General features: G+C 64.6%; 56 protein-coding genes, 1 tRNA gene and 1 other RNA gene (1 of these 58 cut by a window edge). 31 read left to right on the forward strand and 27 right to left on the reverse strand.

The genetic code is table 11. The annotated features are described in order from the left end of the window. Positions 1 to 491, reverse strand: a 491-nt coding sequence (locus LCF60_RS13500; protein WP_292292436.1) for an NAD(P)H-dependent oxidoreductase subunit E, incomplete at its 3' end; no start/stop codon positions are given. Positions 492 to 680: 189 nt separating this feature from the next. Between LCF60_RS13500 and LCF60_RS13505 the strand changes: the two genes are divergently transcribed. Next, a complete protein-coding gene (locus tag LCF60_RS13505) occupies positions 681 to 1,082 on the forward strand; it encodes a hypothetical protein (protein WP_292292438.1) in 402 nt (133 codons plus the stop codon). Between the two features lie 75 nt (positions 1,083 to 1,157). On the opposite strand, the gene LCF60_RS13510 is transcribed toward LCF60_RS13505, so the two are convergent. Both LCF60_RS13510 and LCF60_RS13515 read right to left on the reverse strand, forming a co-directional pair. Next, the gene (locus tag LCF60_RS13510) at positions 1,158 to 1,901 is read right to left on the reverse strand and encodes a Bax inhibitor-1/YccA family protein (protein ID WP_292292439.1); all 744 of its coding nucleotides are present in this window, start codon (positions 1,899 to 1,901) and stop codon (positions 1,158 to 1,160) included. 188 nt (positions 1,902 to 2,089) lie between these two features. Continuing rightward, positions 2,090 to 2,311 (reverse strand): DUF1127 domain-containing protein, encoded by a 222-nt coding sequence (locus LCF60_RS13515; protein ID WP_292292440.1) that lies wholly within the window; start codon positions 2,309 to 2,311, stop codon positions 2,090 to 2,092. A 124-nt stretch (positions 2,312 to 2,435) separates the two neighbouring features. Between LCF60_RS13515 and LCF60_RS13520 the strand changes: the two genes are divergently transcribed. Next, positions 2,436 to 3,314 carry a LysR family transcriptional regulator gene (locus LCF60_RS13520; protein ID WP_292292441.1) on the forward strand — a complete coding sequence of 293 codons (879 nt, stop codon included), beginning with the start codon at positions 2,436 to 2,438 and terminating at the stop codon, positions 3,312 to 3,314. Between the two features lie 109 nt (positions 3,315 to 3,423). Here the strand turns inward: LCF60_RS13520 and LCF60_RS13525 are convergent, their stop codons facing one another. After that, positions 3,424 to 4,389, reverse strand: coding sequence for an NADPH:quinone oxidoreductase family protein (locus LCF60_RS13525; RefSeq protein ID WP_292292442.1), 966 nt, complete (start codon positions 4,387 to 4,389; stop codon positions 3,424 to 3,426). Between the two features lie 297 nt (positions 4,390 to 4,686). On the opposite strand from LCF60_RS13525, the gene LCF60_RS13530 reads away from it, so the two are divergent. From LCF60_RS13530 to LCF60_RS13560, 7 genes are all read left to right on the forward strand, one after another. Continuing rightward, positions 4,687 to 5,067, forward strand: coding sequence for a helix-turn-helix transcriptional regulator (locus tag LCF60_RS13530; protein ID WP_292292518.1), 381 nt, complete (start codon positions 4,687 to 4,689; stop codon positions 5,065 to 5,067). A gap of 53 nt (positions 5,068 to 5,120) precedes the next feature. Next, positions 5,121 to 5,921, forward strand: a complete 801-nt coding sequence (gene hisN, locus LCF60_RS13535; RefSeq protein ID WP_292292444.1) for a histidinol-phosphatase — start codon at positions 5,121 to 5,123, stop codon at positions 5,919 to 5,921. A 118-nt stretch (positions 5,922 to 6,039) separates the two neighbouring features. After that, positions 6,040 to 7,371: an 8-oxoguanine deaminase gene (locus LCF60_RS13540; RefSeq protein WP_292292446.1), complete on the forward strand. Its 1,332-nt coding sequence runs from the start codon at positions 6,040 to 6,042 to the stop codon at positions 7,369 to 7,371. 282 nt (positions 7,372 to 7,653) lie between these two features. Beyond that, the gene (locus tag LCF60_RS13545; RefSeq protein ID WP_292292447.1) at positions 7,654 to 8,364 is read left to right on the forward strand and encodes an alpha/beta hydrolase; all 711 of its coding nucleotides are present in this window, start codon (positions 7,654 to 7,656) and stop codon (positions 8,362 to 8,364) included. 164 nt (positions 8,365 to 8,528) lie between these two features. Then, an RNA gene (rnpB, locus tag LCF60_RS13550) (RNase P RNA component class A) lies at positions 8,529 to 8,906 on the forward strand. A gap of 122 nt (positions 8,907 to 9,028) precedes the next feature. Beyond that, positions 9,029 to 9,196, forward strand: a complete 168-nt coding sequence (rpmG, locus tag LCF60_RS13555) for a 50S ribosomal protein L33 (protein WP_028958297.1) — start codon at positions 9,029 to 9,031, stop codon at positions 9,194 to 9,196. A gap of 133 nt (positions 9,197 to 9,329) precedes the next feature. Continuing rightward, on the forward strand, positions 9,330 to 9,956 hold the full coding sequence (locus LCF60_RS13560) for a hypothetical protein (RefSeq protein ID WP_292292448.1): 627 nt from the start codon (positions 9,330 to 9,332) through the stop codon (positions 9,954 to 9,956). A 38-nt stretch (positions 9,957 to 9,994) separates the two neighbouring features. On the opposite strand, the gene guaD is transcribed toward LCF60_RS13560, so the two are convergent. Next, positions 9,995 to 11,281, reverse strand: a complete 1,287-nt coding sequence (gene guaD, locus LCF60_RS13565) for a guanine deaminase (protein ID WP_292292450.1) — start codon at positions 11,279 to 11,281, stop codon at positions 9,995 to 9,997. A gap of 129 nt (positions 11,282 to 11,410) precedes the next feature. Here guaD and mgtE point away from each other — a divergent pair, with 129 nt between their 5' ends. The 7 genes from mgtE (at position 11,411) to LCF60_RS13600 (ending at position 21,433) form a co-directional block, all read left to right on the forward strand. Continuing rightward, positions 11,411 to 12,805, forward strand: coding sequence for a magnesium transporter (gene mgtE / locus LCF60_RS13570; protein ID WP_292292451.1), 1,395 nt, complete (start codon positions 11,411 to 11,413; stop codon positions 12,803 to 12,805). Further along, positions 12,802 to 13,362 carry a 5-formyltetrahydrofolate cyclo-ligase gene (locus tag LCF60_RS13575; RefSeq protein ID WP_292292452.1) on the forward strand — a complete coding sequence of 187 codons (561 nt, stop codon included), beginning with the start codon at positions 12,802 to 12,804 and terminating at the stop codon, positions 13,360 to 13,362. The genes mgtE and LCF60_RS13575 overlap by 4 nt, the downstream gene beginning before the upstream one ends. Before the next feature lie 188 nt (positions 13,363 to 13,550). Continuing rightward, positions 13,551 to 15,068, forward strand: coding sequence for an FAD-binding oxidoreductase (locus tag LCF60_RS13580; protein WP_292292453.1), 1,518 nt, complete (start codon positions 13,551 to 13,553; stop codon positions 15,066 to 15,068). Beyond that, positions 15,065 to 16,933, forward strand: coding sequence for a hypothetical protein (locus LCF60_RS13585; protein WP_292292455.1), 1,869 nt, complete (start codon positions 15,065 to 15,067; stop codon positions 16,931 to 16,933). The genes LCF60_RS13580 and LCF60_RS13585 overlap by 4 nt, the downstream gene beginning before the upstream one ends. Next, positions 16,926 to 18,755: a ferritin-like domain-containing protein gene (locus tag LCF60_RS13590; protein WP_292292456.1), complete on the forward strand. Its 1,830-nt coding sequence runs from the start codon at positions 16,926 to 16,928 to the stop codon at positions 18,753 to 18,755. Before LCF60_RS13585 ends, LCF60_RS13590 begins: the two co-directional genes overlap by 8 nt. Next, a complete protein-coding gene (locus tag LCF60_RS13595; protein WP_292292457.1) occupies positions 18,745 to 20,064 on the forward strand; it encodes a radical SAM protein in 1,320 nt (439 codons plus the stop codon). Before LCF60_RS13590 ends, LCF60_RS13595 begins: the two co-directional genes overlap by 11 nt. Further along, positions 20,051 to 21,433, forward strand: coding sequence for a hypothetical protein (locus LCF60_RS13600; protein ID WP_292292458.1), 1,383 nt, complete (start codon positions 20,051 to 20,053; stop codon positions 21,431 to 21,433). Before LCF60_RS13595 ends, LCF60_RS13600 begins: the two co-directional genes overlap by 14 nt. Here LCF60_RS13600 and LCF60_RS13605 read toward each other — a convergent pair. Then, entirely contained in the window at positions 21,378 to 24,692 is a 3,315-nt protein-coding gene (locus LCF60_RS13605) for an AAA family ATPase (protein WP_292292460.1), read from the reverse strand. The genes LCF60_RS13600 and LCF60_RS13605 overlap by 56 nt on opposite strands. A gap of 211 nt (positions 24,693 to 24,903) precedes the next feature. On the opposite strand from LCF60_RS13605, the gene LCF60_RS13610 reads away from it, so the two are divergent. Together LCF60_RS13610 and LCF60_RS13615 are read left to right on the forward strand one after the other, a co-directional pair. Beyond that, entirely contained in the window at positions 24,904 to 25,611 is a 708-nt protein-coding gene (locus LCF60_RS13610; RefSeq protein WP_292292461.1) for a cyclic nucleotide-binding domain-containing protein, read from the forward strand. After that, positions 25,608 to 25,991 carry a DUF3307 domain-containing protein gene (locus LCF60_RS13615; protein WP_292292462.1) on the forward strand — a complete coding sequence of 128 codons (384 nt, stop codon included), beginning with the start codon at positions 25,608 to 25,610 and terminating at the stop codon, positions 25,989 to 25,991. Before LCF60_RS13610 ends, LCF60_RS13615 begins: the two co-directional genes overlap by 4 nt. A gap of 325 nt (positions 25,992 to 26,316) precedes the next feature. Here the strand turns inward: LCF60_RS13615 and LCF60_RS13620 are convergent, their stop codons facing one another. The 8 genes from LCF60_RS13620 to LCF60_RS13655 all read right to left on the reverse strand — a co-directional run bounded on the left by LCF60_RS13620 (position 26,317) and on the right by LCF60_RS13655 (position 32,051). Further along, positions 26,317 to 26,691: an STAS/SEC14 domain-containing protein gene (locus LCF60_RS13620; protein ID WP_292292463.1), complete on the reverse strand. Its 375-nt coding sequence runs from the start codon at positions 26,689 to 26,691 to the stop codon at positions 26,317 to 26,319. 66 nt (positions 26,692 to 26,757) lie between these two features. Continuing rightward, positions 26,758 to 27,264, reverse strand: a complete 507-nt coding sequence (locus LCF60_RS13625) for a GNAT family N-acetyltransferase (RefSeq protein ID WP_292292464.1) — start codon at positions 27,262 to 27,264, stop codon at positions 26,758 to 26,760. Between the two features lie 118 nt (positions 27,265 to 27,382). Further along, positions 27,383 to 28,345: an ester cyclase gene (locus tag LCF60_RS13630; RefSeq protein WP_292292465.1), complete on the reverse strand. Its 963-nt coding sequence runs from the start codon at positions 28,343 to 28,345 to the stop codon at positions 27,383 to 27,385. Positions 28,346 to 28,453: 108 nt separating this feature from the next. Next, the gene (locus LCF60_RS13635) at positions 28,454 to 29,062 is read right to left on the reverse strand and encodes a hypothetical protein (RefSeq protein ID WP_292292466.1); all 609 of its coding nucleotides are present in this window, start codon (positions 29,060 to 29,062) and stop codon (positions 28,454 to 28,456) included. Between the two features lie 14 nt (positions 29,063 to 29,076). Further along, positions 29,077 to 29,505: a VOC family protein gene (locus tag LCF60_RS13640; protein WP_292292467.1), complete on the reverse strand. Its 429-nt coding sequence runs from the start codon at positions 29,503 to 29,505 to the stop codon at positions 29,077 to 29,079. Between the two features lie 79 nt (positions 29,506 to 29,584). After that, the gene (locus LCF60_RS13645) at positions 29,585 to 30,325 is read right to left on the reverse strand and encodes an alpha/beta hydrolase (RefSeq protein ID WP_292292468.1); all 741 of its coding nucleotides are present in this window, start codon (positions 30,323 to 30,325) and stop codon (positions 29,585 to 29,587) included. Positions 30,326 to 30,394: 69 nt separating this feature from the next. Further along, entirely contained in the window at positions 30,395 to 31,642 is a 1,248-nt protein-coding gene (locus tag LCF60_RS13650) for an MFS transporter (RefSeq protein ID WP_292292470.1), read from the reverse strand. Between the two features lie 163 nt (positions 31,643 to 31,805). Beyond that, positions 31,806 to 32,051, reverse strand: coding sequence for a hypothetical protein (locus LCF60_RS13655; RefSeq protein ID WP_292292471.1), 246 nt, complete (start codon positions 32,049 to 32,051; stop codon positions 31,806 to 31,808). Between the two features lie 310 nt (positions 32,052 to 32,361). Between LCF60_RS13655 and thrS the strand changes: the two genes are divergently transcribed. The 6 genes from thrS to LCF60_RS13685 all read left to right on the forward strand — a co-directional run bounded on the left by thrS (position 32,362) and on the right by LCF60_RS13685 (position 37,921). After that, complete coding sequence (gene thrS / locus LCF60_RS13660; protein ID WP_292292472.1) at positions 32,362 to 34,308, forward strand: threonine--tRNA ligase; 1,947 nt, start codon at positions 32,362 to 32,364, stop codon at positions 34,306 to 34,308. 232 nt (positions 34,309 to 34,540) lie between these two features. Further along, a complete protein-coding gene (locus tag LCF60_RS13665) occupies positions 34,541 to 34,846 on the forward strand; it encodes a DUF2282 domain-containing protein (RefSeq protein ID WP_292292474.1) in 306 nt (101 codons plus the stop codon). Positions 34,847 to 34,935: 89 nt separating this feature from the next. Further along, a complete protein-coding gene (locus LCF60_RS13670; RefSeq protein ID WP_292292475.1) occupies positions 34,936 to 35,793 on the forward strand; it encodes a DUF692 domain-containing protein in 858 nt (285 codons plus the stop codon). Then, positions 35,790 to 36,524 carry a DNA-binding domain-containing protein gene (locus tag LCF60_RS13675; protein WP_292292477.1) on the forward strand — a complete coding sequence of 245 codons (735 nt, stop codon included), beginning with the start codon at positions 35,790 to 35,792 and terminating at the stop codon, positions 36,522 to 36,524. Before LCF60_RS13670 ends, LCF60_RS13675 begins: the two co-directional genes overlap by 4 nt. A gap of 27 nt (positions 36,525 to 36,551) precedes the next feature. Next, positions 36,552 to 37,124: a DoxX family protein gene (locus LCF60_RS13680; protein WP_292292478.1), complete on the forward strand. Its 573-nt coding sequence runs from the start codon at positions 36,552 to 36,554 to the stop codon at positions 37,122 to 37,124. 59 nt (positions 37,125 to 37,183) lie between these two features. After that, entirely contained in the window at positions 37,184 to 37,921 is a 738-nt protein-coding gene (locus LCF60_RS13685; RefSeq protein ID WP_292292479.1) for a folate-binding protein, read from the forward strand. A gap of 359 nt (positions 37,922 to 38,280) precedes the next feature. Here LCF60_RS13685 and efp read toward each other — a convergent pair whose 3' ends face one another. Then, complete coding sequence (gene efp, locus LCF60_RS13690; RefSeq protein ID WP_292292485.1) at positions 38,281 to 38,844, reverse strand: elongation factor P; 564 nt, start codon at positions 38,842 to 38,844, stop codon at positions 38,281 to 38,283. Between the two features lie 214 nt (positions 38,845 to 39,058). On the opposite strand from efp, the gene LCF60_RS13695 reads away from it, so the two are divergent. After that, entirely contained in the window at positions 39,059 to 39,382 is a 324-nt protein-coding gene (locus tag LCF60_RS13695; protein ID WP_136440881.1) for a DUF6280 family protein, read from the forward strand. Positions 39,383 to 39,478: 96 nt separating this feature from the next. Here LCF60_RS13695 and LCF60_RS13700 read toward each other — a convergent pair whose 3' ends face one another. The 3 genes from LCF60_RS13700 to LCF60_RS13710 all read right to left on the reverse strand — a co-directional run bounded on the left by LCF60_RS13700 (position 39,479) and on the right by LCF60_RS13710 (position 42,919). Next, positions 39,479 to 40,729 (reverse strand): hypothetical protein, encoded by a 1,251-nt coding sequence (locus LCF60_RS13700; protein WP_292292489.1) that lies wholly within the window; start codon positions 40,727 to 40,729, stop codon positions 39,479 to 39,481. A 69-nt stretch (positions 40,730 to 40,798) separates the two neighbouring features. Then, positions 40,799 to 42,196: a TolC family outer membrane protein gene (locus LCF60_RS13705; protein ID WP_292292491.1), complete on the reverse strand. Its 1,398-nt coding sequence runs from the start codon at positions 42,194 to 42,196 to the stop codon at positions 40,799 to 40,801. Positions 42,197 to 42,265: 69 nt separating this feature from the next. Continuing rightward, complete coding sequence (locus tag LCF60_RS13710; RefSeq protein WP_292292493.1) at positions 42,266 to 42,919, reverse strand: protein-L-isoaspartate O-methyltransferase; 654 nt, start codon at positions 42,917 to 42,919, stop codon at positions 42,266 to 42,268. Positions 42,920 to 43,080: 161 nt separating this feature from the next. On the opposite strand from LCF60_RS13710, the gene LCF60_RS13715 reads away from it, so the two are divergent. Continuing rightward, positions 43,081 to 43,154 (forward strand) — tRNA-Cys (locus LCF60_RS13715). Between the two features lie 25 nt (positions 43,155 to 43,179). Here LCF60_RS13715 and LCF60_RS13720 read toward each other — a convergent pair. From LCF60_RS13720 to LCF60_RS13760, 9 genes are all read right to left on the reverse strand, one after another. Continuing rightward, positions 43,180 to 43,704: a hypothetical protein gene (locus LCF60_RS13720; RefSeq protein WP_292292495.1), complete on the reverse strand. Its 525-nt coding sequence runs from the start codon at positions 43,702 to 43,704 to the stop codon at positions 43,180 to 43,182. Positions 43,705 to 43,761: 57 nt separating this feature from the next. Beyond that, a complete protein-coding gene (locus LCF60_RS13725) occupies positions 43,762 to 44,514 on the reverse strand; it encodes an ABC transporter ATP-binding protein (RefSeq protein ID WP_292292497.1) in 753 nt (250 codons plus the stop codon). Continuing rightward, complete coding sequence (locus tag LCF60_RS13730) at positions 44,511 to 45,374, reverse strand: ABC transporter ATP-binding protein (protein WP_292292498.1); 864 nt, start codon at positions 45,372 to 45,374, stop codon at positions 44,511 to 44,513. Before LCF60_RS13730 ends, LCF60_RS13725 begins: the two co-directional genes overlap by 4 nt. After that, positions 45,371 to 46,285 (reverse strand): nickel transporter permease, encoded by a 915-nt coding sequence (nikC, locus tag LCF60_RS13735; protein WP_292292499.1) that lies wholly within the window; start codon positions 46,283 to 46,285, stop codon positions 45,371 to 45,373. The genes LCF60_RS13730 and nikC overlap by 4 nt, the downstream gene beginning before the upstream one ends. Continuing rightward, positions 46,282 to 47,343, reverse strand: a complete 1,062-nt coding sequence (locus LCF60_RS13740) for an ABC transporter permease (RefSeq protein ID WP_292292501.1) — start codon at positions 47,341 to 47,343, stop codon at positions 46,282 to 46,284. Before LCF60_RS13740 ends, nikC begins: the two co-directional genes overlap by 4 nt. Continuing rightward, the gene (locus tag LCF60_RS13745) at positions 47,344 to 48,939 is read right to left on the reverse strand and encodes an ABC transporter substrate-binding protein (protein WP_292292502.1); all 1,596 of its coding nucleotides are present in this window, start codon (positions 48,937 to 48,939) and stop codon (positions 47,344 to 47,346) included. Between the two features lie 25 nt (positions 48,940 to 48,964). Next, positions 48,965 to 50,014, reverse strand: a complete 1,050-nt coding sequence (locus LCF60_RS13750; protein WP_292292503.1) for a dipeptidase — start codon at positions 50,012 to 50,014, stop codon at positions 48,965 to 48,967. Positions 50,015 to 50,248: 234 nt separating this feature from the next. Further along, complete coding sequence (locus LCF60_RS13755; RefSeq protein WP_292292505.1) at positions 50,249 to 51,076, reverse strand: sulfite exporter TauE/SafE family protein; 828 nt, start codon at positions 51,074 to 51,076, stop codon at positions 50,249 to 50,251. Positions 51,077 to 51,319: 243 nt separating this feature from the next. Then, positions 51,320 to 52,006, reverse strand: coding sequence for a fumarylacetoacetate hydrolase family protein (locus LCF60_RS13760; protein ID WP_292292507.1), 687 nt, complete (start codon positions 52,004 to 52,006; stop codon positions 51,320 to 51,322). Between the two features lie 188 nt (positions 52,007 to 52,194). Here LCF60_RS13760 and LCF60_RS13765 point away from each other — a divergent pair, with 188 nt between their 5' ends. From LCF60_RS13765 to LCF60_RS13785, 5 genes are all read left to right on the forward strand, one after another. Beyond that, a complete protein-coding gene (locus tag LCF60_RS13765; protein WP_292292508.1) occupies positions 52,195 to 52,878 on the forward strand; it encodes a FadR/GntR family transcriptional regulator in 684 nt (227 codons plus the stop codon). A 192-nt stretch (positions 52,879 to 53,070) separates the two neighbouring features. Next, positions 53,071 to 54,063, forward strand: a complete 993-nt coding sequence (locus tag LCF60_RS13770; RefSeq protein WP_292292509.1) for a 4,5-dihydroxyphthalate decarboxylase — start codon at positions 53,071 to 53,073, stop codon at positions 54,061 to 54,063. A 1-nt stretch (position 54,064) separates the two neighbouring features. Beyond that, positions 54,065 to 54,850, forward strand: coding sequence for a sulfite exporter TauE/SafE family protein (locus tag LCF60_RS13775; protein WP_292292511.1), 786 nt, complete (start codon positions 54,065 to 54,067; stop codon positions 54,848 to 54,850). An 84-nt stretch (positions 54,851 to 54,934) separates the two neighbouring features. Then, positions 54,935 to 55,936, forward strand: coding sequence for a tripartite tricarboxylate transporter substrate-binding protein (locus LCF60_RS13780; protein ID WP_292292513.1), 1,002 nt, complete (start codon positions 54,935 to 54,937; stop codon positions 55,934 to 55,936). 73 nt (positions 55,937 to 56,009) lie between these two features. Then, a protein-coding gene (locus tag LCF60_RS13785) for a tripartite tricarboxylate transporter TctB family protein (protein ID WP_292292515.1) crosses the window boundary here: on the forward strand, positions 56,010 to 56,176 show its 5' portion. Its footprint extends 346 nt past the window's final position; 167 of the gene's 513 nt are visible here — the first part of the coding sequence; the start codon lies at positions 56,010 to 56,012; its stop codon lies off the right edge, out of view.

Consider the following 56,176-nt stretch of genomic DNA (forward strand, 5'->3'; position numbering starts at 1 on the left):
GGCGTGGCGTGGTCGATATGGTTGTGGCCCAGTTCCAGCACCGGCGCGGTGTCGCAGCGGCCCATGCAGGGGGCGCGCAGGACGCGCACCGCCGTCGGATCAAGCCCATCCTCCAGCGCCTGTTGCAGCGCCTGCGCACCCGCCAGTTCGCAGGAGAGCGAATCGCAGACCCGGATGGTCAGCGCGGGCGGCGGGGTCTCGCCCTCTTTCACAACGTCGAAATGCGCGTAGAAGGTGGCGACCTCGTAGACCTCGGCCATGCTCAGACGCATCTCTTCGGCCAGCGCGCGCAGATGATCGGCGCTCAGATGGCCATGCGCGTCCTGGACCAGGTGCAGGAATTCGATCAGCAGATCCCGCCGGCGCGGCCGGTCGCCCAGCAGCGCTTGTACCTCGGCCAGCGCCGCGTCGCTGTACTGACGGCCCTTGGGCGTCTTGCGCCCCTTGCCCCGTCCGGATTTCCACACACCCTTGCGTTCGTCCAATGCCATCTGGGTCGTCCCTTGTTCGCGTCTGGCGGCAAACTCGCACAGGCGCGACCGGGTCACGAGCCTGAAAACGACGCTAATCGCAGCCCAACCGCCCAAGGGTGGGCGTGCATTGTACCACAGCGTCGATTTTCGGAAATCTTACGCCGATGTCATTTGTGCCGACCCGCCGTGTTGGGTAGGATCCGCGGCATGAAACAATATCTGACATTTGCAGCCGTGGCTGCCTGCCTGGCCTTCCCCGCGATGGCGGCAGAGCCGATGAACGGCGCAGAGTTCGAATCCTATGTCACCGGCAAGACGCTGTATTTCGGGCAGAACGGTGAGGCCTACGGGGTCGAGGAATATCTCGAGGACCGGCGCGTGCGCTGGTCCTTTCTGGACGGCGACTGCAAGGACGGGGTCTGGTACGAGGAACAGGGCATGATCTGCTTTGTCTACGAGGACAATCCGACGCCGCAATGCTGGTCCTTCTTCAAGGAGGCGAACGGGCTGCGGGCGATTTTCGAGAACGACCCGAACGCCACGACGCTCTACGAGGCGCAGCAGAACGACGAGCCGATGATGTGCCTGGGGCCGGAGGTTGGCGTGTAGGCACGCGACGACACAAAAGGACACAAAAAAAGGCCGGTCAGATGACCGGCCTTTCGCATTAATTGGCGGGATGTCTTATTCCCGGTTGCCCAGCAACTGCAGCAGGAACATGAACATGTTGATGAAGTCGAGGTAGAGACGCAGCGCGCCCATGATCCCGGACTTCGCCAGCCATTCGCTGTCGGCATGCGATGCATGCTGGAGATATTCGTTCTTGATCGACTGCGTGTCATAGGCGGTCAGACCCGCGAAGATCAGCACACCCAGAACCGAGATGGCGAACATGATCGCCGGCGATTGCAGGAAGATGTTGACGATCATCGCCACGACCAGACCGATCACGCCCATGATCAGGAACGCGCCCCACCCCGAGATGTCCTTCTTGGTGGTGTAGCCATAGAGCGACAGGCCCGCGAAGGCGATGGACGTGACCAGGAAGACCTGGGCGATGGACATGCCGGTAAAGGCCACGAAAATCCAGCTCAGGCTGAGGCCCATGACTGCGGCGAAGACATAGAAGAACGTCTGGGCGCCCGCCGCGGACAGCTTGTTGATCATCGCGCTGAAGGCGAACACCATGACGAGCGGTGCGAACATCACGATCCAGCCAAGAATATTCGGCTGGAGTGTTGCAGGATCGCGGAACACCGCCAGCAGGTCGGGGCTTGTGCCCACGGCCCAAGCGACAGCAAAGGTGAGCAGCATGCCGATCGACATGGTTGCATACACCTTGTTCATGTGCGCGCGCAGACCCTCATCAATCTGGGCGGCTCGGGCGCCAGCAACGCCGGTCGTCCGGATTGTGTTATACTCAGCCATTTATCCCTCCGAATAAAACTCAGGCATCTCCCACACCTGTGAAAGACTTCTGGAGAGAATATCGTGTCTTCTCGCTTGCATTTCAAGCTTGAGAAACCGTGGGACATGTCGAAAAATGTGCAGAAAATGCATTATTTGGCTCTGTGCCCACGGAACCGGTCCCCGGAAACGGTGTTTTTCCGCGATCTTCAGCGAAACCAGCTGTCTGGCGCGTCCCAGATCGGGCGCGATGCCTCCTCTGCGGCGGTCTGCCGGTCAATGCCGATATCGTCCAGCAGATGCGGCTCGAGCGCGGCCAGCCGTGCGCGGCTGCGATGCAGCGCCATTGCGCGGTTGAACCGGTCCAGCGCGGTCTCGCGCGGCGCGGTGTGGGTCCATCGTCCGAGGACCGCCCCCATCATGTTGGTCATGTCGTATCCTTTCTGATCCGTGATGCTTCTGGCTGAAACCATCGTGTTGCCTGATGTATATGCGGATGCTACCTTCATTTGTGAAACGAATGTTTTTGAACTCAATCATCATGGTTTGTGATACATGCGGAATCTCGACATCACGACGCTCAGATCCTTCATCGCGGTGGCCGATGCGGGCGGCGTCACGCGCGCGGCATCCTTTCTGAACCTGACGCAATCGGCGGTGTCGATGCAGATCAAACGGCTCGAGGAAAGCCTTGACCTGCGGCTGCTGGACCGGCGCGGGCGCGGGGTGGCGCTGACCTCGGCGGGCGAACAGCTGCTGGCCTACGCGCGCCGGATCGTCGATCTGAACGACGAGGTTTACGGCAAGCTGACCAACACCACCTGGGAGGGCGAGATCATCCTGGGCGTGCCGCATGACATCATCTACCCGGCGATCCCCAACGTGATGAAGGCGATGCAGCGCGACTTTCCGCGGGTGAAGGTGCAGCTGTTCAGCTCCTACTCGAGCGACCTGAAAGAGAAATTCGCGCGTGGCGAGGTCGATGTGATCCTGACCACCGAAACGACACCGGACCGGGCGGCGGAGATCCTGATGAATGTGCCGTTGCGCTGGTATGGCGCGCCCGGCGGTCAGGCCTGGAAGGTCAGCCCCCTGCCCGTCGCCTTCTGCAACCATTGCTCGTTCCGTCCCGTGGCGCTGAGAAAGCTGGAACAGGACGGCGCGGCGTGGGACCTGGTGCTGTCTTCGGACAGCGACCGCGCCATCGAAGTGGCGGTCAGTGCCGATCTGGCGATCACCTCGGTGCTCGAAGGCCATGAGCCACCGCAATTCGAGGCGATCCCCAATTGCGCGGAACTGCCCGACCTTGGCCAGCAGTCGGTCGCGCTGTATCGCGGCACGGCGCGGCCGCAGATCATCGAACCGCTCTGCGATCTGCTGCGACGGGAATTCGCGGCGATCTCGGGCGTCGACCTGCGCGCGGCGGCGGAATAGCAGCCAAGGCCCTTCGAAGGGCCTTGCGTACGCGGTTTGGAAACCGCGTCTCCAAGCGTGTTCGAACACGCTTTACCAAGTCGCTTCGAAGCGACTTCGCCCGGCCCGGTCAGGATGTGATCTCGACAACCACCTTGCCGGTGGACTTGCGTGTGCGCAGCAACTCCAGCCCCTCGGCCACCGTCTCGAACCGGAGCCGGTGGCTGACATGCGGTTTCAGCTTTCCGACGCCGTACCATTCCATCAGAGTGGCCAGGCTCTGCGTTACGATTTCCGGCCGGAACTGGATGTAGCCGCCCCAGTAGACCCCCAGCACCGACAGGTTCTTGACCAGCAGATGGTTCGCCTTGATCTGCGGCACCTCTCCGCTGGCAAACCCGATGGGCAGCAACCGCGCCTCGGGCTTGCACGATCGGAACGCCGCCTCAAACTGCGCGCCGCCGACCGGATCGTAGACCACGTCCGCCCCGCCCAGCGCCTTCATCTCGGTCCGGATGTCCTGCGATTCGGCATCGATCAGGTGATCCGCGCCCGCCGCCCGGGCCGCCTCGAGCCGGGCCGCGCCCCGCGCGCAGGCCACGACGGTGGCGCCCATCAGCTTGCCGATCTCGACCGCCGTCAATCCGACGCCCCCGGCGGCCCCCAGCACCAGAAGCGTCTCACCGGGCTGCAACCGCGCCCGGTGCTCCAGCGCGACATGGCTGGTGCCATAGGCGATCTGGAACGCCGCGGCGTCCGTCATCGACATGCCATCGGGAAGCCTGACCGCGCGGCGCGCATCGAAACAGCCGTATTCCGCCAGCCCGCCCTGCCCGCCAAAAACCGCGACCCGGTCTCCGACGGCGACCGTATCGACCCCCGTGCCCAGGGCGTCGACGACGCCCGACACCTCCATCCCGAGAGTGAAGGGAAGATCCGGCGTGTCCTGATAGGTGCCCGTCACCATCAGCAGATCGGCAAAATTCAGCCCGCACGCGTGGATTCGCAGCCGAATCTCGCCTGCCGCGGGGTCAGGCATGGCGACATCGGTCATCTTTGGGGGGGTGGTGTGGCTGTGGACCTGAAACGCTTTCATAGGGGCTTCCTGCGGAGAATTATCTTTCGCTTACCATGACTTAGATCAGGCCGCCTGTCACGGCGCCGCGGCCACAACGACCGCAAGAAATTACCGAAGACTCCGTCATGATTGCATTTTGTTAACCATTTTCTGGTTTGCCCGGCCAAATTTCTTGCCCTGATACCTGCCATGCTATAGCGTTTTGTCATTCACAATCGGATAGGTTGTCTCAAGAATGCTTCTGTCTTAAGCGCGGTGGAGAATTTCCTGTCTGACCAAAAAAAATCGATAACGCGCCTTTCGAAAGGAAGCACGATGGCACATCCTGTTGACGTCCATGTGGGAAAAAGAGTTCGGCACCGCCGATGGCTGGTCGGAATGACCCAGCAGCAACTGGCGGAAAAAGTCGGAATAAAATTTCAACAAATCCAGAAATACGAGACCGGTGCAAACCGTGTCAGCGCCTCGCGCCTTTGGGATATCGCCGACGCGCTCGACGTGCCCGTGGCGTTCTTCTTCGAAGGCATCGCCGAAAGCCAGCAGGACGGTGCATCGACCCCCAGGGCAGATGCGGTTCCGGCGGATCTTCTTGGCGACAAGGAAGCGCTCGATCTCATCCGGTCCTACTACGCGATTCCCGAAAACCAGCGGCGCCGCCTGTTTGAACTGGCCCGCGTGCTGTCAGACGTCGCTTGAGCCTGCATGCCTCCTGGGGTAGCCCGTAAGGGGCTGCTTTCAGGAGGCTTTTCATGACCCGTTTCACCTCGGCAGATGCGTCCGACCTCTGGTCGGTGGCGGAACAGATGGCGGATGCCGCGCGGGCGGCGATCCTGCCGCATTTCCGCAGCATCGGCCTTGCCACCGACAACAAGCTTGCGGGCGGGTTCGACCCCGTCACCATCGCCGACCGCGCCGCGGAAACCGCGATGCGCGACGTGCTGGCCCGCCTGCGGCCCGATGACGGGATCCTCGGCGAAGAGCATGGCAGCGTCGCGGGCACCAGCGGCCTGACCTGGGTGCTCGATCCGATCGACGGCACGCGCTCCTTCATCAGCGGCACGCCGACCTGGGGCGTCCTGATCGCGTTGTCCGACAAGACCGGCCCGCTCATGGGCATGATCGACCAGCCCTATGTCGGCGAACGCTTCATGGGCGGGCTGGGCCGGTGTGACTGGACAGGTCCGGGGCGCAGGGACCTGCTTGGCACCAAACCCACGACCGACCTGTCACAGGCCATTCTGTTCTCGACCTTCCCCGAAATCGGCAGCCCGGATCAGCGCACCGCGTTCGAACGTGTCACCCCGAAGGTCAAACTGACCCGCTACGGCTGTGACTGCTATGCCTATGCCCTGCTTGCCGCCGGTCAGATCGACCTCGTGATCGAGGCCGGTCTGAACGCCTATGACATTCAGGCCCCGATCGCCGTGATCGAGGCGGCCGGCGGCGTTGTCACCCAGTGGGACGGCACGCCCGCGCATGATGGCGGCACGGCACTCGCCGCCGCCACGCCTGAATTGCACGCCGCCGCACTGGCCCTGCTCAAAGGCTGACAAACCGCGCAAGACGCGCTACGCTTTACCCGCCCGGACGAGTCCTTCCGCTCCTTTTCTGTCGTCCCGGCGGGGTCTTCACACCGAAAAGGGCACGCTTATGTGTGGAGGGAACGGCATGGCCATCCTGATCAAGAACGCAAGAACTGTCCTGACGATGGACACATCGCTGTCGGAAGTCGCGGACACCGACATTCGCATCGAAAACGGTGTGATCACCGAGATCGGCGCGGGTCTGACCGGCCCGGAGAACATTATCGACGCCAAGGGCTGTGTCGTCACACCGGGCTTGGTGAACACCCATCACCACCTCTACCAGACCCTGACCCGCGCGGTGCCCGGCGGGCAGGATGCGCTGCTCTTCGGCTGGCTCCAGACGCTCTATCCGATCTGGGCGCGGTTCGGTCCCGAAGAGATGTTCGTCTCGGCACAAATCGGGCTGGCGGAACTGGCGCTCTCGGGCTGCACGCTGACCTCGGATCACCTCTACCTCTACCCCAACGGCGCGCGGCTGGATGACACCATCGCCGCCGCACAGGACATCGGGATGCGGTTTCACCCGACACGCGGCGCGATGAGCATCGGCGAAAGCGACGGCGGCTTGCCGCCGGATGCGCTGGTCGAAGACGAGGCCGCGATCCTCGAGGACTGCATCCGCGTGATCGACGCGCATCACGACGCCAGCGCAGGGTCGATGGTGCGGGTGGGCGTGGCCCCCTGTTCGCCCTTCTCGGTCAGCCGCGACCTGATGCGCGATGCCGCCCTTCTGGCCCGCGACAAGGAGGTGATGCTGCACACGCATCTTGCCGAAAACGACGAGGACATCGCCTACAGCCTCGAAAAATTCGGCTGCCGCCCCGGTCAATATGCCGAAGACCTTGGCTGGACCGGGCCGGATGTCTGGCACGCGCATTGCGTGAAGCTCGACGGGCACGAGATTGATCTTTTTGCCAAATCCCGCACCGGCGTTGCCCATTGCCCCTGTTCGAACTGCCGCCTTGGATCGGGCATCGCCCCGGTGCGCGCCATGCGCGATGCCGGTGTGCCGGTGGGTCTGGGTGTCGACGGATCGGCCAGCAACGACGCCGGCAACCTCGTGGCCGAAGCCCGTCAGGCGATGCTGCTGCAACGGGTCGCGAACGGCGCCAACGCCATGAGCGCCCGCGAGGCGCTGTTCATCGCCACGCGCGGCGGGGCCGAGGTGCTGGGCCGTCCCGATTGCGGCCAGATCGCCCTGGGCAAACGCGCCGATATCGCCATCTGGGATGTCACCGGCGTGGAAAGCGCCGGAAGCTGGGATCCGGCGGCGCTCTTGCTGGCGGGGCCGACGCGGGTGAAACACCTGCTGATCGAGGGTCGGCAGATCGTGCGCGACGGGCATGTCACCACCCTCGATCTGCCCCGCGTGATCGAGCGTCAGACTGCGCTGGCCCGCAGGCTCATGAACTAGGCGCCGCATTATCCCCTGCAAAAGAATGCCGGATACGTCGAAGCGTCTGGCACGTGCCTCATGATTTGCTACTGTCCCCGCAAGCCGATGCAAAAACGGGGCCGAGCATATGTCGCGCATCAAGACCACCCATGTCGGATCGCTGCCGCGAACGCAGAAGGTGGTTGATTTCCTCTTTGCCCGCGAGAACCGGGTTTCGGTGCGGTGGACCCGGAAATCGCCTGTGCCAAGCTGGAAACGCTGGCCAGGGGTGCCGCCCTCGCCTCGGGACGCTTTTGAACGATGATCGAACCCGTCGTTTTCCTGCCGGGCATGATGTGTGACGCACGGCTTTTCGAGCCGCAGATCCGTGCCTTTTCCGCCACCCATCCGGTGATGGTCGCGCCGATCACCCATGGCCAGCGGGTCGAGGAGATCGCCTCGGGCCTTCTGCCGCTTCTGCCGCAGAAATTCGCGCTCGCCGGGCTGAGCATGGGCGGCATCGTGGCGATGGAGATCCTCCGCCGGGCGCCGGAACGGGTGACCCGCGTGGCGCTGATGGACACCAATTGCCTGGCCGAGACACCGCAGGTGGCCGCCGACCGCGAGCCGCAGATCGTCAAGGTGAAATCCGGCAAGCTGTCCGAGGTGATGCGCGACGAGCTGAAGCCGGGCTTCCTTGCCCCCGGCCCGCGTCGCCCGGCGGTGCTGCAAACCGTGATGGACATGGCGCACACGCTGGGCCCCGAGGTGTTCCTGAACCAGTCCCGCGCGCTGCAACGCCGCCGCGACCAGCAATCCACCCTGCGCAAGATCCGCCAGCCCGCGCTGGTGCTCTGCGGCGCCCATGACGCGCTGTGCCCGGTCAAGCGCCACAGCTTCATGGCCGAACTGATCCCGCATGCGCGGCTGGTCGTGCTCGAGGATGCAGGCCATTTGCCGACGCTGGAAACCCCGGACGAGACAAACGACGCGCTGTGGGACTGGCTGCACCAGCCCTACGTGCTGCGCTAGGGGCACGATGCGTCGACGCATCGCGGATGTTCCGTCAACGGAACATCTTGAGGGCTCTGCCCTCAAACTCCCGGGATATTTGCGAACCGGAGAAGACAAGCGCGCGCACCGCCTGAAACGGAGCGATTGACCGCGGTGCCATCTTCGCCTACGCCACGTTTCGCGCGGAGGGCCGGATGGCCGCCCCCGACAAGGGGGAGGAAAGTCCGGACTCCCTGAAGCAACGGTGCCGGGTAACGCCCGGGCAGGGCAACCTGACGGAAAGCGCCACAGAAAACAGACCGCCCCGATTTCGGTCGGGGCAAGGGTGAAACGGTGGGGTAAGAGCCCACCGGGGGGCTGGCAACAGTCCCCGCATGGCAAGCCCCACCGGGAGCAATGCCGAATAGGGGGATCGCGCCGCGCGTCGGCAGGGTCGCTTCAGCCCAGATCCCCGGGTTGGCAGCACGAGGCCGGTGGCAACATCGGTCCCAGAGGAATGGTCATCCAACCTCGGGGCAACCCGAGGGGGACAGAATCCGGCTTACAGGCCCTCCGCGCGTTTTTCTGTCCGCCTGAAGCAAAGAACCCCGCGTGAAGGGTTGACTCGGTCGCGCGCACGGGTAGAAGGCGGCGTTCAAGATGACATTCACGGGCAGTCCTTGCCCGATGCAGGAGACGACCCATGGCGAAGCCGACCACAATCAAGATCCGCCTGAACTCGTCTGCGGGAACGGGCCACTTCTACGTGACCAAGAAAAACGCGCGGACGATGACGGAAAAGATGTCTGTTCGGAAGTACGACCCCGTCGCGCGCAAGCACGTCGAGTACAAGGAAGGCAAGATCAAGTAAGCCTTCCGTTTCACACGGACAGTGAAGACAAAGCCGCGTCGGGGTCTGCCTTGCGCGGCTTTTTCGTGTCCGTTCGAGGCGTCTGCGCGGCCGGCGGATTCAAGACGGTTGATCGACACGAGGGTCAGCATCTATGAAGGACCGGCAGTTCATCTTTTCAGACAACGACGAGGACGACATCCTGTCGCGCATTCCGCCCCTCTTTGCCCTGGCCTTTCTGGCGGGCGCCCTGATGGTCGGCACGCCCGGCCATACCCAAGGGTATGGCACGGGGAACCGCGCGCAGACCATGGCTCCGCAATCTGTCGAGTCCGTCATCCGCGGATTCACCGAGGGTGCGCGCCGCTTGTGCGGCAATGTCCCGGATCCTGCTTACACGGTGGATTGTGTCGCCGATTATTTCGACTGGCTTGCAGACAGGCTTCCCCAGGACCGGGAGTTTCGCGAGGCCGAGACCATCATCCGCGATGCGGCACGTCAGTTGAACCGCGTGGCGCGCGACAATGCCTCCACGACCAAGCGCCCGGCAATGCTTCGGTTGAGCGACAGCAGCGCGCAGTCGGCGCGGACCAGCCGCGAGGTGATCCCGGTGGCCCCGGACCGCCAGGGCGCGGCCCGCGCCGCAGCGGTCGCCATCGTGCAGGAGGCCGAGACCCGGCTTCTGCGCGCCGCAGACAGATCGCAACGCCGCAGGGTCGCCTATTCAAGCATCGCGGCAGCCGTGGGGAATTCTTCGCTGATCCTGTTGCGCTCTGGCTAGGCCGGGCCGCCTGTGCGGTGAGGATCGGCGATCCTTCGTCAGGCCCGCCGCCCCATCACCCAAGCCCCGGTCACAGCCCGGTCATCGCCCATCATGATCGTCGGGAATACCGCCTCCCAGATATCCGCCGCCCGCGTGCTGCGTTGGGCGATGGCGGGCGTTGACCCCAGATCGAGCGTGATGAAATCCGCCTCAGACCCCGGCGCCAAAGTCCCCACGCGGTCCGCGATGCCCAAAGACCGCGCCGAACCTTCGGTCGCCAGCCACAAAAGCGCCGACGGGTGCAGCGCGACACCGCGCAGTTGCGCCACCTCGTAAGCTGCCGCCATCGTCCGCAGCATCGAGAACGACGACCCGCCGCCGGTATCGGTGGCCAGCCCGATGCGCTGCCCTTCGGCCACCAGACCTGCCATGTCGAACAGGCCCGAGCCGATGAAGGTGTTGGACGTCGGGCAATGCACCAGGGCCGCGCCCATTTCGCGCAGGCGGTCGCGTTCGCGGGGTTCCAGGTGGATCGCGTGGCCGTAAAGCCCGTTTGCGCCCAAGAGCCCGTGCGCTTCGTAGGTGTCGAGGTAATCCCGCGCCTCGGGGAAAAGTCCGCGCACCCAGGCGATCTCGTCTGTCTGCTCGCTCAGATGGGTCTGCATCAGGCAATCGGGATGTTCGGCCCACAAGGCGCCCAGCGCCGACAATTGCTCCGGCGTCGAGGTGGGCGAAAAGCGCGGCGTGATCACGTAAGACGCCCTGCCCTGCCCGTGCCAGCGTTCCAGCAGCGCCTTGCTGTCGTCATAGGCCGATTGCGCGCTGTCGCGCAGCCCGTCCGGTGCGTTGCGATCCATGCAGGTCTTGCCGCCCAGCACCCGCATCCCCCGCGCCGAAGCGGCTTCGAAATAGGCGTCCACGCTCTCGGGATGGATCGTGCAATAGCTGCACATGGTCGTGGTGCCATGCGCCAGCGCCAGATCGAGATACCGCCCCGCGATGTCCGCCGCGTAACCCGGATCGCCGAACCGCATTTCCTCGGGGAAGGTATAGGTGTTGAGCCAGTCGATCAGCCGCTTGCCCCAGCTCGCGATCATCGCGGTCTGCGGATAGTGCACATGGGCGTCGATGAACCCCGGCAGGATCAGCGCCTGGCCGTGATCCTCGATCGTGGCCTGTGGATACGCCCGCCGCAGATCGTCCGCCGTGCCGCGCGCCAGCACGTGCCCGTCCTGCACGGCAATCGCGCCGCGGACATCGTGAACCGCCACCTGCGGCCCCTCCAGCATCGGGTTGCCGTCGAACCAAAGCGTCTGGCCGAGATGGAGCGAAATGTCTGACATGGGATGCCCTTTTTGACCCTGGCAGCGCCATCCTATCTTTGGCCAAGCGGATGGTAAATTGCGCGCGCGCTCTGTTTTCTCCCGCGGTGATTGCGTAAGGATGGGCACGGCAGGAAAGCGAGGGGCAGGATGAGCGAAGACCAGACCATCGAGGCACCTGAGACCGAAGATCTCGACGGCGCCTACAGCCTGGGGCGCAAGGCGGTGGCCCAGATCCTCTATGCCGTCGATATCGACGACCGCGAACAGCTCATCGAGCTGATGGAGCCGCTGCACCCGGCCGACATCGCCGACCTGCTCGAACAGGTCAATTCCTTCGACCGGATGCGGCTGATCAAGCTTTATGACAAGGAATTCGACGGCGACATCCTGTCGGAGCTGGACGAATCGATCCGCGAAGAGGTCATCGGCCTGCTGTCGCCCCAGGTGCTGGCCGACGCCGTGCGCGAGCTCGAAAGCGACGATGTTGTCGATCTTCTCGAGGATCTCGAGCAAGGACAGCAGGACGCGATTCTCGATGCGCTGGAAGACAGCGACCGGGTGGCGGTTCAGCAGTCCCTGACCTTCCCGGAATATTCCGCCGGACGCCTGATGCAGCGCGAGGTGGTGATGGCACCCGAGCACTGGAATGTCGGTGAGGCCATTGATTTCCTGCGCAATTCCGACACGCTTCCGGATCAGTTCTACCACATCACGCTGGTCGATCCGCGGTTGCGCCCGGTGGGCAATGTCACCCTGGGCAAGCTGATGGGATCGCGCCGGGAGGTGCTGCTGAGGTCGATCGTCGAAGACACGTTCCACATCATCCCGGTCGACCAGTACGAAGGCGACGTGGCCTATGCGTTCAACCAGTATCACCTGATCTCGGCGCCGGTGGTCGACGAGAACGAGCGGCTGGTCGGGGTCATCACCATCGACGACGCGATGGCGGTGCTCGACGAGGAGCACGAGGAGGACATCCTGCGCCTTGCCGGTGTGGACAGCGAAAGCTCGGTCTCGGACCGGGTGCGCGAAACCACAAGGCGGCGCTTTCCGTGGCTTTTCGTGAACCTGGTCACGGCGATCCTCGCCAGCCTGGTCATTTCCCAGTTCGAAGAGGCGATCGCGACCATCGTGGCGCTGGCGGTGCTGATGCCCATCGTGGCCTCGATGGGCGGCAATGCGGGCACGCAATCGCTGACGGTTGCCGTGCGGGCCCTGGCGACCAAGGACCTGACCGGATCGAACGTCTGGCGCGTGCTTCGCCGCGAGGTGCTGGTGGGGCTGATCAACGGGCTGGCCTTTGCGGTCATCATGGGGGCCGTCGGCTATGTCTGGTTCGGGTCGCTGGCGCTTGGCGGGGTGATCGCGGCGGCCATGGTGATCAACCTTGTCGTGGCCGGGCTTGCCGGGACCGGAATTCCCATCGTGCTGGAAAAATTCGGCATCGACCCGGCGCTGGCGTCGGGCGCCTTCGTGACCACCGTGACCGACGTGGTGGGCTTCTTCGCCTTCCTCGGCCTGGCCGTCGTGGTGCTGCTATGACGCTCGAGGCGCAAAAGGCCGCCGCCCGCAGCGCCGCTTTTGCCCGGCGCAAACTGGCGCATGAGACAGGTCATCGCGGCGCTGCAGGACATCTGAGCCAGGTGCTCGCCGGATATCGCGGTGTGCCTCTGTCGGGCTACATGCCGATGCGCACCGAGATCGACCCCCTGCCCGCCATGTCCGAGGCCGCGGCGCATGGACGTGTCGGCGTGCCGGTGATCCGCGCCAAGGCGCAACCGCTGGTGTTCTCGCAATGGGAACCGGACTGCGCGCTGGTCGATGGCCCGTTCGGCGCGATGGTGCCGGCGGTGGAGCGGTTGATCACCCCGGAAGTGCTGATCGTGCCGCTGGTCGCGTTCTCGCGCAGCGGTGGGCGGCTCGGCTATGGCGGCGGGTTCTATGACCGCACGCTTCAAGGTCTGCGGGCGCAGCGCCCGACACTGGCCATCGGCTTTGCCTATGCCGCGCAGGAGGACGCGGAACTGCCGCTGGAGGCGACGGACCAGCCGCTCGACATGATCGTGACCGAGCGCGAGGTGATCGAGATCACCCGCTAGGTTCGACAGGCGGGACTCCCGCGCGGCGTCCGACCGACCTGTCTTGCAGCCTCGTTGCAACCCGCCCGATCTTTGGGCCGATCCGTGTTGGGCATTCCCGAAACTGTCTGATGAACTTGACAGGTCTTCCTCGCCTCTCCCATAGTTGGTCATAGTTTGATTAATTTTTTCAAGGGCAGGACCGACACATGCGAAGGCAAGCACGAGTCCTGTCAGGGTTGAGACACGCCAAGGTCGAGACCGGCCTTCCGTCATTCTCGGACGAGGCAAAAGCCAAGTTGTCGGCCAGATTCGCGGGCTCCGTCACCTATGCGGACATGCCGGGCTACAATGACGCCCGCATGGGCTTCATGCACACCTATCAAAGCTTTCCGCAGATCATCGGCTATTGCGTCTGCGAAAGCGACGTGGTCGCGATGTTGGCTTTTGCGCGGGATTGCGGGCTGAAGGTCGTCGCGCGGGCGGGCGGCCATTCGACGGCGGGGTTTTCCGTCAACGATCAGGTCGTGGTCGACACCAGCGGCCTGTCGCATGTGCTGATCGACAAGAACGCGCGGCGTGCCCGCGTCGGGGCCGGCGCGAATTTCCGCAAGCTGAACCTGATGCTGGACGGCACCGGCCTGCACGTTCCGGGCGGCGGCTGCGAAACCGTCTGTGTCGCGGGATACATGCAGGGCGGCGGCTACGGGTTCACCTCGCGGCTCTTCGGGATGAATTGCGACCTCGTCGAGGCGGTCACGATGGTGCTTGCCGACGGCAAGGTCGTCCGCGCCTCCGAGGACGAGCACACCGACCTTTTCTGGGCGGTGCGCGGCGGCACCGGCAACCAGTTCGGCATCCTGACCGAGATCGAATACCGCCTGGTCGAACTTGACAGGCTGTTCGCCTTCGGGCTGCGGTTTCCCCTGACCAGCCGGGCCGGGATCGACACCGCCTGTCGCGTTCTGCAGGATCTGCAGACGGGCTATACTGATGGCGGCGCCCCGGGGGTCGGGCTTCAGGCGCTTCTGATGAACCTGCCGACCAAGGACAAGCCCGAGGCGCAGGAACCGGGGCTGATGATCCGCGGGGTGTTCGACGGCACCGAAGAACAGGCCCGCGCGGCGATCCAGCCGCTTCTGGCGCATGTCACCGACGAGGCGACGCAGATCGAGATATGGCAGACCGGACGCTACCTGCATCTCAACGAGATCCTTTTGCAGACGGCGCACCCGCCGGGCATCGACATGCCGGCGGTGTCGATGAACACCAAGCCGCTGGTCGACAGCCGCATCCTGCCTGTTCATCACGACTCGGACAGGTGGCGCGAGATCGTCACGCTTTTCCTCGCCGCGCCGGACAAGACCAGCTTCATCGCGATGGAATGCTACGGCGGCGCGATCAATGACATTCCCCCCGACAAGACGGCCTTTGTCCACCGCACCGACAGCCTCGACATGTTCGCCTGGTCCTTCTGGACCTTCGACGCCACCCGCGATTCCGCGATCGGGTGGCTGGACGATTTCGGGCGGATCGCGGGCAGCATGGCCGTGGACAGCACGGGCCTCCAGCGGCGCTACCAGAATTATCCGCGTCGCGGCACCCAGGATTTCGGCGACGCCTATTTCGGCACGAATCTCGACCGCCTGCTCCGCCACAAGCAGACCTACGATCCGACCGGTCTGTTCGATTTCGAGCAGGGCCTGATGCGCTGCGAGGGCTCATGACCGACAAAGGACACACGGCCGGGACCTGCGCCTGCAAGAGCGCCAACGGAACAGCCTGCGCGCCCTGGTGCGGGCGCGACCCGATGTCCGGCAAGATCATCGGGGTCTATCTCGATCCACCGATGGCCATTGCCCGTGTCGGCGGCGCCAGGCACCCGATGGACGCCTACACCTGGGAGATCGACGAGAACCCGCATCGCGGCGTGCAGACCCGGATCGTGCCTGCGCCGTCGCTGCACCCGAGATCCGAACGTGGCGACGGGCACTGGCCGCACCGGCTGGTCGTGCACAGGCCCGAACGGATCACCTTCAAGGACGATCACGGGCACATCAAACCCGTGGCGCCGTTCTTCGAGCTGTGGGCGCGGGTGCAGGACGACACTGGCAGCACCGTGTCCGTGCCGGTGACCGAGACCTTCCTGACCGCACGGGGCGCATCGCTTGCCGACGTGGTCTTCACCGTCGATGCAGGCAACCGCAAGGCGCAGTCGCGCACCAAGCTGGCCTCCTGTGCAGCCCTTGCCCATGTCGTCTTCGCCGCCGACAGCTACCGTCCGCACCGGCTCGACGCGATCAGCCCGCGCACCCGCGACCAGGTGCCCTTGGTGCGCCCCGACGCGCCGCTGCCGCTGGGCAGCGTCCAGACCTTCAAGCCCAACCGCGACGACTGGTCCTGCCAGACGCGGCTCGACCAGGTGCGCCTGCGCTTCACCCCGGGCAAGGGCGACACGTTCGGCCCGCCGGATGCCGGCATCGCCACCGCCTCGCCGCGCACGCCGGGGGATTTCGAACCGGCAGTCACCGAATATGGCACCGCCCATGCGATGACACGGCCCGAAAACCGCTTTCTCAGCCCCGACACGCCGTGGTCCGGGTTCAACTTCCGCACCGGCGGCACGCCGAAATGGCCGACCCCGCAAGACAGCTATGACGGCGCGCGCGAAGGCGCGGGGGATGGCTGGGGCACGATCGATGACACCTGCGACGTGATCCTGCAGGCCTCCCTGACCATCGGTGGCCGCAAGTTCAGGGCGATGGCCCGCGCCTTTGCCGGCCCGCCCGATTTCGCGCCGGATCGTCGCCCGATGTATTCGATCCGCGACGAGCTGGAAGATCGCGAACTGCCCAGCCCGGTTCCCGACATCGACACGACACCGGACGAGATCCTCGACCTCTTCCGGCGCATTTTCGAAACCGCGAGCCTGGTCAATCTCGATCAGCGCCGGGCCTGGGCCTTGGCCGGGAACGCCGGGATGCTGGGCGGATCGGGTCCCGATGATCCGGATTGGGATGACGGGATTTCCCCCCGCCTCGGCCCGAAAAGCATGCGCGCAGACGACGCGCCTTATGCCCAGATCACGCCGGACTACACCCCTGGCCAGGGCGACACCCGCGTGCCCAGCGCGGGCCCGCACGAGGCGCTGCCCTACACGATGGTCGTACAGCAGGTGCACGCCCGCATGGCCGACAGCCCGGTGCTGCGCGAATTCCTTGCCCGGCGGCCGGACCGGGTGCGGCAGATCATCCGCCCGCCCTTTGGCCGCGTCGCCGATCTTCCCGCCCGCGTCGGCATCCGCAAACCGGCCGAGGTGCCGGTGGGCAAATGGGATGCCGACCCGACCGACGGCGCAGACCCCCGGCAGCCCTCCGAGACGGCCCCGCCGCGCTACCGCGATCCGCGTGACGTGATGGACATTGCCTATGACATGCGCATGCCCCCCTTCATGCGCCATTCCATGGGGGTCCCGCTCAGCATCACGCGGCGGCAGTATGACATGCTGATGGGCTATCTCGACAGGCTGGAAACCGACCCGCTCTGGCGCGCCGATGCTGCATCCGGCAAGAGGGAGCACGACAATGGCTAAGCCGCCCGAACCTCTGAACCGCGCGGCCATCCTTGGTCCGCCCTATCCGCAGCCGGTGCTGGGCAACCCGGTCTCGAGCCTGATGGAATCGGGGGTGGGGAATTGTTACCCCGGTCTCGAATTCGACATCCGCCAGCTGGATGTGCGGTTCTTTCCCGGACTGACCTTCGAATTCCTCGGGCTGGAACCGGCAGGCCCGGATGGCACGCAGGGCGTGCGGCTGGTCAATGCCGAGGCCGAAAGCGACCCCCTGTTCGACGACCCCGCGCCGTGGCTGAAGGCGCTGAAACGACAGCTGAACGGCCCCGAAGGCGGCGCGCTGGGGGATGGCGACTGGTACCTGCACGCCGTCGCGCAGCACGGCAGCCGCATCGAGCTTTACGATTTCAACGTCTTCCAGAACGCCGTGCAGATGACGCCGTACGAGGGCGAAACCTGCTGGTGGATCATCCGCGGCGTCGAGGCGGATGTCGACCTGACCGTGGAGCTGACGCAGCGCGCGCCAAGCGGCCAGCCCCTTGGCAACCCGGTGGTGCTGCATGGGCGTCGACGGCATTTCCTCGATGACACGGGCATGATCCCGGACGTCTATCGCGCGGGCGAACTGACCGCGTCGATGTGCAGCCCGTGGACCCATGATTTCCGCGACTGCGCCTGCCAGTACTGGGCCTCCAACCACCCCGACGTGGTGCTCGGAGAGGTTGTCGGCCCGCAGGCCGAAGACGGCAACGCGGCCGAGGACGCCGCGCAGCCCGTGACCTTTCTTGACTGGATGCGCCGTCGCGGCCCGGCGCAGGACATCGCTGCGGCGTCCACCCAGGAACGGGCGCGGCCCGAACGTTATGACCCCTACGAGATCAACCTGCGCTGGCAGGAGCTCGATTTCGTGCTGCACGGAACCGAAACCGACGGTACACCCGAGATGCCGCCGCTGACCGCACTGCACGCAGCTTACCCCTCGCTTCAGGACGTAATCACCGCCCTGACGGACGACCTTGCCCCGCTCGAATTCACCTTGTCGATGGTCTATCTCTACGCCTTCTTCTCGTTGCGCGCGCCGGAAGACATCAGCGAGGACGAGCGCCGGGACTGGCCCGATCTGGCCGACGATCTGCGCGCCGCACGGCAGCTTGTGCTCTCCGTGGCTCTTAGCGAAATGACCCATATGCGCTGGGTCAACCAGGTGCTCTGGACGCTGGACCGTGCAGGGCTCTATCCCAAGGGAAAATACAAGCCCATCGTCCAGCCACATAGCGACGCAAGCAAGACGGCCGCGGCGGAATCGTCAGACCTTGAAGATCGGGTGCTAGGCCTGCGACCGGCAACGCCGGACGCGATTGCCGATTTCATCGCGGTCGAACGCCCGGCCAATCGGCTGGACCGCGAATATGCCGGTCTGGTCGATCATCTGCGCGCCAATGCCGACGGCTATCCCGCCGGGCTTTACGAACTGGCGGTGCGCATCGACAGCGACGGCTTGCAGCACTACCAGAAGTTCCGGGACGTGAAGCTGATCCTGTCGCGCTACGAGCATGACACGTCGATCTACCTGCGCGACGTCAAGCTGGCCGATGCCGATGATCCCGCCGTGGCCGACGCGCTTGGCCTGCTGGCCGATATCGTGGACAACACGATAAAAGGCTACCAGGCCGAACGCGCCGATGACATGCCCCGCGCGGACGCCTGCATCCAGGCCGCCCGCAGCGCGATGCGCAGCTTTCAGGTCGAGGCCGAGGCGCTGGCCAGCGGGGCCAGGAAACCTGGCGAAAGTGTGGGCGTTCCGTTCTTTGCCGCATGGCAAGGCCACGGCGATGGTCAGTGACCTGATCGCGGCGGCCCGGCCGCGCAGCAAACACGCGCATCTGGCCGGCCAGGTCGCGCTGATGGCCGAAACGGCGGCGCTCTACCGGTTGGATGACGCGCAGGCGGCACAGCTTGCCGATGGGCTGATGACCGGCGACGCGGGCACGTCGGACGCCCTTGGCCGTCTTGGCCTGACGGCGCATGACATCGCGCCGCCCCCCGCCGATCTGACACGTCCGGTGCGGGCGCTGGCGCTCAACGTGGCGCAGACCTGCAACCTCGCCTGCGTCTATTGCTACGCCTCGGGCGGCACGTTCGGCGGCCCGGACACGCGGATGCCCTGGGACGTGGCGCAAAAGGCGATCGACGCGCTGATCGACGACACACCGCCGGGGGGCAGCATCAAGATCGCCTTCATGGGTGGAGAACCGACCGCCGCACGTGCCCTGATCCGGGACAGCGTGCTGCATGCGCGCCGCCGTGCCGCCAGCCGGGCGATCTCGGTCGGGTTCTCGATCACCACCAACGCGACCCTGCTGACCGAGCAGGACGCGGCGTTCATGGCCGAGCATGGCTTTGCCGTGACCGTCAGCCTCGACGGTGCGGCTGCCGCCAATGACCGATTGCGCCCGACCCGCGGCGGCTCGGGCAGTTTCGACCGCGCGGCACGGGGCCTGCAATACCTGACCGCGCATCATGACCGCCTGTCGCTCTCGGCGCGGGTCACCGCCACACCCGACAATCTGGACCTCGGGTCGACGATGGACGCGCTTGGCGCGCTCGGGTTCACGTCGGTCGGCGTGTCCCCGATGATCACCTCGCCGACCGGCAAGGGCACGCTGGATGGAGAGGATTACGCGACGCTTCTGGCCGCGATGATCGGCTGCGGCACCGCCTGGATGCAGGCAACGCTCGACCGCAAGCCGCACCCCTTCGCCAATCTTGCCACTGCGCTTGTCGAACTGCACCGGGGCCAGCCGCGCAGCCATTCCTGCGGTGCGGCGCGCGATTACCTCGCCGTGGACGCCTCGGGCGATTATGCCGCCTGCCACCGGTTCGCCAAGAACCCGGCCGGGTACATGGGGTCGCTGGGCGACGGTATCGACCACGCGGCGCGCAAGGACTGGCTGGCCGACCGTGCGGTCGAGCGTCAGGTTCCCTGCCAGACCTGCTGGGCGCGGCGCCTGTGTGGCGGCGGTTGTCACCACGAGGTCCTGAATGCCGGTCGCCCCGCCTGCGACTATGTCCGGGGCTGGCTGCACTTCGCGATGACCGCCTATGCCCGCCTGATGGATGAACGGCCCGACTGGTTCGATGGCGTCGCCTGACCTCGACGTCGCGATCCTCGGCGCGGGACCAGCGGGTGTCGCGGCCGCGCGCGGTCTGCTGGCCGAGGGCTGGCGCGTTGCGGTGATCGACCCCGACCAGCCGCCTGCCCCGCGCATCGAAAGCCTGCCCGCCAATGGCCTGGCCCTTGCGCATAGCCTGGGGCTTGGCCCGACCTTGGCAGCAGCGGGGCGCGGCCATGTCGGCGCGATGCGGCTTTACTGGCGCGCACAGCCGGAAACCCGGAGCTTCGGCCCCGGCGACGCACCGCTGCTGCTGGACCGCACCGTGCTGCATGCCGCCTTGCGCGACAGCATCCCGCCCGAGTGTCTGCGCAGGGGCCGTGCCCGCGATATCCGGCAGCACGACGAGATCGTGCACCTGGAGATCGGTGGAACACCGATCACGGCCCGCTTCGTCGTCGATGCGCGTGGCCGCGCCGGCCAGCGTGGCGTGGCAGGGGCAGGTTCCGAGATCGCGCTGGCCTTCACCGCCCGGCTCGACGGGACGCCAGACTGCACGATGCTGTTGCATGCCCTGCCCGACGGCTGGCTCTGGGCCTGCACCCTGCCCGACGGAACCCTGTCGGGGGCAGTGTTCGTGCCCGCCACCGACATGGCCGGGCTCGACGCGGCCGCGCGCGCCGCACGGCTGGCCGGGCATCTGGGCGAAGCGGGCCTCGGGCCGCCGCTGGAGGCGCGTGCCGGTGCCGTGGTGCCGGCCATGTTGCAGATGGTGCAGGACCCGTTCGCGGACCGGCGCATCCTGCGGATCGGCGATGCCGCGCTGGCGCGCAATCCGATCGCGTCGCACGGGCTGGTCCATGCCTTGCGCAGCGGCGCGCAGGCGGCAGCGGCCGTGGCGACCCTGCTCGATGCGGATGGCGACGATGACGCGGCTCGGGTCTTCATCCGCACCAGCCATCGGAACGCGACCATGGCGGCGCAGGACACGACCGCACGTTCGCTTGCCGACCAGTCCCTGCACCGGACCGCGTTCTGGTCGGGCCCCGCCACGAACCGGCCCCCTGTTCAGCCCACCCCCGCGCCCATGCCGGACCTGTCGCAACCGCTCGGGCTGCTGCCCCTGCGCCGCATGCCGATGCTCGCGGATGGCCGGATAAGCTGGACCGAGGCGATCTGGCTGCCCCGCAGCGGGCGCAGCGCGGCACGGTTCGGCGGAATCGGCGCGGCGGAACTGGCCGGCTTCCTGATGCCGCCTGCCCCGGTGTCCGTCCTGAAAGCGCGGCTCGAGGCGGCGTTCGGACCGCGGACCGCCCGCGCGCTTCTTCAGGAGTTGCTTGGCGAGGGTGCGCTCAGCGCGCTTGCGCCCGGGCGGCGTGGTCTTCCAGCAGAGACAGCGCACGGGTGACGTCGCGGCCTTCGTCATGCGAGATCATCCGGTCCAGGACGGCCTGCAACCGCGCCTGCGCCTGTTGCGATGGCATCGCTTCGACCATGTCGCACAGGATGCGGAGCGCCAGCATGTCGGCGCGCATCTCCTCGGCCACGTCCAGCGCGGCCTCACGCCCCGCCTGGGCCGCGTCCACATCCCCGCGTGCGGCCAGAACCTGCGCCCGCAGCCGCATCAGCTCGGGACGCACCATCGTTTCTCCCGTGCTTTCCTGCACATGCTCGGCGTGATCCAGCGCCGCCTCGACAGCGTCAAGGTCGTTCCCGGCCAGATGTGCCTGCGCCAGCAATGCGCCTGTGATGGGCTGGTAATTGTAGGGATTGACCTGCCGGAACAACTCGTGTCCGTCGCGCAGCGATGCCAGTTCGCCGGCGGTCGGCGGCAGGTCGCGGCAGATCAGATCTGCCGCCTCGTACATGAAGCCGCTGGTGCCCCGCATCACGCTCAGATCATGCATCCGGCCCAGGTCTCCGGCCTCGACGGCGCAGGCCATGGCTTCGGGACCGTTCTGCGCCAGCCCCATCAGCATGGCCCGGAACAGCAACGCCTGCGCCAGCGAATGCACGTGCTCGATCCGCCGCGAATGGCTGACCGAAAAACTGCTGGTCTGGTCCGCGCCGACCGGATCGCCACGCAGCCATTGCGCAAAGGACAGGAACACCGCGCTGATCTCGGCATGATCGTAGCCGAGCAGATGCGCCAGCGCCCCGTGCCTGTGTTCGTCATATTGTGCGAGCGCCGCGCGCATGCTGGCGATGCATTCGTCAAACGCACCGGTATGCAGCGCCACCGACCCCGCGCAGCGCCGCCCGATCATCAGATAGGTCTCGTCTTCGGCGGCCTCGGCGGCGTCGCACAGCTGGGCCGCCCAGACCCGGGCCGCGTCATAATTCGCGCCGACCAGCGCATGTGCGAAAAGCGCGAACAGCGCGATCAACTCGCTGCGGCTGTCGCCAAGACTGCGGGCGAGGTCCAGTTGCTGTCCGACAAGCGCGCCGACCGCGTCAGACGCGATTCCGAAGCGCGCCCGGCTGACGGAGGATTTCGCGAAAAGCACCTTGAGCCGCAGGGCATCATGCTCCGGGCTCGGCCCGAGGTGATCCAGCGATGCAAGCGCCCGGTCCAGATGGTGGTTCGCCTCGATCAGGGCCGACCGCTTGAGCGCCGCTTCTCCGGCTGCGAAGGACAGGGGCGCGGCCTCTTCATGCTGCCCCCCCTGGAAGGCATGCCAGGCGAGCTTCCCGGATCTGTCGGTGTTCGACTGGAGCGCCGCCCCCTTGAGGGCCGCGAACACCGCGCGGTGCAGGGCCTCGCGATCGGACTTCACGAGGCGTTCGTAGCAGACTTCCTGAAACAGGCTGTGCCGAAGCGTCAGCCGATCGTCATGCGTCCCGCCCGCCGCGCGCAGGATGCCTGCCTCGATCATTTCGGCAATCGGCGCATCCAGATCGTCGGGCCTCACGCCCAGGACGCCCGCAAGGGTCGTTGTGTCGGTCGGTTCGTTGAAGACCGCCATCGCCGCCGCCACGCGATCGCCGCGCCGGAGCCCGTCCAGACGACTTGCGATGCTCTCGTAGATCGAGGCCGGGATCTGGGTGTGCTGGTCGAGCATGGCATCGCTCCAGCCCCGCGCAGAGCGGGCCAGCGTCTCGAGCATCAGCGGATTGCCGTTGCTGCGCTTCAGGATCGTTCCGGCAACCTGACCGGGCAGCGTTCTGGCACCCAGATGCTGGTCCATGATCGCGCGCGCGGTGCTCTTGTCCAGCCCGGCAAGCGCGACATGGGTCCGGTCCACATCCTCGGTCCAGATCGAATCGTCGCCATGGCGCGACGTCGCCAGGATCATGACCGCGCTGCCTTCGGCCTTGCGCGCGCAGGCTTCCAGCAAATCCCGCGTCGTCGGGTCCGACCAGTGGATGTCCTCGATCGCGATCAGGCAGGGTTCCGGTCCGGGGCCGACAAGAAACTGCGCCACCGTTTCGAGAAACAGGCTGCGCAGGCGCGCCGGGGCCAGATCGCTGGGCGCCCGCCCGGCCAGTCCCAGGAATTCCGCAACCGCGTCGACCTGCGCCGGCGTGGCCTCTGCAAACAGCCGGTGCAGGATCTCCCGGCGGACCGAGGGCTCGGACTCGAGCGTGCCGCCAAGCATGCCTTCCAGCAGCTGGACAACGGGGTGCAACGGGACGCGTTCGGCCAGCGGATCACAGTGGATGCGCAGGATGCGCGCCTGCCCGTCCTCGAGGCCGCTCAGAAGGTGATCGAGAAGGTTCGACTTGCCGATCCCTGCCTCGCCCGAAACAAGCGCGAAGACGGGCCGGCCCTCGCGCGCCTGCTGCCAGAGCGCCAGGAGCCGTTCCTCCGCCTCGCGGTGCGCGCCCGGAACGCGAGGCCCGGACGCCGGCTGCGACTTTGCCAGCGCCGGGCTGGCCGCCGTCACCTCGAAGATCTCGGTCTTGTCAGCGAAGCCTTTCAACGCGGCGGGCGGCAGCGCCCTGAAGCCGAAGGTTTGCGTCGCCAGGCCCTGCGTCGCGCCGTCCACCAGGATCGTGCCCGGGCGGGCGAATGTCTGGAGGCGCGAGGCCCGGTTCACCGGCGCTCCGATCAGTTGCAGGCCGCGATTCAGGTCGCGGTCGGGATAGCCGACAATCGCCTTGCCGCTGGCGATGCCGATCCTGGCAACGACGTCCACACGCGCGCCGCCGATCGTCCGTTGCGGCATCTCCGCGAGCGCGGCATTCAGCGCCAGCGCCGCGCCGATCGCACGATCCGCATCCACGCCGCGCGTCACCGGAAAGCCGAACAGGATGATGACCCCGTCCCCCTGCAGGGCCGCGACATAACCGCCGTAACGCTGGGCGGCGCGTTGCGCGGCGTCGTAATACTGCTGAAGGATATCGCGCATCTCGTCGGGATCGATCCGCCCGAGAAGTTCGGTAAAGCCAACCAGATCGCTGAACAGGACCGAAACGCGCCGCAAGGCGGGTTCCGGGGCCATCATCGTCGCGGGTTCCGGCAGCGCCGCCTCTCGCTGCTGTGGCCTGAGCCGTTCAAGAAGCTTGCGCCGCTGCCCCAGTGTCAGGCCCAGTTCGCGCAGATCGCCGTCTTCGAGCGTCGTCAGCACGCCCAGATCGATATCCTCGTCCGCAAATTTGTCCACAAGGTGCGCGAGCCCGACATCCGCGAGGATCGCAACGACATCCGGATCCTGACTGGCCACGCTGAGTCCCCCGCTCTGCTCTGGACGAGGAAAAACAAAAGCTTCAACCGTCCTCTCCAGCTTAACCTGACATAGCTTCCCCTGGGGAAACTGCAAAGCATTCATCCTGCTTTTCATGCCCGCCGGTCCCGACCGAGGCCATCAGAGAAAACCTTTGCTTTTCGTCACCACGGCTGTTTTACAACCCTTTATTGTATTGACGGATCCGGTCATGGAAATTTTCACAAGTGATCAGCTGTTGAATGGCGCAGGTCTGGCGGGGGTGCTGTTCTATCTTGGCTCCTACGCGCTTTTGCAACTCGGATTGCTGCGCGGCAACGGATATGCCTATGCCATCCTCAACCTCGTCGCCGCGAGCCTGGTCCTGCTGAGCCTGACGGTCGCCTTCAACCTGTCCTCGGCGCTTATCCAGATGTCCTGGGTGGTCATCAGCATCTTCGGAATTGCCCGGCTGATGTGGATCAACCGCAGGGTGCGTTTTTCGGACGAGGAACAGGCGCTGCTCGACACGGTCTTTCCCGACATGCCGACCCCGATCGCGCGGCGTTTTCTCAACCGGGGCAACTGGGTCGATGCCGAATCGGGTGCCCTGCTTCTGGCGGAAGGCGAGCCGGTGGTGAACCTTTACTACCTTGCCGACGGAAAGGTTCAGGTCATCTCGGGCGGCCAGCCCATCGGCACGGTCGGCAACGGGTTGCTGGGCGAGATGAACGTTCTGTCCGGCGGCGTCGCGTCGGCATCGGTTACGGTGCTTGATCCGGCACGGCTCTTCGTGATTTCCGGAGACACGCTGCGGCGGATGGTGGCGCGCGACCCCGAGTTCCGCATCCTGCTCGAGAACGGCATGGGCCGCGATACCGGGCGCAAGCTGATGCGGGCCAATGAACGGCTGTCGACCCTGTCGGAGAACACGGTGTGAGCGGTGCCGCCGTTCTCGTGGCGCTGGCCCTCTTTCAGGTCAAACACTACCTCGCGGATTTTCATTACCAATCGGCCTGGATGGTCGCGTCCAAGGGTCATTACGGACGATGGGGCGGCGTTGCCCATGCCGGGTTGCACGGAGGGCTGAGCCTCCTCGTGCTGATCGTCGTCGCACCGTCGATGCCCATGGTCGTGGTCCTGCTCGTGCTGGCCGAGATCGTGGTGCATTACCATATCGACTGGATCAAGGCGCGCGGCACGGAACTGCGCGGCCTCGAGCAGGACGATCGGGCGTTCTGGCGTTGGCTGGGGCTGGATCAGGCTGCGCATCACCTGACCTATATCGCGATGCTGGCGATTCTGATCGCGGCCGCCTGAACCGGGCCTGACACGGACCACCGACAAGCCCGCCCGCGAAACACAAGGTCGCCAGCGCGATGGCACTGTCGTCACGCTCGGGGACCCTGGACACCGCCGACTTGGCAGGCTCGGAATTCAGGTCGTCCATGTGCCCCCGGTTTGACCTGACCCAGCATACCTCCACTGGCAGATTTCGCGCGCCAGCTTTCAGGACATGTCCCTGGCGTCACCTCTGCTCTGCACCGTGCCGTCCTGTGCCGCCGCCGGCAGATCCCCGAGCAACCGGGCAGGAGCAGCCAAAGAATGGCCGCGACGGAACAGCCCCGCCGCCATGCGCCCGATGTCAGGCAACCCCGGTCTTGAGCCAGGCCTCGGCCTGTTCGCGGTCGTGCAGCTCGAACGCCTTGATGTCGATGCCGGGGAACAGGGCGCCCTCGACCTCGGCCGCCGTTCTGATCCACGCCGCGTCGCACAGAACCGCGCAGCGGTCGAACCGGCCCAGCAGCCCGAACATCTTGGGCAGCCGGGCCATCTCGACGGCGATGGCGCCCATGTCGGGAAAGGCGAAAGACGTGATGGTATAGAGCATCCGGCCCTCGTTGACGTCCTGCGACATCTCGAGAAGGTCATCGAGCGCCCGGCCCATTTCCTCCGAGCCGATCCTGCCCGAGAGGTCTATATCGACCCGGTTCGGTTCCGGTTTGGTGATCTTGAGCATGGTCCCCTCCTTGTGCTGCCACCAGACAACCCCGTTTCGCCGGATCGCGCCATGACGCAAGTCAAGTCACAGCGCCCGCTGCATGAAGACAGCCGGAAAGTTGATGCCCGGCCGCAGCGGAACGTCGATCTCGCCCTGCGCCTCGAATCCCATCGCCTCGTAGAACGGCACCGCGCTGCGGGTGCTCTGACAATGCAGCTGGCGCATGCCGCAGGCATGGGCATGCACCAACGTGTGGTCCATCAGCGCCCGGCCGATCCCTTCGCGGGTGCGGCGGTGATCGGTCACGACATGACGGACGTGACCGATGCCGCGCGTTCCGGGCCTGTCACCCGGCGCCTGCATGGTCCAGCCGCCAGCCCCGACGATCTGGGGCCCGTCGCAAACCACGAAAAAGCTGCCCGAGGCAATCAGCGCGGGCTGCGCTTTCGAGATCAGCGGCACGGCGGTGACAAGAACCGAGGGCGGATAATCCGCCTTCAGCAGAATGGGATAGGATTGACCGAACAGCGCGTCCAGGGCGTCCAGATCGGACGGTTCGGCCGGACGAAGCGTAAGCGTGTCTCCTCGCATAGGTGGCCTTTCAAGTTGGTTTCGACTGGGACAGAAGCTAGGTCGGCTCCGCGTCCTTGTCGACCGAAGTCAGCCTTGGCATCGTCAGCCATCGCGGGCTGCGGGCCGGAACGTGGCGTCACCCCTGATGCGCCAGGATCTGTGTCCAGATCGCGGTTTCGTCGTACAGCGTCCATTCGCGCCGAAGCCCACGCGGACCGAACTCGGCATGGGACATCCCCATGACATGCACCTCCGCCCCGGTCGGTGCGCCAAAGTGGCCCCATCCGTCATGCCTGCCGCTCAGCGACCAGCGGATCGCGGCACGCGGCGGCATGTTTGGTTCCTCCATGCCGATCTGGTGGTGAATCTTGAACGTGGCAGACGGAAAGGCCGATCGCAGGCCAAGCCAGAAGGCGTCGACCCCGGGTATGCCATGCACGGTCTGCCCGCCGGGATATTCGGCCTGCACCGCGCGGTCATACTGGCCCGGAATGACCGAAAATTCGGCCTCCATGATGCGCGTCAGCAGCGCCGCGAAAGCCGCGCCCCACTGATTGTCATTGCCCCGGCCACTATAGGGCCCCTGCACATCGACCGAGGGCCGGCACGGCTGGGTTTCCGGATCGAGCCCGGCAATCCGTGCGCGGGTCCAATCCCGGACGTCGACCCCCAGCTGCCGCAGCACGGCGCCGGTGTCGCGGATCTGCCATTCGTCGCTGATCCTGTTGGCCTTGGCGAAGCAGTCGGCAATCGCGCGATAGGTCACCCTGCGCCCGGTGGCGGGGCCGAACAGGCCGTCGCGCGCATGGGCCGCCGTCGACAGGATGCGGTGCGACGACATCATCCCGACCTCGGGACTGCCCGACCAGATCACGTCTTCGCCCAGCAGGACACGGTCGGGAAACTCTGCCAGCGTCGCCATCGCCGCCGCCGTCGCGGCCGGTGCGCCAAAGGACATCCCCTCGGGCATGCGCAGGATCACCTCGGGGTGGTAATAGTCCTTCATCCGGGCACCAAGACCGCGATCCTCCCAGATCTCGCGGGTGATCCCGAGGATGTAGTCGGGGAAATCCGCAAAACGGTTGTCGAACCCTTTCATCGCAAGCCTTCCGCTAGGCGAGCCGATCCGCGCAGAATCACCGGCCCGTCGATTTCGATGCCCCTGACTGCACAAAGGACGCTTCGATTTGGTTAACATGCGCCCGCATCACGGATGGGAAACACCCCGAAATGGCGGAAAATCGGCATAGCGCGTCGCGCGTTCCTCTGGCGGCACGGAAGGCGCGGCGCCTGCCCGAACCAGGGTGCCTTTCGGCGCGACATAGCTGTCGATCCGCCGCTGCGGATCCGGCCGCCACGCGATGTTGAAGGCGCAGAGCTTGGGAAAGACCCAGACCTCTGCAAAAGGCAGATGATCATACAGCCACCACGCCAGATCGCGCCAGTCGCGGCCCTGGTCATAGCGATCGGCGAACCACGGGATCACGATGCTGGCGCCCGCCACCGCGACCTCGGGGCGGTCCCAGATATGGCATTCCAGCGGATAGTCATTGCGCGCGCAGTTCAGCCGGTTCCGATTGCCGAACCGATTGAGCGCGGCGGACCGATACCCGGACCGCACGGCGATGCGCCCGAAGGTCTCCTGCAACGGATCGAGCAGCGTCTCGCACAGCGCCCGCCCGCGCGCGATGGCCAGATCGGGATGGTCCGGGATGTTCTGAATCGCGTGGAAATTGCCGATCTCGGAATAGAGGAACTCGCGCATGTAGAAATGCCGCGACAGCCGGACCCGGCCCAGCGACTCGAGGCTCCACATGCTTTGAGGCCGCCTCAATACCCCATCCAGCGAAACGCACCGTCACCGTCGCGCAGGGGCGAAAACGGGTTATGCGCGACTTCCCAGACATGGCCCTCGGGGTCGTTGAAATAGCCGTGATAGCCGCCCCAGAACACCTCTTGCGGCGGCTTGAGCACGGTGCCGCCTGCGGCCTCGACCCGACCCATGACGTCATCGACACCGGCCCGGTCGCGCGCATTGTACCCCAGGGTCATCGCCCCGCGCCCAAGCCTTGCCACGTCGATCCCGATATCCTCGGCCAGCTTGGCCAGCGGGTAGAGCCCGAGGGTCTGCCCCAGCAGGTCATAGGCGATGATGCCTTCCTCGGTCTCGACCCGGCGCCAGCCCAGCGCGTCGTAGAACGCCGCCGCCGCGTTTGCATCCGCCACGCCCAGTGTGATCAGCGATATCCGCTGCTCCATGAAAACACCTCCATCCGGGCACATGCGCCCGATGAAAGACTATACATCGGGACGGCCCACGAGAAGCGGGATCGCGGCCTCAGCCGATCACGTCGCGGATCGCATCCTCGATCATGCGGAGGTTCGGCGGCTCGGAAAACCGGTGATCCGCGCCCTTGACCAGCGTCAACTGCACATCCGGACTGTCGATGTGATCCAGCAGGCCCAGCGCCGTTTCGCGGCGGACGGCATTGTCCTCGGTGCCCTGGACAAGCCGCACCGGGTACGGCATGCGCAGCGGCGACCGCAGGACAAGATTGGCGCGCCCGTCCTCGATCAGGCGGCGCGTGACGATATACGGATCGCCATATTCCGAGGGCAGCGCGACCTGCCCGTCCTGCATCAGCTGCCGCCGCTCGTCTTCGGAAAACCCGGCCCAGAAGCCGTCCTCGGTGAAATCCGGCGCTGCGGCGATGCCGACACATCCCACGACATGGGCCAACCGTTGCGTCAGCAGACAGGCGATCCAGCCGCCCATGGACGACCCGACCAGCACGATCGGTCCGTCGCATGTGGCCTCGATCACCGCCTGTGCATCGCGCGCCCAGTCGCCGATGCAGCCCTCTTCGAACACGCCCTCCGACAGGCCGTGCCCCGAATAGTCGAAGCGCAGGAACGCCCGGCCCTGCGCCTTGGCCCAGGCCTCGAGATGCACCGCCTTGGTGCCTTCCATGTCGGACTTGTAGCCCGAGAGGAACACGATGGTCGGGCCGCCGCCTTCGGTCTTGGCATAGGCCAGCCGCGTGCCGTTTGGTCCGTCGATATGCTGAATGGATGTCACAAGTGCCTCCGGTCCTGTTTGCCGCGACTTTACGCAAAGCGCGCCGGAACCCAAGGGGTCACAGGCGATCTAGCCGGTTTCGACCTCGTCGAGGCGCAACGCCAGAACGCCGCCGATCAGCGACAGGACCGCGAACCCGGTCAACGCCACCACCGGGCCGGCCAGGGCCAGCAGACCGCCGAACGCGCCCGTGATCAGCAACAGGACGCCGATCGCCGTGTTGGCCAGGGCGGCATAGGACGAGCGCGCGTCCTCGGGAGACATGTCGACCAGGTAGACCGACCGCGCCGACCGGACGCCCTGGTAGGACAGCATGAAGAAGAACAGGATCCCCGGGATCACCCAGAGCGTCTCCGCCCAGCCGCCCAGTTCGGCGAGCACCGCCAGCGTGGCAAAACCCGCCGCCAGAAGGCCCGACAGGAACAACACCCTGCGCGACGACTGGTCCGACAGGCGCCCCCACACATAGGACCCCGCAAACGCAGCCGCCGCCGAAGCCAGAAGCAAGGCCCCCAGCCCCTGCAGGGCGGATTGCCCCCCGCCCAGCAGCACGAAATAGGGCGGCGCCAGCGCCGTCACCGTCAGCAATCCGCGCACCGCGATGAAGAGCCGGAACTGGCTGTCCTCCTTCAGGGGCGTCAAGTCGACCGTGGTGTTGGTGGTATCGTCCGAGGGCTGCTCTTCGAGCGTCGAAAACAGCGTTGCCGCCGCCACCCAGAGCCCTGCCGCAAGCGCAATGGCGACGATCACCGGCGTCACGTCGCGCAACAGGCCGGACAGCAGCAAGCCCGCGAAGATCAACACGGCAATCGACGCGGTGGACCCCGCGATGCCGGTGACCGCCCCGCGGCGGGTTTTCTGCACCGTCTTGCCAAGGATGTCCTTGAAGCTGACCGAACAGGCCGCCCGCGACACGGCCAGCACCGCCAGTGCTCCGCACAGGGCCAGCCCGGCCGCAAGCCCGTCCATCGTCAGGGCAATCGCCACGATCGCCAGCGCCGCCGCGCCCTGTCCGGCGGATCCGATCACCCAGATCCATTTGCGCCGTGTTCTGGATTGCACCCATCCGGCCAGCAGGATCTGCGGCAGCAATGCCCCCGCCTCTCGGATCGGAACCAGCAGCCCGACCAGCGCGGCAGGCGCACCCAGCGCCCCGGCAAGCCAGCTGAGCACCAGCTTGGGGTCGATCAACCCGTCCGCTACCTTGGTCATCGACAGGCTGACCATGTGGCGCACCCCGTTGCGCGCCTCGCGGTCGCGGACCGCCTCATCGGCACCGGTGATGTCTTCGTAGGCTTCGGTAACGGGGTGGTTCATGCAGGAGTCCGTCGGTGGTTTATGACCGGCAACGAACGCATCGGAGGCCTTGAGGTTCCCGATCCTTGGAAATAATTGCCCGAACTGGCCTTACACAACGGGTGCCCCTGTCAGGATCGATCACGCCAGACCCGGCTCGATCAATGCGACAGGCAAGTCCCGCCTACCCGCCGATATAGGCGCCGGTCTTGGGACGGTAGAAGTTCTTCTGATTGTGCAGGCGCCCCAGCAGATCGTTGATCCGCTTCATCGACGCATCCACCTCGCGGGTGCTTTCGCAGGGCTGCAAGGGATCCGCATGCTGGTCGATGACAGCGGTGTTCAGCGTCCGCTTGGTGCTGCGCAGCGCGTCTTCGATCAATTCCATGTCGTCGACGGTCAATTCGAATTTCGTATTGTAACCGGGCATTGGCTGCTCCCCCGTGTCGCGTGACGTCGTGAAGTTTCCGATAGTGGAATGTCGTTATACATAGCAATTGCGTCGCTTTCGTCCACAGCGAAACGCAGCGCCAAGCGCCTGATATTAAAGGGTTTCCGATAATACATTCGTATACCGCCCGGGAATCCCGGCAGTTCGCGTCCAAACGCGCCGACTCGACACGGCATTCTGCGGCGATCCCCGCCTTGACGCGCCTCGCCCCCCCTGCCAAAAGCCGCGCACGATACATAACCCGCAACCGGGCGTTCCGTGGGCGCCAAACTGACGAGGAGCTGGGCCAATGAGCCAGATTTCCCTGACCTTCCCCGATGGCACTGCGCGCGATTTCGACAAGGGTGTGACCCCTGCCGAAGTCGCCGAGAGCATTTCCAAATCCCTGTCCAAGAAGGCGATTTCCGCCACCGTGGACAACGCGCATTGGGATCTGCAATGGCCGATCGAGACCGACAGCCGCATCGCCATCAATACCATGCAGGACGACGCACCCGCGCTTGAACTGATCCGGCACGACCTTGCGCATATCATGGCGCGCGCCGTTCAGGAGATCTGGCCGGACGTCAAAGTCACCATCGGCCCGGTGCGCGACAATGGCTGGTTCTACGATTTCGACCGCAAGGAGCCGTTCACGCCCGAAGACCTTGGCGCGATCGAAAAGCGGATGAAAGAGATCATCAACGCCCGCGACGCGGTGCGCACCGAACTGTGGTCGCGCGAGAAAGTGCGCCAGCATTACACCGACAATGGCGAACCCTACAAGGTCGAGATCCTCGACCGGATTCCCGAGGGCGAAGACATTCGCATGTATTGGCACGGGCACTGGATGGACCTCTGCCGGGGTCCGCACCTCCAGCACACCGGGCAGGTGCCCGCCGATGCGTTCAAGCTGATGAACGTGTCCGCCGCTTATTTCCTTGGCGACAACACCCGCCCGATGCTGCAGCGCATCTACGGGGTTGCGTTCAAGAACCGCGATGACCTCAAGGCGTACCTGAATTTCCTCGAGGAAGCCGACAAGCGCGATCACCGCCGTCTGGGCCGCGAGATGAGCCTGTTTCACATGCAGGAAGAAGCGCCGGGGCAGATTTTCTGGCACCCGAACGGCTGGACCATCTACACCCAGTTGCAGGACTACATGCGCCGCAAGCAGATGCGCGGCGGCTATGTCGAGGTGAACACCCCGCAGGTTGTCGACCGCAAGCTGTGGGAGGCGTCGGGCCACTGGGACAAGTACCAGGACCACATGTTCATCGTCGAGGTCGACGAAGAGCATGCCCGCGAAAAGGCGGTGAATGCGCTCAAGCCGATGAATTGTCCGTGTCACGTCCAGATTTTTAACCAGGGGTTAAAGTCTTACCGTGACCTTCCGTTACGTATGGCCGAATTCGGCTCGTGCAATAGATATGAACCCTCCGGGGCCCTGCACGGAATCATGCGCGTGCGCGGTTTCACCCAGGATGATGCCCATATTTTCTGTAGAGAGGACCAGATCGAAGATGAGACAAAACGCTTTATCGACTTCCTGTCAGAAATCTACCGCGACCTTGGCTTCGAAAGCTTCAAGATCAAGTTCTCCGACCGTCCGGACACCCGTGCCGGATCGGACGAGGTCTGGGACAAATCCGAAAGCGCCCTCAAGGCGGCCACGGCTGCCGCAGGTAGCGAGTTCGAGCTGAATCCGGGCGAAGGCGCGTTTTATGGGCCCAAGCTCGAGTTCGTCCTGACAGACGCGATCGGCCGGGATTGGCAATGCGGCACCTTGCAGGTGGATTTCGTGCTGCCCGAACGGCTGGATGCGACCTATATCGGTCAGGACGGCGGACGGCACCGGCCGGTGATGCTGCACCGCGCGACCCTTGGGTCGTTCGAACGGTTCATCGGCATCCTGATCGAGGAACACGCCGGCAAACTGCCCTTCTGGCTGGCCCCGCGTCAGGTCGTCGTGGCCTCCATCGTGTCCGAGGCGGATGACTACGTGCAAGAGGTGGTGGCGGAACTGACCAAGGCCGGTGTGCGCGCCGAGGCGGATATCCGCAACGAGAAGATCAACTACAAGGTCCGCGAACATTCGGTCGGCAAGGTGCCGGTGATCCTGGCCATCGGCCACCGCGAGGTCGAGGAGCGGACGGTCACCGTGCGCCGCCTCGGAGAGAAGCAGACCTCTGTAACATCGCTGACCGAGATCGTGAGCAGCCTCGAAAAAGAGGCGACTCCACCCGATCTTCTGTAACATTCCCGCGCTGGAAGTTTTCAGAAAGGCCCCGTATTGTTACGGGGCCTTTTCTATTTCGCTGAAAACACACGGAAAACCGTTGCATGCTGCTTCACCCTACGTCACGCACGTGTGAAACACACCGCCGTGAATAGCGCGACAGGCTGACGCGGGGCATTGTCGTGTCATCGACGCGGCACACGCAACGTCGAATGAGTTAAACTGTAATGTAACCAAAAGGACCATCTTCATGTCGAAAGCCTTCAAAACCGTTGCGATTGTCGGTGCCGTTGCTGCAAGCCTCGCCGCACACACATCCACCGCCACCGCCCAAGCCAAGGAAAAGTGCTTTGGCGTGTCTCTTGCAGGTCAGAACGACTGCGCCGCAGGTCCGGGCACAACATGCGCCGGCACGTCCAAGGTCGACTACCAGGGCAACGCCTGGACACTGGTCGATGCGGGCACCTGCGCCGAAATCGAACTGCCCGCGATGGCCGACGGCTCCGCGCGCATGGGCTCGCTCGAAGAGCTGGAGCGCGATCTGCCGCAGGGCTGATTGTTCGGCCAGGCCGGGACATATCCGGCCAGCCCTTGCCAATTCCGCAGGCCGGGCGTTCGTCCGGCTTGCCACCAAAGAGGCCGACCATGCCCGATGCAACGTCCGCTTTCCCGCAACTGCCCGCCCTGCCCGGCGTCGGCTACAAGGCACAGCATTTCACCGACATTCTGAACGATCCCGACCCGGTTGGGTGGCTTGAAGTGCATGCCGAGAATTACATGGGTGACGGCGGTCGCCCGATTGCGCAGTTGCGTGTCCTGTCCGAGCGGTTTGCGATCTCGGTCCACGGTGTCGGCCTGTCGATCGGCGGCGAAACCCGCCTTGATCCAGACCATCTTGCCCGCTTGAAACACCTCTGCGACTGGCTCGACCCTGCCAGTTTTTCCGAACACCTGGCGTGGTCGACCCATGACAGCCATTTCCTCAACGACCTGCTGCCGCTGCCCTATACAAAGGACACGCTGAGCCGCGTTGCCGATCACATCGACGAGGTGCAGAGCCTGCTGGGCCGAAGGATGCTGCTGGAGAACCCGTCGTCTTATCTGGCCTTTGCCGAGAGCACCTTTTCCGAGACCGATTTCCTGGCCGAGATCGTGCGCCGCACCGGCTGTGGCCTGCTGCTCGACGTGAACAACGTGTTCGTGTCCGCGACCAATCTCGACTATTCGCCGCAAGGCTATATCGACGCCTATCCGCTTGACGCCGTTGGGGAAATCCATCTGGGCGGCCATGACGAGGATGAAGACGACCACGGCGCGCCGTTGCTGATCGACAGCCACGGGCGCGAGGTGGTGGACCCGGTCTGGGCGCTTCTGGATTACACGCTGGCCCGCTCCGGCCCCAAGCCGCTGCTGGTCGAATGGGACACCGATGTGCCCGAGTGGCCGGTCCTGGCCGCCGAGGCGCGGCGCGCGGCATCGGCGCTGACACGCGTGCTGTCATGACGGATCAGGGCGCCTTTCACACCGGGTTGCTGAACCCTGCCGCCCCGGTGCCCGAGGGCCTGACGGATGGTCACGACCAGCCCGCCGGGCGGCGCTATGGCGTCTATCGCAACAATGTCACCGTGTCCCTGCGCGACGCTCTGGCCGACGGGTTCCCGTCGCTGGTCAGCCTGATCGGACGCGAGAATTTCGACCATGTCGCCCGCGCCTATCTGCGGCAATCGCCGCCCACGTCGCCATTGATGATGCAGTACGGCGCGGGTCTGCCCGGCTTCGTGGCCTCGCTGGAGCAGTTGAGGCACCTGCCCTACCTTGCCGATGTCGCCCGGATCGACGTGGCGATGCGGCACAGCTATCACGCAGCCGACAGCACCGGGATCGATCCCGGCGCGTTGCAGGCGCTGGACGAAGACAGGCTCCTGGCCACGACATTCACCTTTGCCCCGTCGATGATCCTGCTGCGGTCGCAATATCCCATCGGGTCGATCTGGCATTACAGCCTGCGCGGCGGGGACAAACCCACCGGCACGGCGCAGGACGTTCTGATCCTGCGGGCCGAATATGACCCGGAACCCTTCATCCTTGGCCCCGGTGCCGGGGATGTGATGGACGCCTTGCAAAACGGCACCGCGTTCGGGGACGCCCTCGCACTGGGGGGCGATGATTTCGACCTCGCCGCGCTGCTGAACCTCCTGCTGTCACAAAACGCCATCACCGAATTGTCTCGCTGACGTTTCTCAAACCGAAAGAGCACCGCCATGGACCGCCTGACCTTTCTTCACTCGTCTGTCTTTGCTGCAATCGAGCGTCTGTTCGACGGTCTGGTTCCCCTGCTGGCGCGGTTCGTGTTCGCCGCAACCCTGCTGATGTATTTCTGGTCCTCGGCCATGACCAAACTGGGCGATGGGGTGATGGGTATCTTCATCCCCTCCACCGGCGCCTACGCTCAGATCTTTCCCAGGCAAATGGAAGCGGTCGTCTATGACGTGTCGCAACTGGGCGTCTTTCATTGGGCGGTGGTTGTCGCGGGCACATGGGCCGAGTTCATCTTGCCGCTCCTGATCGTGATCGGACTCTTCACCCGACTGGCTGCGCTGGGGATGATCGGGTTTGTCGTCGTGCAATCGCTGACCGACCTTTACGGCCATGGCGGCATCGCTCATGCCGAAACGCTGGGTGCATGGTTCGACCGGGTGCCCGACAGCGCGATCCTTGATCAGCGCGCGTTCTGGGTGCTGATCCTCGTCACGCTGGTGATCAAGGGCGCAGGCGCGCTGTCGGTTGACCGCATCCTGTCGCGCCAGATCCTCGGAGCGCCTGCCGCCGCCTGACCCCCTTGCACAAGGTCGCAAGGCCGTTATCTCTGACAGGAACACAGTCAGGGGGCGACATGGCGGACCGAACGGTTCTGAAGATCAGCGGCGCAGAGACACGGGATTTCCTGCAAGGGCTTGTGACCAATGATGTGGCCAAGCTGGATCGCGGACTGGTCTATGCGGCGATGCTGACACCACAGGGCAAGTACCGCGCGGATTTCTTTCTGGTGCCTGCGGGTGAGGCGATTCTGCTGGACGTGGCGACATCGCTGGCGGCAGGGCTGAAACAGGCGCTGACAATGTACAAGCTGCGCTCCAAGGTCGAGATCGAAGAGACCGACATCGCTGTCACACGGGGGCTGGGCGATGCCCCGGACGGGGCCTTTGCCGACCCGCGTGATCCGTCGCTGGGCTGGCGCGGCTATGACGGGCAGCCGGGCGATGACGGCGTCGATTGGGACGCGCTGCGCGTGTCGGCAATTGTCCCTGAAAGCGATGTCGAGCTGACCGGAGACAGTTTCATCCTCGAGATGGGATTCGAGCGCCTGAACGGGGTCGATTTCCGCAAGGGCTGTTACGTCGGTCAGGAAGTCACCGCGCGGATGAAGCACAAGACCGAACTGCGCAAAGGGCTGGCACAGGTCGCGGTCGAAGGTCGCGCGCCGGTGGGATCAGAAATTGTCGCCGGGGAAAAGGCCGCCGGGACGCTGTTCACACAAGCTGCTGGTCAGGGGCTGGCCTATCTGCGATTTGACCGCGCGGGGGACGACATGCGTGCCGAGGACGCGGTTGTCCGCTATTCCCCGGCCTGAGGCCACGCCCAAAACCCAGCGCGGGACTGTCCCGGCCGGGCTTTGAGCCGTGTGGTGGAAGGAAGCGGCGCCGCCCCGAAGGTCGACAACTCTGCCCGTGTGACGGGGTCTCCCCCGCGACCATGAGGCTGCCAATGCCTCGGAAAGATCGATCTCTGGTTGGTCAACGCGTTGCCGCGTCACGCCGAAGAGATGTCTGTCGCGGCATGGGAGTGACCCTTCCCGCTCGGTGCGCACCGTGGGAGGGGGTATGGCGCTGCAAGGGTTAATGGTAGTGAAATGCGGCGTTCGGTGGACAGATTTTCGAAACCGCCTGGACAAGCGCGTTCGACCGCGCTTGTCGCTTTGCAGACCCGAGGTCAGGCGCGCTCGGAATATTCCATCGTTTCGGTGTTCACGACGATCATCTCGTCCTGACCGACGAAGGGCGGCACCATCACCTTGACCCCGTTGTCGAGGATCGCGGGTTTGAAGCTGTTGGCGGCGGTCTGGCCTTTGACGACCGGTTCGGTCTCTTCGATCTTGCAGGTCACTTTCTGCGGCAGGGTCGCGTTCAGCGCCTCGGCCTCGTGGAATTCCACGAGAATCGTCATGCCGTCCTGAAGGAACGGGCGGCGTTCACCAAGGATATCGGCAGGCAGTTCGACCTGGTCATAGGTCTCGGTGTCCATGAACACGAGCATCCCGTCGGTTTCATAGAGAAACTGCATATCTTTCTGCTCGAGCCGGACGCGTTCGACCTTGTCGGCGGACCGGAAGCGTTCGTTGAGCTTGGAGCCGTTGCGCAGATTCTTCATCTCGACCTGGGCGAACGCGCCACCCTTGCCGGGCTTCACATGGTCGACCTTCACGGCGGCCCAGAGGCCCCCATTGTGCTCCAGCACATTGCCGGGGCGAATTTCGTTACCGTTGATTTTGGGCATGGCTAAACTTTGTCAAAAGGTTGATCGAACTTTGGCTGCCCCTATATCTGGGTGATGCTGAGCTGTCCAGCCGACGAGATATCGTGTTGCAGCTGCAGAAAGCCATGCGCTTTGTGCATAAAAGGTATGCAAAACTAGGGTATCCGAATCGAATGGAATACGCCATAACGGGCCTCACGCCGGAAACACAAGAGCAATAATCACAGGACGGATCATGAAAGATTTCGTTGACGGTACCGCCTTCAACGCTGAGCAAGGTAATCGGGCACGCAAACTTTTTGCTGCCGTTGTGCTTGCCGCATTGGACGACGCGATCGCGGATGACAAGAAATACGGGAACGGCCCGGAGCAGATCGCGCGTTGGGCGCGGTCGCGTGACGGCCGTGAAGTGCTAAGCTGTGCGGGAATCGATCCGAACGAACGGGTTGTATCTGGCCTCATGGATTTTGTGGGCAAAGGTGTCCGCACGTCCGTCGCACTCTCGCGCGAAGAAAGCGAACGTCGCAATGCAGCTGCCCAGCAGGCGGAAGCCGCTTAAGTCACGAGTTGAAATGTAGAAAAACGCGCCCTTTCGGGGCGCGTTTTCTTTTTCCGCCCCGCCAAACGCGAGGGTCATGGTACCGGTCTGCCCGGCTCAGTCGAATTCCTGAGAGATGAGCATGCGGTGAATCTCGCGTCGGACCAGTTTGCGCACGTTGCGCGTGATCCGCTCACCCAAGGCGCCCTGGAGTTCCTGCCGAACGATATCGCCCACAAGCTCGCGCAGGATGGCCTCGTCGATTTCGAACGATCCATCCGCGTCATCCTCGGCCACCATGGGCACGTCCTCGGGCGGCGAAGCCATGACGGGCTCTTCTTCGGCCACGGGTTCCTGAGGCTGCGCCTGCGGCCAGGCATTTTCGGCGTGCAGAACGTTGGACCCGACGGTTTCTTCCGCCTCGTCCACCTCGACGAACGGCGCCTCTTCGGACCAGGTCATCGGTTCACTGGCGGCCGCCAGATCATCGGCATCGGGACGGTCGCGCTCTTCCTCGAACTCGTCGGCATCGCGCGCCACAAGACGGCTGAGCGCGGCAACCTTGTCTTCGAGCGTCTGCGGCGGCGCGGGAACCTCCGGCTCGGGAGGCTCGGTCACAATGGCCCCGGCCGGCTCTTCATTCCAGTCCTCAGGCAGGAGGTCGCCCTGCGCGTCCGCTTCATCCTCTGGACCGATCCGGGTCTCGTCTTCGGGCGTGTCTGCGGCATCGAAAGCGTGCCACGACGCCTCCTCGTCGGATTCGGGGAGTTCTGCCGCGTCGGCTTCGGCGTCGGTCGCGACGGCGTCATCGGACGGCGCGTCGTCATCGTCATCCTGCGCGAAATCCACCTCGGAGGTCTCTTCGACGGGATCGCTGTCTTCCGCGCTGTTGTCATATCCCGGCTTGGTCAACCCGAGGGCTGCGGCAACCTCTTGCTCGATCAGCCAGCTGAGATCGGTGCGCTCGGCCTGCTCCGGTTCCTCGGACGATTCCTCCGCTGCGGTTTCCGCTTCTTCGGGGTCGGACGAGTCGTCGGAGTCGAACCGGTCGATATCGGGAAAGGACTTTTCGACATTGCCGAAATCAGACAGGCGCGCCTCGCGGGGAATCTCTTCGATCGGGCGGTCTTCCGCCTTTTCGGGCCTGGGCCTGACCGGTTCCACGACCGGCTGCGTCAAGAGCACAGGGCCGGTGGCAGGCGCGGGTGCCGGTTTGTCGTCCTTCACCCGAAGATCGGGCGTCAGCACCAGCCGGCCCGGTCTTTCGGGCCTGCGCGCGGACGGTCCCGAACGCGCATCCTCGGACACGAGCTTTCGGATCGACGACAGGACGTCCTCAATTTCCACGTTTGTCACGGGATCAGACATGGTTCACCACTGCTACCTCACACCCAGAGTAGCTTGGCGGCACCTATCGCACAACAGATGCCGAGAAACTTAGTTTTTTCCCAGGGACCTGAGAACACGATCAAGCTGCTGACCCTGCTTGCTCAGGTTGACCGGGCTGTCCTTGACCAGGTTGTAATAGTCCACCGGGTCATATTGCGGTACGTTCAGCTGCAGGTCATCGGCCGTCAGGTGGCCGATGGTGGACAGAACGCGGTAGGCCGCGACACCCTGATCCACCTCTGCCGAGATTCGCGACGACCGCGCGTTGAGCAATTCCTGTTCCGCGTTGAGCACGTCAAGCGTCGTCCGGGCTCCAAGGGCCGCTTCCTCGCGCACACCGCGGAATGCAACGGTGGCCGCGCGGATCTGGCGATCGGTCGAATCGAGGCTGGCGCGTGCGATTCGCAGTTGCGCATAGGCGTTTCCGACATTCTGCGTGACCTGGTCGATGACCTGGTGCAATTGCCCGAGCGTCGCGTCGCGGTTGGCAATGGCCTGCCGCACGAGCGACGTCAGCCGCCCGCCCTGGTAGATCGGGCCGCCCGCTTCGACACCGACGGACCCGCCCCGGTTGAAGCGTTCGGTATCGATGCCTTCGGTCACCGTCAGACGCCCATTGAGCCGCACCGTCGGCTTCATCGCCGCTTTGGCCCGCAGGATGTTCAGCTCGGCGGCTGCGACCTGGTGCTGGATCGATTGTATCTGGGGATGTTCGCGAACCGCGATGGCCTTGGCAAGATCGACCGTGTCGGGCAGGTTCGGCAGGCTGCGCAGCGGTTGCAGGTTGCCCGGTCGACGTCCGACTACGGCCAGGTATTGCTCCTGCGCGATGGCCAGCGCACCTTCGGCCGCCGCAAGCTGGCTGCGGGCCGCGGCGAGACGGGCTTCGGCCAGCGAGGTATCGGTGCGGGTCACCTCCCCCACTTCGAAGCGTTCCTGTGCTGCGCGCAGTTCCTGCGCGATCAGGCGCACGTTGTTCTGCCGCAGCGCCACGGTTTCGATCGCGCGACGCACCTCGAGATAGGCTTCGACCGCGGACAGCAACACCTGCTGTTCGACATTGATCAGCGATTGCCGCGTGCCCAGCACCGCTTCCTTCGCCGTTTCGATCGCCAGCCGGTTGCGACCGGCATCGAAAAGCGTCAGTTCGGCCGACAGGCTGCCCGAAATGGTGTTCGACACGGTGGGCACGATCGTGTTGTTGGTCGACGCGCTGCGGCTGGTGCCGAACTGGCGTGTCGCATCCGCCGACCACGAGAGCACCGGACGCAGGGCCGCGACGGCCTGCGCGACATCCTCGTCCGCCGCCCGCAGCACGGCGCGGTTCTGTTCGAGAAGCCCGCTGGTGTTGTAGGCTCCGATCATCGCATCCGCCAGCGTTTCGGCCCTCACGGCAGAGGCGCTGATCGCCAGGCCCAGAGCCACCGCAAACGTGGTCAGTTTCATGCGTGTCGCCATTGCTGCTGTCCTCCAAGACCTTTTTTTGACTTTGTCGTTCCGGATCGTGCGCGCCGTCTAAAGCGCGAACTCTGCTTCTTTTGCGAACCCCGGCAGAACCGGCGCGGACGCGTTGAATGCGAAGCGCCAGCTCATGTCATTGTCGATCTTGTAGCCCACCCGGACAACGCCCAGGGCGCCTTCCATGAAGACGCAGCTGATCCTGCCGCCCTCCTTGAGCTGATCGATGATCGCGGCGGGCACCTGTTCGACCGCCCCCTGGATCAGGATGGCGTCATAAGGCCCATGCTGTGGCGCGCCTTCGGTCAGCGGCCCGACATGCACGGCAACATTGTCGGCGCCCTGCTCAGACAGGATCGACTGAGCCTCGTTGGCCAGATCCTCGTCTTCCTCGACTGCGATCACCGCCTCGGCCATCCGCGCGACCACCGCCGAGGAATAGCCGTAGCCCGCGCCGATATCGAGCACGAGCTCGGTGCCGGTGATATTGAGCACGTCCAGCATCTTGCTCAGCGTGCGCGGCTCGAGCATGACCCGCCCGGGCGCGAGGACGATGTTCTCGCTGATATAGGCCGCCTCGACCTGCTCGCGCGGAACGAACTGCTCTCGCGGGACGGACAACATCGCGTCGATGATCGGGAACTTGGTCACGTCGGAAGGACGGACCTGGGTATCGACCATCATGGTGCGGCGGGCGGCAAAGTCTGTCATTGGGCGCAACTCATCCGTTCAAGGCATCGAGGCTGTTTTGCCACAGCTGGCAAAGTTCAGCAATCCGCGGACGGCAAAATACTGCCGCATCGTGCATTCTGAACAACATCGCATATGCGCTTGACGCGCCTCGCCCAAGCGCCTATTCGAAACGCCACTCTGGCGAGTTGGCGGAGTGGTGACGCAGCGGATTGCAAATCCGTGTACACCGGTTCGATTCCGGTACTCGCCTCCATTTAAAATCAATGACTTAGCAGAAATCAGCCGATCAGGCTGACGCGAGTATAGACAAAGGTCTGGCTGTTTTCGCGCAGCCCTGAGGCGATCCTTGCCGTCGTCGTCAGGGTCACGATCGTGGCGGGCGCAACTTGGCGCCTTGGATCGCGCCGACGAATCCTTATGATCTTGGCTCGTTCTCGTTGATCGACGGTCTGTTGCCGCCGGTCTGGGCAGAGGGCGGTGCCCCCGGTTCCTGCTTGGCACCGACGATCAGGGCCGCGACATCGATCCTGCTCGAAGCGACGCTGTCCTTTCTCGGCGTCGGGCTTCCCACGAAGACGCCGTCGCATGGCACGTTGATCCGGATCGGGATGCAGTACCTTCTGTCCGGCGAGTGGTGGATCTTGTGGATTCCAACGATGTTCCTCGTCGTGCTTGTCATCGCCATCAACCTGCTTGTCGATTTCCTGCTGGAGCTCTTCAACCCGAACCTGCGCCCCGAACATGCTGCGGGCACGCTCGGGGTCGAACGCCGCGGAGTTGCAGGCGATTGCCGATGTCGCCATCCGAAGCACGATCGGGGCGCAGGCCTGAGACCGGTCCGACAGCCCTGGGGGCCGCGATCAGCGGATGGAGTTGATCGAGCTTTCGAGCAGGTGTTTGGTATAGGGGGACTTGGCTTGCGAGCGGCGCATGTCCTCGACGGTCAGAACCTCTTCGAAGCGGCCTTCCTTCATCACGCCGATGCGTTCGCACAGGTGACCAACGACGCCCAGGTCATGTGAAACCATGATATATGTCAGCTTGTGTTCGCGGCGCAGATCGACCAGCAGGTTCAGGATTTCCGCCTGCACCGACACGTCCAGCGCCGAGGTCGGTTCGTCCAGCAGCAGGATCGACGGATCGCAGGCCAGCGCGCGGGCGATGGCGACGCGTTGGCGTTGGCCGCCGGAAAGCTGGTGCGGATAGCGAAACCGGAAGCCGGGGCCGAGGCCCACATCATCGAGCAGTTTGCCGATGCGGGTGTCGATGTTCTGAACCCCGTGCAGGGTCATCGCCTCGGACAGCACGCGGTCGACGGTCTGGCGCGGATGCAAGGAGGCATAGGGGTCCTGAAAGACCATCTGCACCTTGCTGTAGAAGGATTTGCTGCGCTTCGGTCCAAGGGTTTCGCCGGCCACCGTCATGTCGCCCGACCATGTCGGCACCAGCCCGGCGATGGCCCGCAGGATGGTCGATTTGCCCGATCCGCTTTCTCCCACGAGGCCGAAGCTTTCGCCATCGGCGACGTCGAAATTGACATCGCGCACGGCATAGGAGCGGTCCGCGCCCACGCCGAACCACACGTTGAGGCTCTTGACCGTGACCGCGCTCATTGCCGCGCACTCACGGACGGGGCCTCGCGCCAGGCTGGATCGCGTTTGAGCACCTCGAGGTGGTCGCGCGGGTGTTCCAGGTCGGGCACCGAATTCAGCAGTCCCAGCGTGTAGGGGTGTTGCGCGTTGCGCAGTTCGCTGGCCTTGCAGGTCTCGACGATGCGGCCCGCATACATGATGACGATGCGGTCACAGAACTTGGCCACGAGGTTGAGGTCATGGCTGATGAACATCAGGCCCATGCCGCGGTCGCGGACCAGCTTGTCGATGATGTCGAGCACCTGAAGCTGCACCGACACGTCGAGAGCCGAGGTCGGTTCGTCCGCGATCAGGATTTCGGGGTTTGGCAGCAGCATCATGGCGATCATGATGCGCTGGCCCATGCCGCCCGACACCTCGTGCGGGTAGAGGTCGTAGACCCGTTCGGGATCGCGGATCGCCACTTCGTCAAGCACCTCCAGCGCGCGTTTCTGCGCCTCGCTGCGCGAGACCTTTTCATGGGCGCGCAGGGCTTCGACAAGCTGCTGGCCCACGGTCATCACCGGGTTGAGCGAGAATTTGGGGTCCTGCATGATCATCGACACCCGCCCGCCGCGCAGCTTGCGCATGCGCTTTTCCGGCAGGGACAGGATGTCTTCGCCATGCACGTTCAGCCTGTCTGCCTCGATACTGCCCGGTGGCCGGATCAGGCGCAGCACGGCGCGGCCCGTCATCGACTTGCCGGATCCGCTTTCGCCCACGATGCCAAGCCGTTCCTTGCCCAGCGTGAAGGAAATTCCGCGGACGGCGTCAAAGACTCCCGTGCGAGTGCGGAACTTCACCCAAAGGTTTTCCACATCCAGAAGCGGCGCGTCGGTCATGAATTGTCCTCTTTCGGATCGAGCACGTCGCGCATGCCGTCGCCCAGCAGGTTGAAGGCGAGGCTGATGGCAAAGATCGCGATGCCGGGGATCGTGGCGACCCACCAGTGATCCAGGATGTATTGCCGCCCGTCCGAGATCATCGCGCCCCATTCCGGGCTGGGCGGTTGCGCGCCAAGGCCCAGAAAGCCAAGCCCCGCCGCCGTCAGGATGATGCCCGCCATGTCGAGCGTCACGCGGATCACCAGCGACGAGATGCAGAGCGGCCAGATGTGTTTCGTGACGATGCGGAATGGCCCTGCTCCCTGCAGTTTGATCGCGTGGATATAGTCGGAATTGCGGATGGTCAGCGTTTCGGCCCGCGCGATCCTCGCATAGGGCGGCCACGCCGTGAGCGAGATGGCCAGCACCGCGTTTTCGATCCCGGCCCCGAGTGCCGCCACGAAAGCAAGCGCAAGGATCAGGCGCGGGAAGGCCAGAAAGATGTCGGTCACCCGCATCAGCACCACGTCGATCCAGCCGCCCGCATAGCCGGACACCGTGCCGACGATCAGCCCCACGAGAGGCGCGACCATGACGACCAGCAGCACGATGTAGATCGAGATCCGCGCGCCATAGAGCAGCCGGGAATAGATGTCGCGCCCGAGGTGATCCGTTCCGAAGAAATGCCCGCCTTCGCCCGGCGCCAGGAGGCGTTGCCCCAGATCCTGTGCAAAGGGATCATGGGTTGCCAGAAACGGCGCGAAGATCGCGCAGAGGATGAGGAATGCCAGCACGAACAGGCCCAGCATCGCCAGCGTGTTGGAGCGCAGCGTCAGCCAGCCCTTGTACCAGGACGCGTATTTCGCCTGTCGGCGGGAGGTCGGCTCTTCGCTCAGGAGCCAGTCGCGCAAGCCTTGCGATGTGCTCATTTGGACCTCGGATCGAAGAAGCGGTAGAGAAGGTCGGAGAAGATGTTGATGCCGACGAAGATCGTGCCGATCACGATCGTGCCACCCAGCACCGAATTCATGTCATTCGCCAGCAGCGAGGTGGTGATGTATTGGCCAAGTCCCGGCCAGGCAAAGATGATCTCGGTCAGGACGGACCCTTCCAGCAGATTGGCATAGGCCAGCGCGATCACCGTCACCAGCTGGATGCGGATGTTGCGGAACGCATGGCCCCAGACCACCTGCCATTCACTGAGCCCCTTGACCCGTGCGGTGGTCACGTATTCCGACCCGAGCTGTTCGAGCATGAACGACCGCGTCATGCGGCTGATATAGGCAAGGCTGTAATAGCCCAGCAGGGACGCGGGCAGAATGATGTGCGAAAACGCGTTGCGGAACACCTGCCATTCGCCGCGCAGTGCGCTGTCGATGAGGATCATTCCGGTGATCGGCTCCACGATGCCCTGGTAGAAGATGCCAAGCCGGCCCGGACCGGCGACCCAGCCGAGGATGCCGTAGAACAGCAGAAGCCCGACAAGGCCGAGCCAGAAGATCGGCATGGAATAGCCGATCAGCCCGACGAAGCGCGCCAGCTGGTCGATCCAGCTGCCCCGTCGGACGGCGGCGATCACGCCAAGCGGCACACCCAGCACGACGCCGATCAGGGTGCCGAGCGTGGCGAGTTCCAGCGTCGCCGGGAAGACGCGCGCGATATCGGTCGTGACCTCCTGCCCGGTGCGGATGGACCTGCCGAAATCGCCCTGCAGCACGTCGGTGACGTAGATCCAGAATTGCGCCAGAAGCGGCTGATCGAGACCCAGATCGCGGAAGGTCTGGTCATATTGTTCCTGTGTCGCCCGTTCGCCGATGACGGCCAGAACCGGGTCGATCGGCATCACGCGACCGATCATGAAGGTCACGAACAGCAGGCCGAGGATGGTGGCAGCCACCGTCGCAACCGTGGCCAGGGTCTTTCTGACCCAGATGGGGACGGGCGGCCCGAGCCGCCCGCCCGTCTGATTGACGTTCTGATCCGCCATTTACTTGGTGATGACCCAGTAGGAGACAGCTGTTGTCGCGCCGCCAGCCACGAAGTTCTCGACATTCGACTGCATGCCGTTCTGTTCGATCTGCTGGAACATCACGCCGAACGGGCTGGTCTGCTGATGCTCGCGCTGAAGTTCGCGGTACATCTCGGCACGGGTCTCGGTGTCGTTTTCCACCACCGCGGCAAGGGTCTTTTCGCTCATCTCGGGGATGCCCCAGGCGTTGCGCCATGCCAGAAGGCCGGTGGCGCCCGCTTCATCCGAATTGTCGGGGTTGAATGCGAAGGTGCCCGCATTGGTGTTGGGGTCGGGGTAATCCGGGCCCCAGGCACCAAGATAGATGTCGTGTTCGCGCGCACGGTAGCGATCCAGCGTCTGCGCCCCCGTGCCGACGATCAGTTCGATGTCACAGCCCAACTGACCCCAGGTGTTCTGAAGCGACTGTGCTATGTCCATTCGTTCCTGCGCGTCGCGGACCGAAATCTGGATCGGACCACAGTCGGGATGTGCCGACTCCGCCAGCGCCGCCTTTGCCGCGTCCATGTCGTAGGTGAACGGCGTTTCCTCGAGCGCGCCAAGGAAGGTGCGCGGCAGGAAGGCCTGATGCACGGTGTACTGTCCCTTGAGGAACGAGTTCGACATGCCTTCGTAATCGGTTGCCAGCTTCAGCGCCTCGATGACCTTGGGGTCGGACAGCATCTCGTTTTTCTGGTTGGCCGAGAAATACATCAGGCGACCGCGCAGTTCGTCGACGATCTTGACGCTTTCGACATCCGACAGGCCCGCCACGTCCTCGGGCGACAGGTTGCGCGCGACGTCGATGTCACCGCGTTCCAGCTGAAGACGCTGAGTCGCGCTTTCCTGGATGTGCTGGACGATCACCCGCTCCATCGCCGGGGTTTCACCGCCATAGTTGGGGTTGAGGTCCATCAGGACGCTTTCGCTCGGCTTCCAATCCACAACCTTGTAGGGGCCGGAGCCGGCGGTGTTGGTGCGCAGCCATGCGTTGCCCATGTCGCCGTCGACGGCATTGGCCATGACGGTTTCCATGTCGACGACCCCGCCGATGGTCGCGGTCAGGCAGTTGAGCACGAAAGACAGCGCGTAGGGTTTGTCCAGCGTCAGCACCAGCGTGTTGTCATCCGGGGCCACGATGGTCTGTTCGACGTTTTCCGGCGTGAAGCCGAACTGCGTCAGGATGAAGGACGGTGTCTTGTTCAGCTGCACCGCACGACGCAGCGAGAATTCAGCGTCTTTTGCCGTCACCGGGTTGCCCGAGGCAAAGGTGTGCCCCTCGGCCATCGTGAAGGTGATGGTCATGCCGTCGTCGGAGATCTCCCAGCTTTCGGCCAGCTGCGGCTGAAAGCCCGCATCGAGGTCGAGCGGATCGAAGTTGACCAGCTTCTGGTAGACGTTCCGGCTGACATCGGCGCCCGCGAATTCAAAGCTTTCGGCCGGGTCGAAGGTCTTGATGTCGTCGATCCGGTTGGCGATGACCAGCATGTTGGGCGGCGTCTGCGCAAAGCTTGGCGCGGCGATGCCGACAGCCAGAAGTGAGGCAACCGCGGCTGCAACGAATGATGTTTTCATGGTGTAAGTCCCCGTTCAGGTTTTCTTATTCGCCCCACGTATGCCGCAGGACCCGTAGCCAGTTCCCATGCGTGACCTTGGTCATGAGACCATCGTCCACACCGTGAGACCGCAAGGCAGTGAGCAGGTTGGGCAAGCCCGCGCAGTCCCCGATCTGATCCGGGACAAGCGCCCCGTCAAAGTCGGATCCAAGGCCGACCCGATCCTCGCCAACGCTGCTGACGAGATGGTCGAAGTGTCGGAGCATGATGTCAAGCTGAAACTCGGAGTCCATCCGACCGTCGGGTCGCAGGAAGGCGCTGGCGAAATTTATGCCGACCATTCCATCGCTGTCGCGAATCATCGCCAGCTGCCGGTCGGTCAGGTTGCGCGAATGCGGGCAGACCTCCCAGGCGTTGGAATGAGTCGCAACCAGCGGCGCGTCGGTGATCCGGGCCACGTCCTCGACCCCCTTGGCATTGAGGTGTGACAGGTCGACCAGGATCCTGAGCCGGTTGCATTCGCGGATCAACGCCTTGCCGTCTTCCGTCAGGCCCGGCCCGGTGTCGGGATCGGACGGGTAGCGAAACGGCACGCCGTGGCCCCAGATCGTCTCGCGGCTCCAGACCGGGCCCAGCGACCGCAGCCCGCGCGCGTGCCATGCGTTCAGTTTTTCGAAGTCGCGGTCGATCGCCTCGGCGCCCTCGATATGGATGACGGCGGCCATCTCGTCGGCAGGCAGCGCCGCTTCGATTTCCTGCGCGGTGCGGCAGATGCGAACGGCCCCGGCGGCGGCAAGGTTGTCGATCTCGTCGAAACCGCGTTCGGTCCATTCCGTCGCCTCGGCTTCGTCCACCCGCGTCGGCAGCGCGATGTCGTAAGGCGGATTGCGCATCTCGTCATGGCGCACGGCCTTGTCGTCGGGGCTGGGCACGAAGATCGCGAACATCCCGCCGCCGAACCCGCCCGTCTGCGCCCGAGGTTTGTCGATATGCCCGTCCGACAGGCCGGAGGCCACGGCCTCGGCGGTCACGTCCCCGCGCAGCAGGCGCAGGACCAGGTCATTATGGCCGTCAAAGACGGGAAAGTCGGTCATGGTGTCTCCAGTTTTGGGTTGTCGCCGAACCACGTGGCGTCGCCTCTGACACAGGTGTCAAGGCGGCAGGGCTCATCCGGTTCAACCGAGATCGCGGGTGGGTCACATCGACGGGTTCGGGCTGATCATTCCGGAACATTCGGCAAAAACAGACCGGACCGCAATCCGGTTTCTGACCCGACGCGCCGCCATGCGCCACCCGCGTCGGGGCATGGCGGCGAACATGCCAGCAGGTCAGCCCACGAAGATCGCATAGAGGAACCGCAGGCAGACCAGCGCAAGGAACGTGCCGAAGGCGATCTCGAGCGACCGGCCGGACAGGCCATGCGCCATGCGGACACCCAGGTTGGCGGTCAGGATCGTCGTCGGCACGAACAGGCAGACCCCGATCAGCGAGACAAAGCCGATGGCGTCGGGCGGCAGGCCGGGTTGGCCCCACCCCGCCAGCATGTAGCCGATCGCCCCGGGCACCGAGATCAACACCCCGATGCCCGCAGAGGTCGCCACGGCCTGGTGAATCGCGCGTCCGTGCAGCGACATGATGATATTGGCGATCTGCCCACCGCCGATCCCCATGAGCGAGGCCAGCAGCCCGATCACCCCGCCATAGACCCGCAGAACCGGGCCGGTCGGCAGGTCCGGCGCGATATCCCAGAGCTTCGTCCCCGAGATCAGCTTGACCGCGTTCCCCCCGGCGACCAGCACGAAGATCACCTGGAAGACAAGCGGCGGCGCATAACGTGCGATGATCGCGCCCGCAACGACGCCCAGCACGATGGGGACGGCCCACGCCCGCAGCAGCGCGCCATCGACCGCGCCACGGGCCCGGTGGCTCAGCCACGATCGGATGGATGTGGGAATGATGATCGCCAAGGATGTTCCGACCGCCAGCGGCATGCGCGTGTCATCGGGCACGTCCAGCACGCCGAAAAGTTCGAAGAGCACCGGCACGATCAGCGCCCCGCCTCCGACGCCAAACAGCCCCGCCAGCACGCCGGTCAGCGCACCGGCGGCCAGAAGCGCAATGGCGATGATCAGGAAATCCGAGGAAAGCAGGTCCATCGGCGACACTCCTTGCTGTTCGCGCCGGCCCGTTCGGGAGCGGATGCCGGGCCGGGTGGTCAGGACGGGCGGGACCGCGCGCGCAGGCCGGTCGGCAAAGCCGCGCCGCAAACGAACGCCGCTTTGCCCGCAAGGAGCAAAGGCCCCAGCCGGTCCGGATCAGCCCGGTCCTGCACCGTCGTCAGAAATTCTTCCGACCCCCGTGACAAGGGTCGGATCGGCGGCGCGTTGACTGCGTTGTGTTCAGTCGACCGTGACGGTCAGACTGCCCAGGCCATCGATGGACAGTTCCATCGTGTCGCCCTTCGAGACCGGACCGACACCCGAGGGCGTTCCCGACAGGATCACGTCGCCGGGGGCCAGTTCGAAATATTCGGACAGGTAGGAGATCATTTCCGGCACCTTCCAGATCATCTGGTTCAGGTCGCCTTCCTGGCGGACCTCGCCATTGACCTTGAGCTCGACCCGGCCCTCGTCGGGATGGCCGACCTCGGACACCGGATGCACCGGGCCGCAGGGTGCGGATTGCTCGAACGCCTTGCCGATCTCCCAGGGACGGCCCGCCTTCTTGGCCTGCCCCTGAAGATCGCGCCGTGTCATGTCGAGCGCGAGGCCGTAGCCGAACACGTGGTCCAGCGCAGCGTCCACGGGGATGTTGCGACCGCCGGTCTTGAGCGCCACCAGCATCTCTGCCTCGTGATGCACATCCGAGCTGTGCGGCGGATAGGGAAAGGTGCCCGACGGATCGAGGTTGTCGGGGTTCTTCTGGAAGAAAAAGGGATCTTCGCGATCCGGGTCATGACCCATTTCGATGGCATGCGCGGCATAGTTCCGCCCGATGCAATAGATGCGGCGGACCGGAAACACCGTGTCCTGTCCAGCCACGGGAAGAGCCACGACAGGCGGCGTTTCGATTGCGTATTGGGTCATGCGGTACTCCGGGTTCTTCATGAGGAATGACCGTGCTGTAGCCCAGTCAACAAGGCAAATCAATCTCGACCAACGGTCGCGTTGCAAGAAAAATCATTGATTGATCGCCCAATTTCGGCGTAGAACTTCCTAGAATCTCGCCTGATGGGGATAAATTGGTTGACCAATACAGGGCCCAATTGATGTTGATGAATGAAGTTTCGATGGATGCGGACGACGTTGTCGCCAAGCTTCGATCCTTTATCGAAGATGGCGGCTACAAGCCCGGCGACCGCCTTGACTCCGAACGCGAGTTGATCGTGCGGCTTGGCGTGACACGGGCGCGACTGCGCAAGGCGCTGGACACGCTGGAGCATGAAGGCGCGATCTGGCGGCATGTCGGCAAGGGCACCTTCATCGCGTCGCCGGTTGTGGCGTCCGGACCCGGCAACCTGGCGATTCTCAGCAAGCAGGTCACGCCGGTCCAGTTGATGCGCGCGCGCCTGGCGCTGGAACCGGCAATCGCCCGCGAGGCGGCGCTGCATGCGTCCGAAGAGGCCATGCGCCGGATGAAGGAGTGCCGCGACCGCGCCGTGGAAGCGCCGGACTGGGATGAATACGAGGCGCAGGACGACAATCTCCACAGGCTGATCGCCGAATCCACCGAGAATGTCCTGCTGCTGTCGCTGTTCGATCATCTGAATGCCGTGCGCAGGGCGGTGGCATGGAACACCGTGGTGCGCAGTTCAGAGCGCCCTGCCCGCACGCATTCGAGCTTTGCAGAGCATGACGCCATCCTGGGCGCCATCGAAGCCCGCGACCCGACAGCGGCACAGGCCGCCATGCGGACGCATCTGGGATCGGTCGCCGCGCGGCTGTTCGGGGAGGTGTGACCGCGCACGACACGGCGATGCGGGCAGCGTGAGCAAGCGGACCGGCCATTATCGACACGGAAGCAGTTCTTTGGGGAGGAGAGACATGTTTCAGACCAGACCGTCAGATTTGCGAGAAGCAGGCGATGCGGGTGTTCGGGCCGTCGCGGCCTGCCCCCGCCGGAACCGGGTTCTGCGCGAGGCGTCGCACCGGTGAACGACCTGACCCTGACATTGGCGACCTGGGACCATGACCGCGTGATGGCGCTGCATGACGGGCGCGTGACGGTGCCGGGCGTGACTTTGGACAGCCACATCCACCCCACGTCCAAGCTGTTCCCCTGGGCCGTGCAGGAGGCGAAGTTCGACATCACCGAGATGTCGGTGTCCAGCTACGTGCTTCAATTGTCGCGCGGCGGGTCGGATTACACCGCGATCCCCGCCTTTGTCAGCCGCGCCTTCCGACACAGTGGGTTCTTTGCCCGCGCCGGATCAGGCATCAAGAGCCCCGCCGATTTCGCCGGGCGTCGGATCGGCGTGCCGGAATACCAGATGACGGCCGCGCTCTGGATGCGTGGTATTCTGGCGGATGAATACGGCGTGGCCTGTGACGACATCCACTGGCGCACCGGTGCGCTGGACGAAGGCGTGCGCCGCGAACGGCTGGAACTGGCGCTGCCCGAGGGCATGGTGGTGGAGCCGATCACCGAGGGCGACACGCTTCAGGACATGCTCCTGCGCGGCGAGATCGACGGGCTGCTGGCCCCGAAACCGCCGCAGGCGTTCCTCGACAGCCATCCCGAGCTCGTGCGTCTGATCCCGGATTTCGAAGCAGCGGAACAGGCGTATCACCGCTCCACCGGATTTTTTCCGATCATGCACCTGATCGGCATCCGCAAATCCGTGGCCGAGGAACACCCCGACCTGCCCCGCGCGCTTTACGACGGTTTTGTCGAGGCACGCGATATCGCGATGGCGCGGCTGCGGTCGGTCTGGCTGGGCAACGCCAACCGCATGACCTTGCCCTGGCTCAACGCCGCGATGGAGCGGACGCTGGACAGCATGGGACCGGATTACTGGAGCTATGGTTGTCAGGCCAACATGGCCGAGATCGGCGCGATCTGCCGCTATTCACTGGATCAGCACCTTGCCGCCGGTCCCGTGGCGCCCGAAGCGCTGTTTCACCCGTCGGTTCTGGACACCTGAGATGATGGAGATGTGGCACGCAGGATTGGGATGGCCGACCGCAGCGACACTGGTCGCGTTCAGCTTTCTTGGCTCCTTCATCACCATCGCCTTCGGCATCGGTGGCGGCGCGGTGATGCTGGCGGTGCTTGCCACGCTGCTACCCGCGCCCGCCATCATCCCGGTGCACGGGCTGGTGCAGCTTGGCTCCAACGCGGGCCGCGCCGCGATCATGACCCGCTACATGCGGTTCGACCTGCTGGGGCCGTTTGCCGGGGGCGCCCTGATTGGCATTCTGCTGGGCGGATCGCTTGTCGTTCAACTCGAAGCGGGCTGGATCCAGGTCGGCGTGGGGCTCTTCATCCTGTGGTCGGTGGTATCGAAACCGCCGGCGTTCCTGCGTCGGTCCGGCATGATCACCGGAGTGTTCTCAAGCTTTCTGACCATGTTCTTCGGCGGCACCGGGCCGTTTGTCGCCACCTATGTGCGCGCGCAGGATCTCGACCGGCATGCCCATGTCGCGACCCACGCGATGTTCATGACGCTGCAACATCTGCTCAAGACATTGGCCTTCGGCATGCTCGGCTTTGCCTTCAGCCTCTGGGCCGGTCTGATCGTGCTGCTGATCGCCGCGGGTTTGCTGGGCACGCTGACCGGGCGGGTGATGTTGGCGCGCATCGACGACCGGCGCTTCCGGATCGTGCTGAACGTCATTCTCGCGCTTCTGGCGATGCGGCTCATCTATGCCGGCGCCACCGACCTCTATCTTGCCAGCGCTGCGCCAGCGCCGACAGGAGCAAGCAACTAACCCGCAGGGACAAGGCGCGACCCCTTCGGAGGACCACCAGCGCGCAGACGAATTTGTACATGAAAAACGGGAGGAAACGAAACCATGTCCATGAAACCCATCATCACGCGCCGGACCCTGCTGGGCACGGGCGCCGCCGCTGCTGCCATGACCCTTGCCACCCCGGGACTCGTGCGGGCCAACACGTTCCCCGACCGCAACATCAACGTCTATGTGCCCACCGCCGAAGGCGGCGGGGCCGACCGCAACTTCCGCGCCTTCTCGAGCGTGTGGAAGGACAAGCTGGGCACCGATTTCGAACCGGGATTCTATCCGGGCGCGTCGGGCCGTGTGGGCTACGAGATCTACATGGGGAAGGCCGATCCCGACTGCTACAACCTGATCTTCGGCAACATGGGGCCGGAGGTTCTGAACTGGGCGATGCAGGAACCCAGCTTCGACGTGAACGACTATTTCTACTTCGGTCAGGTCGACAAGGACCCCTGCTGCCTCTTCGTGGGTGCCGAAAGCCCGTTGCAGACGATGGACGACATCATTTCGGCGGCCAAGGAACGCCGCCTGAATGTCGGCACCAGCCGCATGGCGCACCCGGCCTCGATCGGGTTGCTGGCGCTGGGCGACAAGCTGGGCATCGACTTCAACCTGATCCCGCTTCAGGGCGGCAAGGGCACCGTGGCCGGAGCCGTGACCGGCGAGGTCGATTTCTCGGTCCTGACTTCGGGGTCGGTGATCGCGGCGGGTGACAGCGTCAAGACGTTGCTGGTCTTCGGTGACAACATCGTCGGCGAGGCGCTCGACAACGCGCCGAGCATCAATGACGCCTATGATATGGACCTGCCGGAAATGCTCTCGGCGCGGGCCTTCGGTATCCACAAGAAAGCGGCGGACGATCATCCCGACCGGTTCGAGATCCTGACCACCACCTTCAAGGAAACCTTCGACGATCCGGCCCTCATGGAAGCGTACGTCGCCAACCGCGGCCAGCCGGAATATCTGCAATATGCGGGGATCGAGGAATGCGCGGCGTTCAAGCAATCCATGCTCGAACTTGGTGCACGCTACAAGTCGCTGCTCAGCGGCGCGTAACCGCCCAACCGACCGGCAGCGCACAGGGCGCTGCCGGTCCCCCCTTCCAAATCGCAGACAGGACGGCCCATTCATGCCCTCGGACCATCACAAACCGCCACGCCAGATCGGTGGAGAGCTGGTTATTCCCATCATCGCGGTAGGCTTTACCCTCTACTTCTTCTCGTCGATCTGGAACTCGCCCTGGACGGCACAGGTCAGCGCTTTCATGGTCGGAGGCATCCTGCTTCTGGTCTGCGC

The organism is Marivita sp. (assembly GCF_020055635.1).
Lineage (GTDB): Bacteria > Pseudomonadota > Alphaproteobacteria > Rhodobacterales > Rhodobacteraceae > Marivita.

Coding starts and splice junctions, on each gene's coding strand:
- LCF60_RS13505 (WP_292292438.1), top strand. CDS start 681: ATGAAACAATATCTGACATTTGCAGCCGTGGCTGCCTGCCTGGCCTTC.
- LCF60_RS13510 (WP_292292439.1), bottom strand. CDS start 1,901: ATGGCTGAGTATAACACAATCCGGACGACCGGCGTTGCTGGCGCCCGA.
- LCF60_RS13515 (WP_292292440.1), bottom strand. CDS start 2,311: ATGACCAACATGATGGGGGCGGTCCTCGGACGATGGACCCACACCGCG.
- LCF60_RS13520 (WP_292292441.1), top strand. CDS start 2,436: ATGCGGAATCTCGACATCACGACGCTCAGATCCTTCATCGCGGTGGCC.
- LCF60_RS13525 (WP_292292442.1), bottom strand. CDS start 4,389: ATGAAAGCGTTTCAGGTCCACAGCCACACCACCCCCCCAAAGATGACC.
- LCF60_RS13530 (WP_292292518.1), top strand. CDS start 4,687: ATGGCACATCCTGTTGACGTCCATGTGGGAAAAAGAGTTCGGCACCGC.
- hisN (WP_292292444.1), top strand. CDS start 5,121: ATGACCCGTTTCACCTCGGCAGATGCGTCCGACCTCTGGTCGGTGGCG.
- LCF60_RS13540 (WP_292292446.1), top strand. CDS start 6,040: ATGGCCATCCTGATCAAGAACGCAAGAACTGTCCTGACGATGGACACA.
- LCF60_RS13545 (WP_292292447.1), top strand. CDS start 7,654: ATGATCGAACCCGTCGTTTTCCTGCCGGGCATGATGTGTGACGCACGG.
- rpmG (WP_028958297.1), top strand. CDS start 9,029: ATGGCGAAGCCGACCACAATCAAGATCCGCCTGAACTCGTCTGCGGGA.
- LCF60_RS13560 (WP_292292448.1), top strand. CDS start 9,330: ATGAAGGACCGGCAGTTCATCTTTTCAGACAACGACGAGGACGACATC.
- guaD (WP_292292450.1), bottom strand. CDS start 11,281: ATGTCAGACATTTCGCTCCATCTCGGCCAGACGCTTTGGTTCGACGGC.
- mgtE (WP_292292451.1), top strand. CDS start 11,411: ATGAGCGAAGACCAGACCATCGAGGCACCTGAGACCGAAGATCTCGAC.
- LCF60_RS13575 (WP_292292452.1), top strand. CDS start 12,802: ATGACGCTCGAGGCGCAAAAGGCCGCCGCCCGCAGCGCCGCTTTTGCC.
- LCF60_RS13580 (WP_292292453.1), top strand. CDS start 13,551: ATGCGAAGGCAAGCACGAGTCCTGTCAGGGTTGAGACACGCCAAGGTC.
- LCF60_RS13585 (WP_292292455.1), top strand. CDS start 15,065: ATGACCGACAAAGGACACACGGCCGGGACCTGCGCCTGCAAGAGCGCC.
- LCF60_RS13590 (WP_292292456.1), top strand. CDS start 16,926: ATGGCTAAGCCGCCCGAACCTCTGAACCGCGCGGCCATCCTTGGTCCG.
- LCF60_RS13595 (WP_292292457.1), top strand. CDS start 18,745: ATGGTCAGTGACCTGATCGCGGCGGCCCGGCCGCGCAGCAAACACGCG.
- LCF60_RS13600 (WP_292292458.1), top strand. CDS start 20,051: ATGGCGTCGCCTGACCTCGACGTCGCGATCCTCGGCGCGGGACCAGCG.
- LCF60_RS13610 (WP_292292461.1), top strand. CDS start 24,904: ATGGAAATTTTCACAAGTGATCAGCTGTTGAATGGCGCAGGTCTGGCG.
- LCF60_RS13620 (WP_292292463.1), bottom strand. CDS start 26,691: ATGCTCAAGATCACCAAACCGGAACCGAACCGGGTCGATATAGACCTC.
- LCF60_RS13625 (WP_292292464.1), bottom strand. CDS start 27,264: ATGCGAGGAGACACGCTTACGCTTCGTCCGGCCGAACCGTCCGATCTG.
- LCF60_RS13630 (WP_292292465.1), bottom strand. CDS start 28,345: ATGAAAGGGTTCGACAACCGTTTTGCGGATTTCCCCGACTACATCCTC.
- LCF60_RS13635 (WP_292292466.1), bottom strand. CDS start 29,062: ATGTGGAGCCTCGAGTCGCTGGGCCGGGTCCGGCTGTCGCGGCATTTC.
- LCF60_RS13640 (WP_292292467.1), bottom strand. CDS start 29,505: ATGGAGCAGCGGATATCGCTGATCACACTGGGCGTGGCGGATGCAAAC.
- LCF60_RS13650 (WP_292292470.1), bottom strand. CDS start 31,642: ATGAACCACCCCGTTACCGAAGCCTACGAAGACATCACCGGTGCCGAT.
- LCF60_RS13655 (WP_292292471.1), bottom strand. CDS start 32,051: ATGCCCGGTTACAATACGAAATTCGAATTGACCGTCGACGACATGGAA.
- thrS (WP_292292472.1), top strand. CDS start 32,362: ATGAGCCAGATTTCCCTGACCTTCCCCGATGGCACTGCGCGCGATTTC.
- LCF60_RS13665 (WP_292292474.1), top strand. CDS start 34,541: ATGTCGAAAGCCTTCAAAACCGTTGCGATTGTCGGTGCCGTTGCTGCA.
- LCF60_RS13670 (WP_292292475.1), top strand. CDS start 34,936: ATGCCCGATGCAACGTCCGCTTTCCCGCAACTGCCCGCCCTGCCCGGC.
- LCF60_RS13675 (WP_292292477.1), top strand. CDS start 35,790: ATGACGGATCAGGGCGCCTTTCACACCGGGTTGCTGAACCCTGCCGCC.
- LCF60_RS13680 (WP_292292478.1), top strand. CDS start 36,552: ATGGACCGCCTGACCTTTCTTCACTCGTCTGTCTTTGCTGCAATCGAG.
- LCF60_RS13685 (WP_292292479.1), top strand. CDS start 37,184: ATGGCGGACCGAACGGTTCTGAAGATCAGCGGCGCAGAGACACGGGAT.
- efp (WP_292292485.1), bottom strand. CDS start 38,844: ATGCCCAAAATCAACGGTAACGAAATTCGCCCCGGCAATGTGCTGGAG.
- LCF60_RS13695 (WP_136440881.1), top strand. CDS start 39,059: ATGAAAGATTTCGTTGACGGTACCGCCTTCAACGCTGAGCAAGGTAAT.
- LCF60_RS13700 (WP_292292489.1), bottom strand. CDS start 40,729: ATGTCTGATCCCGTGACAAACGTGGAAATTGAGGACGTCCTGTCGTCG.
- LCF60_RS13705 (WP_292292491.1), bottom strand. CDS start 42,196: ATGAAACTGACCACGTTTGCGGTGGCTCTGGGCCTGGCGATCAGCGCC.
- LCF60_RS13710 (WP_292292493.1), bottom strand. CDS start 42,919: ATGACAGACTTTGCCGCCCGCCGCACCATGATGGTCGATACCCAGGTC.
- LCF60_RS13720 (WP_292292495.1), bottom strand. CDS start 43,704: ATGGCGACATCGGCAATCGCCTGCAACTCCGCGGCGTTCGACCCCGAG.
- LCF60_RS13725 (WP_292292497.1), bottom strand. CDS start 44,514: ATGAGCGCGGTCACGGTCAAGAGCCTCAACGTGTGGTTCGGCGTGGGC.
- LCF60_RS13730 (WP_292292498.1), bottom strand. CDS start 45,374: ATGACCGACGCGCCGCTTCTGGATGTGGAAAACCTTTGGGTGAAGTTC.
- nikC (WP_292292499.1), bottom strand. CDS start 46,285: ATGAGCACATCGCAAGGCTTGCGCGACTGGCTCCTGAGCGAAGAGCCG.
- LCF60_RS13740 (WP_292292501.1), bottom strand. CDS start 47,343: ATGGCGGATCAGAACGTCAATCAGACGGGCGGGCGGCTCGGGCCGCCC.
- LCF60_RS13745 (WP_292292502.1), bottom strand. CDS start 48,939: ATGAAAACATCATTCGTTGCAGCCGCGGTTGCCTCACTTCTGGCTGTC.
- LCF60_RS13750 (WP_292292503.1), bottom strand. CDS start 50,014: ATGACCGACTTTCCCGTCTTTGACGGCCATAATGACCTGGTCCTGCGC.
- LCF60_RS13755 (WP_292292505.1), bottom strand. CDS start 51,076: ATGGACCTGCTTTCCTCGGATTTCCTGATCATCGCCATTGCGCTTCTG.
- LCF60_RS13760 (WP_292292507.1), bottom strand. CDS start 52,006: ATGACCCAATACGCAATCGAAACGCCGCCTGTCGTGGCTCTTCCCGTG.
- LCF60_RS13765 (WP_292292508.1), top strand. CDS start 52,195: ATGAATGAAGTTTCGATGGATGCGGACGACGTTGTCGCCAAGCTTCGA.
- LCF60_RS13775 (WP_292292511.1), top strand. CDS start 54,065: ATGATGGAGATGTGGCACGCAGGATTGGGATGGCCGACCGCAGCGACA.
- LCF60_RS13780 (WP_292292513.1), top strand. CDS start 54,935: ATGTCCATGAAACCCATCATCACGCGCCGGACCCTGCTGGGCACGGGC.